Source organism: Xylanibacter sp. (assembly GCF_057607445.1).
The window spans coordinates 1-57,671 of sequence record NZ_DBLZAX010000008.1; the positions used below are offsets into that span (position 1 = coordinate 1).

39 protein-coding genes and 3 pseudogenes (1 of these 42 running past the window's edge) are annotated in these 57,671 nt (G+C 37.0%); 26 read left to right on the plus strand and 16 right to left on the minus strand.

The genetic code is table 11. The features are described from left to right. Positions 1 to 164 precede the first annotated feature (164 nt). Both ACZMIG_RS07455 and ACZMIG_RS07460 read right to left on the minus strand, forming a co-directional pair. Positions 165 to 1,157, minus strand: a pseudogene (locus ACZMIG_RS07455) (ISAon1 family transposase). Next, positions 1,123 to 1,509: an ISAon1 family transposase N-terminal region protein gene (locus tag ACZMIG_RS07460; protein WP_302330437.1), complete on the minus strand. Its 387-nt coding sequence runs from the start codon at positions 1,507 to 1,509 to the stop codon at positions 1,123 to 1,125. Before ACZMIG_RS07460 ends, ACZMIG_RS07455 begins: the two are co-directional and overlap by 35 nt. A gap of 564 nt (positions 1,510 to 2,073) precedes the next feature. On the opposite strand from ACZMIG_RS07460, the gene ACZMIG_RS07465 reads away from it, so the two are divergent. Next, positions 2,074 to 3,495: a hypothetical protein gene (locus tag ACZMIG_RS07465; protein WP_418874351.1), complete on the plus strand. Its 1,422-nt coding sequence runs from the start codon at positions 2,074 to 2,076 to the stop codon at positions 3,493 to 3,495. Between the two features lie 237 nt (positions 3,496 to 3,732). Here ACZMIG_RS07465 and ACZMIG_RS07470 read toward each other — a convergent pair. From ACZMIG_RS07470 to ACZMIG_RS07490, 5 genes and pseudogenes are all read right to left on the minus strand, one after another. Further along, positions 3,733 to 4,478: pseudogene (locus tag ACZMIG_RS07470) on the minus strand (IS256 family transposase); the annotation flags it as partial. A 273-nt stretch (positions 4,479 to 4,751) separates the two neighbouring features. Beyond that, positions 4,752 to 5,402 (minus strand): HAD family hydrolase, encoded by a 651-nt coding sequence (locus tag ACZMIG_RS07475; protein ID WP_288172633.1) that lies wholly within the window; start codon positions 5,400 to 5,402, stop codon positions 4,752 to 4,754. Between the two features lie 447 nt (positions 5,403 to 5,849). Next, positions 5,850 to 9,299: a DUF5689 domain-containing protein gene (locus ACZMIG_RS07480; RefSeq protein WP_487889401.1), complete on the minus strand. Its 3,450-nt coding sequence runs from the start codon at positions 9,297 to 9,299 to the stop codon at positions 5,850 to 5,852. A 376-nt stretch (positions 9,300 to 9,675) separates the two neighbouring features. Then, positions 9,676 to 14,028: a choice-of-anchor J domain-containing protein gene (locus ACZMIG_RS07485; protein ID WP_487889402.1), complete on the minus strand. Its 4,353-nt coding sequence runs from the start codon at positions 14,026 to 14,028 to the stop codon at positions 9,676 to 9,678. A gap of 1,106 nt (positions 14,029 to 15,134) precedes the next feature. Further along, positions 15,135 to 15,710: a manganese efflux pump MntP gene (locus ACZMIG_RS07490; protein ID WP_021854414.1), complete on the minus strand. Its 576-nt coding sequence runs from the start codon at positions 15,708 to 15,710 to the stop codon at positions 15,135 to 15,137. Between the two features lie 457 nt (positions 15,711 to 16,167). Here ACZMIG_RS07490 and ACZMIG_RS07495 point away from each other — a divergent pair, with 457 nt between their 5' ends. From ACZMIG_RS07495 to pyk, 10 genes are all read left to right on the plus strand, one after another. Beyond that, positions 16,168 to 17,055 (plus strand): RluA family pseudouridine synthase, encoded by an 888-nt coding sequence (locus tag ACZMIG_RS07495; protein ID WP_487889403.1) that lies wholly within the window; start codon positions 16,168 to 16,170, stop codon positions 17,053 to 17,055. 233 nt (positions 17,056 to 17,288) lie between these two features. After that, a complete protein-coding gene (locus ACZMIG_RS07500) occupies positions 17,289 to 17,714 on the plus strand; it encodes a PaaI family thioesterase (protein ID WP_021854418.1) in 426 nt (141 codons plus the stop codon). Beyond that, positions 17,707 to 18,780 (plus strand): isochorismate synthase, encoded by a 1,074-nt coding sequence (locus ACZMIG_RS07505; protein ID WP_288172637.1) that lies wholly within the window; start codon positions 17,707 to 17,709, stop codon positions 18,778 to 18,780. Before ACZMIG_RS07500 ends, ACZMIG_RS07505 begins: the two co-directional genes overlap by 8 nt. After that, the gene (gene menD / locus ACZMIG_RS07510; RefSeq protein WP_021854420.1) at positions 18,756 to 20,435 is read left to right on the plus strand and encodes a 2-succinyl-5-enolpyruvyl-6-hydroxy-3-cyclohexene-1-carboxylic-acid synthase; all 1,680 of its coding nucleotides are present in this window, start codon (positions 18,756 to 18,758) and stop codon (positions 20,433 to 20,435) included. The genes ACZMIG_RS07505 and menD overlap by 25 nt, the downstream gene beginning before the upstream one ends. A gap of 2 nt (positions 20,436 to 20,437) precedes the next feature. Next, the gene (gene menB / locus ACZMIG_RS07515; RefSeq protein ID WP_021854421.1) at positions 20,438 to 21,265 is read left to right on the plus strand and encodes a 1,4-dihydroxy-2-naphthoyl-CoA synthase; all 828 of its coding nucleotides are present in this window, start codon (positions 20,438 to 20,440) and stop codon (positions 21,263 to 21,265) included. Between the two features lie 188 nt (positions 21,266 to 21,453). Next, positions 21,454 to 22,500 carry an o-succinylbenzoate synthase gene (menC, locus tag ACZMIG_RS07520; RefSeq protein WP_021854423.1) on the plus strand — a complete coding sequence of 349 codons (1,047 nt, stop codon included), beginning with the start codon at positions 21,454 to 21,456 and terminating at the stop codon, positions 22,498 to 22,500. Beyond that, positions 22,497 to 23,477, plus strand: coding sequence for an AMP-binding protein (locus ACZMIG_RS07525; RefSeq protein ID WP_021854424.1), 981 nt, complete (start codon positions 22,497 to 22,499; stop codon positions 23,475 to 23,477). Before menC ends, ACZMIG_RS07525 begins: the two co-directional genes overlap by 4 nt. Positions 23,478 to 23,555: 78 nt before the next feature. After that, positions 23,556 to 24,506 carry a DMT family transporter gene (locus tag ACZMIG_RS07530; protein ID WP_487889404.1) on the plus strand — a complete coding sequence of 317 codons (951 nt, stop codon included), beginning with the start codon at positions 23,556 to 23,558 and terminating at the stop codon, positions 24,504 to 24,506. A gap of 30 nt (positions 24,507 to 24,536) precedes the next feature. Then, positions 24,537 to 25,631, plus strand: a complete 1,095-nt coding sequence (gene dinB, locus ACZMIG_RS07535) for a DNA polymerase IV (protein ID WP_418874346.1) — start codon at positions 24,537 to 24,539, stop codon at positions 25,629 to 25,631. A 64-nt stretch (positions 25,632 to 25,695) separates the two neighbouring features. Beyond that, positions 25,696 to 27,141: a pyruvate kinase gene (pyk, locus tag ACZMIG_RS07540; protein WP_487889405.1), complete on the plus strand. Its 1,446-nt coding sequence runs from the start codon at positions 25,696 to 25,698 to the stop codon at positions 27,139 to 27,141. A 343-nt stretch (positions 27,142 to 27,484) separates the two neighbouring features. Here pyk and ACZMIG_RS07545 read toward each other — a convergent pair whose 3' ends face one another. Together ACZMIG_RS07545 and ACZMIG_RS07550 are read right to left on the minus strand one after the other, a co-directional pair. Continuing rightward, positions 27,485 to 27,847 (minus strand): hypothetical protein, encoded by a 363-nt coding sequence (locus ACZMIG_RS07545; protein WP_302024614.1) that lies wholly within the window; start codon positions 27,845 to 27,847, stop codon positions 27,485 to 27,487. Positions 27,848 to 27,859: 12 nt separating this feature from the next. Then, positions 27,860 to 29,317, minus strand: coding sequence for an aminoacyl-histidine dipeptidase (locus ACZMIG_RS07550; protein ID WP_302024613.1), 1,458 nt, complete (start codon positions 29,315 to 29,317; stop codon positions 27,860 to 27,862). A 373-nt stretch (positions 29,318 to 29,690) separates the two neighbouring features. On the opposite strand from ACZMIG_RS07550, the gene ACZMIG_RS07555 reads away from it, so the two are divergent. Beyond that, positions 29,691 to 30,284, plus strand: coding sequence for an OmpH/Skp family outer membrane protein (locus ACZMIG_RS07555; RefSeq protein WP_021854431.1), 594 nt, complete (start codon positions 29,691 to 29,693; stop codon positions 30,282 to 30,284). A 185-nt stretch (positions 30,285 to 30,469) separates the two neighbouring features. Here the strand turns inward: ACZMIG_RS07555 and ACZMIG_RS07560 are convergent, their stop codons facing one another. The 6 genes from ACZMIG_RS07560 to ACZMIG_RS07585 form a co-directional block, all read right to left on the minus strand. Then, positions 30,470 to 31,210, minus strand: a complete 741-nt coding sequence (locus ACZMIG_RS07560) for a TIGR02757 family protein (RefSeq protein ID WP_288949696.1) — start codon at positions 31,208 to 31,210, stop codon at positions 30,470 to 30,472. A 96-nt stretch (positions 31,211 to 31,306) separates the two neighbouring features. Next, the gene (locus ACZMIG_RS07565) at positions 31,307 to 32,746 is read right to left on the minus strand and encodes a tagaturonate reductase (protein ID WP_053399219.1); all 1,440 of its coding nucleotides are present in this window, start codon (positions 32,744 to 32,746) and stop codon (positions 31,307 to 31,309) included. A gap of 141 nt (positions 32,747 to 32,887) precedes the next feature. Beyond that, positions 32,888 to 33,700, minus strand: coding sequence for an SDR family oxidoreductase (locus tag ACZMIG_RS07570; RefSeq protein ID WP_021854434.1), 813 nt, complete (start codon positions 33,698 to 33,700; stop codon positions 32,888 to 32,890). A gap of 12 nt (positions 33,701 to 33,712) precedes the next feature. Beyond that, complete coding sequence (gene uxuA / locus ACZMIG_RS07575) at positions 33,713 to 34,894, minus strand: mannonate dehydratase (protein WP_125104281.1); 1,182 nt, start codon at positions 34,892 to 34,894, stop codon at positions 33,713 to 33,715. A gap of 28 nt (positions 34,895 to 34,922) precedes the next feature. Beyond that, positions 34,923 to 35,393, minus strand: a complete 471-nt coding sequence (gene rlmH / locus ACZMIG_RS07580) for a 23S rRNA (pseudouridine(1915)-N(3))-methyltransferase RlmH (protein WP_418874345.1) — start codon at positions 35,391 to 35,393, stop codon at positions 34,923 to 34,925. Between the two features lie 2 nt (positions 35,394 to 35,395). Continuing rightward, positions 35,396 to 35,689 (minus strand): DUF4491 family protein, encoded by a 294-nt coding sequence (locus ACZMIG_RS07585; protein ID WP_021854437.1) that lies wholly within the window; start codon positions 35,687 to 35,689, stop codon positions 35,396 to 35,398. Between the two features lie 193 nt (positions 35,690 to 35,882). Here ACZMIG_RS07585 and ACZMIG_RS07590 point away from each other — a divergent pair, with 193 nt between their 5' ends. The 11 genes and pseudogenes from ACZMIG_RS07590 (at position 35,883) to ACZMIG_RS07640 (ending at position 50,670) form a co-directional block, all read left to right on the plus strand. Then, positions 35,883 to 37,631, plus strand: a complete 1,749-nt coding sequence (locus ACZMIG_RS07590; protein ID WP_487889406.1) for a phospho-sugar mutase — start codon at positions 35,883 to 35,885, stop codon at positions 37,629 to 37,631. A gap of 403 nt (positions 37,632 to 38,034) precedes the next feature. Next, positions 38,035 to 40,644, plus strand: coding sequence for a DNA gyrase subunit A (gene gyrA / locus ACZMIG_RS07595; protein ID WP_418874343.1), 2,610 nt, complete (start codon positions 38,035 to 38,037; stop codon positions 40,642 to 40,644). A 24-nt stretch (positions 40,645 to 40,668) separates the two neighbouring features. Further along, entirely contained in the window at positions 40,669 to 41,910 is a 1,242-nt protein-coding gene (locus tag ACZMIG_RS07600) for a tetratricopeptide repeat protein (protein ID WP_021854440.1), read from the plus strand. Positions 41,911 to 41,984: 74 nt separating this feature from the next. Then, a complete protein-coding gene (locus ACZMIG_RS07605) occupies positions 41,985 to 43,193 on the plus strand; it encodes a tetratricopeptide repeat protein (RefSeq protein WP_302024043.1) in 1,209 nt (402 codons plus the stop codon). 166 nt (positions 43,194 to 43,359) lie between these two features. Then, entirely contained in the window at positions 43,360 to 44,670 is a 1,311-nt protein-coding gene (locus tag ACZMIG_RS07610) for an MFS transporter (RefSeq protein WP_288172649.1), read from the plus strand. 23 nt (positions 44,671 to 44,693) lie between these two features. Beyond that, on the plus strand, positions 44,694 to 45,284 hold the full coding sequence (locus tag ACZMIG_RS07615; protein WP_418874342.1) for a bifunctional nuclease domain-containing protein: 591 nt from the start codon (positions 44,694 to 44,696) through the stop codon (positions 45,282 to 45,284). After that, the gene (locus tag ACZMIG_RS07620) at positions 45,271 to 46,002 is read left to right on the plus strand and encodes a 16S rRNA (uracil(1498)-N(3))-methyltransferase (RefSeq protein WP_287603894.1); all 732 of its coding nucleotides are present in this window, start codon (positions 45,271 to 45,273) and stop codon (positions 46,000 to 46,002) included. The genes ACZMIG_RS07615 and ACZMIG_RS07620 overlap by 14 nt, the downstream gene beginning before the upstream one ends. A gap of 35 nt (positions 46,003 to 46,037) precedes the next feature. Then, positions 46,038 to 47,414: a DUF4836 family protein gene (locus ACZMIG_RS07625; RefSeq protein ID WP_418874341.1), complete on the plus strand. Its 1,377-nt coding sequence runs from the start codon at positions 46,038 to 46,040 to the stop codon at positions 47,412 to 47,414. A 5-nt stretch (positions 47,415 to 47,419) separates the two neighbouring features. Then, the gene (locus ACZMIG_RS07630; protein WP_021854446.1) at positions 47,420 to 48,064 is read left to right on the plus strand and encodes an ATP-binding cassette domain-containing protein; all 645 of its coding nucleotides are present in this window, start codon (positions 47,420 to 47,422) and stop codon (positions 48,062 to 48,064) included. Beyond that, positions 48,061 to 49,263: a hypothetical protein gene (locus tag ACZMIG_RS07635; protein WP_021854447.1), complete on the plus strand. Its 1,203-nt coding sequence runs from the start codon at positions 48,061 to 48,063 to the stop codon at positions 49,261 to 49,263. The genes ACZMIG_RS07630 and ACZMIG_RS07635 overlap by 4 nt, the downstream gene beginning before the upstream one ends. A 249-nt stretch (positions 49,264 to 49,512) precedes the next feature. After that, a pseudogene (locus tag ACZMIG_RS07640) lies at positions 49,513 to 50,670 on the plus strand (IS256 family transposase). A gap of 505 nt (positions 50,671 to 51,175) precedes the next feature. On the opposite strand, the gene aroB reads toward ACZMIG_RS07640, so the two are convergent. Further along, positions 51,176 to 52,228 carry a 3-dehydroquinate synthase gene (gene aroB, locus ACZMIG_RS07645; protein ID WP_021853485.1) on the minus strand — a complete coding sequence of 351 codons (1,053 nt, stop codon included), beginning with the start codon at positions 52,226 to 52,228 and terminating at the stop codon, positions 51,176 to 51,178. Between the two features lie 136 nt (positions 52,229 to 52,364). Between aroB and ACZMIG_RS07650 the strand changes: the two genes are divergently transcribed. The 3 genes from ACZMIG_RS07650 to uvrA form a co-directional block, all read left to right on the plus strand. Beyond that, positions 52,365 to 55,304: a TonB-dependent receptor gene (locus ACZMIG_RS07650; RefSeq protein ID WP_302698858.1), complete on the plus strand. Its 2,940-nt coding sequence runs from the start codon at positions 52,365 to 52,367 to the stop codon at positions 55,302 to 55,304. A gap of 265 nt (positions 55,305 to 55,569) precedes the next feature. Then, on the plus strand, positions 55,570 to 56,424 hold the full coding sequence (locus ACZMIG_RS07655) for a glucosaminidase domain-containing protein (RefSeq protein ID WP_418874426.1): 855 nt from the start codon (positions 55,570 to 55,572) through the stop codon (positions 56,422 to 56,424). A 43-nt stretch (positions 56,425 to 56,467) separates the two neighbouring features. Then, positions 56,468 to 57,671, plus strand: partial view of an excinuclease ABC subunit UvrA gene (gene uvrA, locus ACZMIG_RS07660; RefSeq protein WP_021853488.1) — the 5' end (the start) only. The gene runs 1,607 nt beyond the window's last position; the window shows 1,204 of its 2,811 coding nt (coding positions 1-1,204); it begins with the start codon at positions 56,468 to 56,470; its stop codon lies off the right edge, out of view.

Consider the following 57,671-nt stretch of genomic DNA (forward strand, 5'->3'; position numbering starts at 1 on the left):
CGCCGATGGTACTGCAATGCAATGCGGGAGAGTAGGAGGCCGCCTTTTTTTTCAGAGTTGAGTCCCTGATGTCAGTTATGATGTCAGGGACTCTTTTTTTGGTTGATTCCCACTGAGGATGAGATTAATGAGACTTATGGGACTAATAGTGGGGCAGTAGAAATTTAATGGGGGTATCCGTAGAGCTTTGCGATTCTAAAGAGGAAAAACTTTTTATCCGTCACTCCATGGAGATTAGCTCTGAAGAGTTTGATTTTAGCATTGAATGATTCAGCAGCTGCATTCGTGGAACGATTGTTATAAAAGTTCAATATTTCATCATAATGTTCATAAAATGTTGCAGCAATCACATTAAATTGCTTCATGCCTGCACGTTCCACTTTATCATACCATTTTGCCATACTGAGCCTTGCGGCATCTTTGATTGTGTTTTTGGAAAATATCATTCTTAGTGAGTGCGACAGTCCGTAAGCAACTTTAATATCCGGGTATTCGTCAAATAGGATTCCGGCCCTTTCTTTTTGTCTTTCTGTCCATTTGTCTGCTGATTTAAACAGCAGGTAACGACTTCTGACAAGCAGTTCGGGGCGTGTGTCTCCGTTGGGGAAACGAAATGGCACATAGGCTTTACCCTACAGTTTGCATTCTTCCATTTCCCCGTTGCCCTGTTGCAGTGCACCCCAGCGATGTGTCACGCGAATTTCCTGTACAGCATCACCTGCCAGTTTCTGTATGTGAAAACAGTCTATTACCCGTTTGGCATTAGGAAAGGCTACAGAAACTATTTTGCGCATCGAGTCTGAAAGATCAAGAGTGACCTCCTCAACCTTCATACGTTCCGCTTTATCAATCTGTTTTAAAGTCTGTATTATAGCCTCAGATTTTGTTCCGGCAACTACCGCCACAAGGCTTCCTTCAAGGGCATGGCGGTCACGGTTGGTAACAAACGTATACAGTTCGTCATTAGACAGGGAGGATTCGTCTATTGCGAGGCGGGGACCTATGTTTTCAGGAAACAGCAGCCATTTGTCGGCATGATCCAGTTCATCCCACTCACGGTAACCACTTAATATTTCTTTGTACTGCTTCTCAAAAGTATGTGCATTTATATGATAAAATGTTTCAAGCGTACGGCAAGTCACCCGGGATGTCTCCATACGTTTCTTTTAAAAAAGCCCCAAACTCCTTGGAGTAACGGGTGCCCTGGCAGGCCACATCAAGCGCAATTGGGAGACTGAAACTTTTGCCGGTGCGAAGGTCTGTCCATCTTCGGCGGCGGATTACCAGTATAACCTTATGGTCACGGATTGGGAAATCAGTAACGTTGACAGGACTCATAAAACCCTTTGACTCAAAATGAATATCATTAGATAATTCAGTATTCATTAATTCATCAAGGTGAATATGAATCTCACTCGAAGATTCTTCAACACTTACTATACTAAAATAATCCAGTATTTCTGAAGGCAGCACTAGGCGGGCTAACACTTCCAATTGATTCGTTTCCATATTGCAAAGGTCGGAATTTATATGGAATTTAAACAAAAATCCCCATTAAATTTCTACTGCCCCCTGATGGGACGGATGGGAATGATAAGTAATGGAATCCGTTATTTTAAAATGAAAGGTTAGATAAATTATGGAAGCTGAAATTAAAATATACCAAAGTTGCTGGAAAACTAATGAATAGTGCTTATATATTTTATGCATTTTTGTATGGATTTTTGAGCATTTATCATTAAATAGAACTTTACAGAATTGAATATACTCTAGAAAATGTATTGAAATCTTACAATAAGTGATTCATTATATTAGTGCGTGACCATAATGATTATATGGTAAAATTAGCCGTATTAGTTAAATAAATACTTATTAAGTATAATTAGTTTTAAATAATTATTAATAAAATTCATAAAACATTCAATATTAAGAAATAATTTATATCTTTGAAAAAATAACATTTAAAATTAAACATATTAGGATTCCTGCAGCGATATAATACGATACATAAAAACTATATTGTAGTATAATCTGCAATCTTTTTTCAATTTTATAATAAAAAATAGTAGAACTATGAAAAACAAAACATTTAAACTAATGCTGCTGATGGTTGCAGTAATGTTGCTTTTTTCTTGTGAAAAATACAATGAAGACGCTGATTTTGGTGTAAAAGAGGCCAATAGCACATTGATTATCAGAACTAGAGTTATGGCTGTGAGTGAGACTGATGAAAGCAAAATAAGCTATCCTGTGAACATTTATGTATTTAGTGGGGATGCTTGTATTGAAACAGCCAAGATTGAATCAGAAGAAACTCCTATATCATTAAGGCTTCCTGAAGGAAGTTATGATGTATATGCTATAGCGGGAGCTGATGCTGAAATATACAATTTGCCAACAAAGGAAAACGCAGCTAAAGAATATTTGATTAAGTTGAATGATGGAAAAACGCACACAGATCTTATGGCTGCAAAAAACAATGTCACTTTGGCATATGGAGAAGAAAATACACTAACGTTGTCGCTTGAAAGGAAAGTTATGCTGATTGAGAATGTTAGTATAAAGAATGTGCCTTCAAATGTAATTGCTGTAAATGTTACAATTAGTCCGCTTTATGAAAATCTTCTACTAAACGGTAATTATGAAGGTACTGACGGCTCTCAGACAATAGATCTTATAAAAGGAAGTGACGGAAACACATGGGAAAACAATTATAATGCGTATCTTCTTGAAGCTAGCGGACAGGCAACAATTAAGGTTTCATTAAAGACCGAGAAGAACACTAAGAGCTATTCATATACGAGTACAGATGAGTTGAAGGCTAACTACAAAATTAATATAACAGGAACTTACAATGAAAACGGAATAACACTTAATGGGACTATAACCGGAGCAACGTGGCAAGGGGTTAAAAACATAAACTTCAATTTTGATGAAACAGGGAGCTCCATAGATGAAAATACCGGCTCGGAAACTGAAGAAGGAAAGGATGAAGAAGACACAGGGGAAACGACAACAGGAAATGCTCCTGAAGTTGGTACATTGTATAAGAATTGTTATGTGTTAAAGTCAGAAAATGTAGGAAATGGTACAAAAGTAACATTGATGTCTACAACATTTGAACAAGGACTGGTATTTACTGATAACGATCAATCTTCAATAAATGAAGCTATAAATGTGAAACTAAAAGATATGGCAGCAGCTTCTGATGGCCTTGAATCATTTAGAATACCAACTTTGGAAGATCTCAAGTATGTAAAAAATAACTTGGAAGCAATTAATGCCAATCTTGAAAAATTAGGTAAGACGTTGTTTTTTACAGGTACAGGTACATTGTATTCATATTATTTTCTTGATAATGATGGAAGTATAAAAGCATATTGGCCATCGCGTGACGAGCCTGATTCACAGATTCCGTGTATTAGTACAGATATTAAGAGTAAAAGAAACTCTATTATACTTCGTGGCTTTACAACAATAACATTCATAGAATAAAGTTCCAATAGCAATATATCTAATTTTGTTTACTAGTATAAATAATTTTGTATAAATAGAAATACGGGATTCAAGTTTGAGTCTCGTATTTTTTTGACACTGTCCAAAATTTTGTGTAAATGTAAACAGGATTTAACTGTAAGTTTCTTCTTGCATCTGGATTCTGTTTACAAAAAAATTGTAGTATAGATTATTTGCTTATTTCCAGCGGGAATTGGAAGAAAACAGTCTGATACAAGAGTTCCTGATCTGATGTACCACACAGATTTGGGTGGAAGACTGAGGGAATACGGTACGGATGGTATCCGTAAATCCATTCTGGTTGTTGGTACAGGTAATCAGTATATCCTGCACTCCACGGGCTTTTAAATCGGTCAGGACGCCGAATTGCCGACCCACATGCCAAGAACTTCCTTCAGGCCGTTTGTTTCAGACCGACACAAAGATAAACGGTCTTGTTTATAATCTTGCCGTTATCTCGTACCTTGAAGACGATACCGTCCATCCAGGCTATCAGGTAAACAGGATCAAGTGGACGGTTCTGCCACTCCTGGGCGGCCTGGCTTACCTTGTTTGTAATGATGGAAATGGCTGATGTAGAGAGTTCAATTTCATAAATCTCACGCATCTCTTCCTCTATGTCAGAAACGCTCATTTCTTTGGCATACAGTGAGATGACAAGTTTTTCAATAGAAAGTCCACGGCTTTCATGTTTGGGCACAGCTATAGGCTCAAATTGGCCATTACGGTCACGCGGAATGGGAGATGACTGCTTTCCCGTGTTCAGTCAGGATTCGCTTCGGATAGCTGCCGTTGCGTGAATTGCCACTGTTATTACCGGCCGCGGAATTCTTTTCATACCCCAAATGGGCATCCATTTCACCTTCACGCATCTTTTCCAATACCTGGGCATGCAACTGCTTCAGGAACTTGCTTATATCGGATTCTGTCTTGAACCGGCTAAGGAATTCCTTGCTTAACATCTCATCGGGCACTACTTGATTCTTTTCTCGCATAATCTTATTCTTTTGGCGTAAATATATAAAATAAAAAATACAGAACTCTATTTTGAATCCTGTATTTTACATTTACACAAAATATCTTATAGTGCCTATGGGTGGGATTAAATCTTTAGGTCTTTAATAAATTTTATTTCAATTTATGTTATGAATTACAAACCTGTTACAAGGACTGTATTAATAGACTTTTATAACGTATAATATTGATTATTGGTCATGCAGTATACGCCGTTCAATTTATTTTATACATGAGGTGATTTCATTTGGAGTTTCTACTAACGTTTGCGCTCCATTTCTTATCAGAAAATCTTTATCCCTGAATCCCCATAATACACTTATGCATGGCATGCAGCTATTACGTGCAGTTTGGATATCAACCTCACTGTCGCCTATATATACAGCATTATCGCGTTCCGCCTCAAGAAGTTTCAAGGCTTCATTAACTGTGTCTGGTGCAGGTTTCTTTCTTATTTTATCGCTTTCGCCTATTGCAACTTTTATATAATCACCGAAAAAGTACCGGCATAGTTCTTCTGTTGCTTTACAGTACTTGTTGCTCACTACGGCAATTTTTTTGCCATACTGTTTTAGTATTGCCAACATGTCTATTATGCCGTCGTATGGCCTTGTTGTATCGGCGTTGTGTTTCAGATAATATTCAATAAATGTATTATAAATATCTTCATAATGTTTGTTGTCTTTTCCTCCTGGTACAGCACGTTCAATAAGTTTTTTTATGCCATTGCCAACCATCATCCTTACTTCTTCTGTTGTATGTTCTGGCAAACTAAATGCACGCATTGCATAATTGGTACTTGCGGTAAGGTCATCAAGTGTATACAACAAAGTTCCGTCCAAATCAAAAATGTATGTGTCAAACTCTTTCATCTTTATACCTCCATCGTCTTTTATCACTAAATACTTTTTTGTTGAAGATTTTATGCAAAAGTACATATAAAAAGTATAATACAATGATATTCGGTCATCATTTTTGCTACTATTTTACTTATTAATAGTTTATAATAAACTATTGTTTTGTTCTGTCTGTTTATTTTTAACTTAAAAATAGTTAGGGCGTTTATTATTTATGAGTGTGGCTTTTGTCGTAAAATAGTTTCAACACAATAATTTATCCATAAATTATTTATTATGTTGCCATGTCTTATCATTTAAATGAGATAGGGTATTGATGACGCTTATCATATTATGTTTTTCATAGCATACAGTTTCATCATATATGGTAAAAAAATAAACCTGCTCCCTATATTTGTCAATATTTTCAGGGAACAGGTTTTCGTATTTATGGACCTTATTTAAAACAGACTAAATATTAATCTATTTAATTCTAATCTTACTTACATTTATGCTATTTTCTGATATCTGTTTTATTACGTAGATACCTGTTGGCAGATTTTCTTTCACTTTCTCTGCTGTCGTCATCTTATGTTTTGCTATCTTTCTTCCATTAAGGTCGTATACCTCGATGTCGCATTGTTCCACACTGATACCATCTATGCAACCTGCTACAGTATTATTTACAGATATTGGCACGTATATATCGGCTGCACCTCGTGAAGATAACTTCACATAAGCTTCATGAACACCTATTTCGTCAGAATTGAACGACACCATAAATGAGCCGCCTGTTACAGGTAATTGAGTTGTTGACAATTTAAATTTACTCTTATTTGGACCTCCCAAAGACAGCTTGATTGGCTCTGCAAGGTTGTTACCCGTTACAGTTATTTCATCTGATACTGCATCTTTTCCAGCCGTTGCAGTGAATGCAAGCTGTGTGAGCGAAGGCCTGATAACAGCTAGGTCTGTACGGCCGTAACTTACATCGTCAATATAATATGTTGCAGAGTTTGTACGTCCGCGTGTGCTCTTGAATCTGAATCCCATAAAGAACACGTCAGCGATGTTTTGTCCGGTCAGGTCTATATGATATTCCTGCCATTCTCCGCTTTGGTCTTCAGTATTCGGCATAGCGAATCCCTCAACTGGTGCCACAAACATATCACCTTCAGCCAGGTCAATATAGCATAACTCCAGCAGGTCTGTCTGGTTGTCCGCCAGATAGTCGCCTCTCACTCTGAACGTAAACATCTTCGATTCTGAATTCTTAAAGTCGAGTGGTGGAGTTACGAGCATCATCTCGCAAGTAGTCTCTTTGCCTTCGGCAACATTGCTGTCGTAAGGAGTAACTTTTGCAACCTTTTCACCCGCAGACTCATCTTCATCAGGCAGTTCATATCCCCACCATGCACGTTTACCAACCATTGCAAGGTTTTTCCATCCTTCTATGCTAAGAGGCTTGTTCTTTGTTACATTGTCAAAATGTTCATTTACGAGTTTCATCGGTGATGAAGCGTCGAGCGGCAACTCGTCGCCTTCCTTTTCAGGCTCCGGCTCAGTACTTTCACCTGCCTTACCGTTTATCTTCACTCTCAATGTGTCCAGTCCGAGTCCGTATATCTCAATCTCGTTTTCATATTCTCCGGCTTCTTTCGGAGCAAACGTAACTTTCACATTTGCTGTAGCGTCTTTCATCAGCATTGTCGTATTTAACAGGAACGAGCCTGATTCTTTCAGTTTCATGTATGCATAGTCTGGCAGATTGGCTGTCGTTATGCTTATTGTCTGCTCCTGTCTTTCGCCGACCTTGGCTTCAAACTTAGGCAATGTTTCAGGACTTACTGTTACTGTCGGCGGATTCAGCTCGTCTATAGCATAGGCTGACAGAGTAATGCTTTGTGACAGTAACGGCATTTCTGGACAGTCTATAAACAGGCGTCCTTCATGTTTTCCTATTGCTGTGGGCTTATATGTTATCACAATGTCGGTCTCGTTTGTTCCTGCGGGTACTGATGTTGCCGAAAGTTCAAACATATCGCGGTTTTTGCCGATAATCTCAAAATTGGTTGCTGCCGGCATGTTTACTGCATTTATATGCACCGTTCCAAATTCTGACGACTTACCAACCAGTCCTGCTGCCATTTCAAATTTTGAAGGGGTAACAGTCAACGATGGTTCTGACGCTACAGCCGACTTTATGTCTTCAGCCTTGCGCGGCGCAACAATTACAGCACTTGCTGATGTCGACAGTCCTGTTATATGTACTGTTTCTGTCGGTATTGCTTTTCCTATTAGGGTTGTACCTTTAAACAGTCTTAGTTTACCTTCTCCTGTTGCGTCTGTTATTGTGGGTTGAGACATGCTTTCGGTAAATGTGGCACCTTCTGAAATGTCTTTAAATTGTGCATCTGCAACTCTCACTAATCTGTTTGTATAATCAGTCGGTGCAGCCTTAAGGTCTGCCAACGTCACTGTTACAGGCTCAACAGTGTTGTTCTCTGAAACAAGTGTACCGAGTGATGCTGTCAACGGAATAAACGAGTTTACGCCGAACGAACTGGTTATCATTCCTATAAATCCTGTAACCATGTCGCCTTCCTTATACGTCTCGGTCATCATGTCGTAGTCGTTCTTCACTTGCAGTCCGCCTGTCTCGTCCTGAAGGTAATAAACGGGACTTGCCTGACTCTTGTCTACAAACGTTACAACAGCCTTGCCTTTATATCGGTAGGTGAGATATGCTTCACCGTCTTCTGTTGCAAACTCTTTTAGGGTGGCAATGTCTTTCACAGCGATAGTGCTCCATGTCGCTCCGAGTGTTGCGTCTGTAGCTCCTTCACTGACAAATGTTATTGTTGCCTTGCCGTTCTCGCTTGTCGGTGTCAGCGTAAATTCTACATCCACACCTTCTATTGCCATTGCATCTGCTGCAGATATAGTTGTAACTGACGGCTTTAATTCATAGTTGTCTACAGTTATTGTTATGTCGTCCGTCAGGTTTACGCCTTTCACGTTTACGGTCTTGGTCTTTATGTCACCACTATACAACGTACCAAAATCCAAACCTCTTTCGCTCAAAGTTATTACCGGAGTGTCTTCTCCTGGTCCTGCACTTTCTGTAAAGAGTTCTGCATAACTGTCAGCTACACGCAATGATCCCACAAGTAAAGTAGGTGCTGTTGCGCTATAATTTGTTCCTTGGCGCAGTTCAAGTTCTTGCAGGCCCCATGTTGATATACCGCTACCTGCTGATGACGGGTCAAACACAGCATCAGCAACTTTTGGCTCTTCAGTATAGCTTGCTGGATTAACATACAGCGTAACACCGTCATGACGTTCACCGGCTGCACCAATCTCATATTTAACAACAACGAGATAAGTTTCACCGATATTGAAACTTCTGTTTGCATAAACGGCTTTTGTACTTCCGCGTTCAACTCCCAGCTTATAGTGTCCTTCGTCGTCACCGGCATTAACATATAGTCGGCCTAATTCTGTAGGACTTGTTCCGTCTTTAACAACGCTGCTGAATGTGCGTGCCAGCAATGCCATTACATGTACGGGACCACTTGGTGCCTCAGAAACATTAATTAGAGCAGAATAATACATTGTACCATTCTTTATACCTTCTTCACTAGGATCAAATCTAACAAGTAAGTCTTCTCCTGACGAAGCAGCCCCTAGTTTTACTGATTTGCCTTTAACCCCTCCAGGATATCCTTCATAGTCTAGGGTTTGTTCTACTACCTGTATAGGATCGTTAGGATTAGAACCATACTTTCCCCATCCGCCATGGCCATAGAGGTTACCGGTTGGATAATTAAAATCTTCTTGCCACTTAATTTGTGCACCTACATCGGCAGGAATTAAGAACATAGACATAAGTAGCATGAGTGCGCATGCAAGCGTTGTGTTTCTTTTTCTCATGTTTTTAGTTGTTTGTGGTTAGTGAATTTAAGTTTAGGTTCTCAATATGATTTATTAAATACAAATATAGTATATTTTTTGCTATGAATGTAAAATTTTGTATATTAATTGCATAATTTTTCATCTATGCCAGAAAATACAAAGTAAATTAAACGATTCTAATATGTTTTATATTTCATCTCATAATTTGTATATCCAATTTTTGTCGTATAAATATGTCATATATAATTTGAATTAGTTTTTCTTCTATTATTAATTATATTTATTTAAATCCAAGAGAATTACAGATTGTTGCTTATTAACAAATGAGCCAGAACTGCCATATTCTGTTGTACAGTTCTGGCTCTTAATGCTTACTTATTAATAATTTAAATCTTTATCTTATTACAAATGGTTTTGCCTTATATATTCTTCCTGCTGATGTTTTGGCTATAGCTACATAGACACCAGGCATAAGGTTGACTTTATATGATGTAATTTGACCATTCACTATTGTTGACGCAACCATAATACCGGCAGTGTTTACTATTTTAACTTCTGCAGTCTCGGCATTTTCAAGCGGTAAACTTATGGTCAGGTTCTTTCCGTCTGGATAAACTATGAATTTACCGTCATTACCATTCATAGCGTTTATTCCGCTTGCAGTATGGTCATAAACAGTGTATAGGCAAACTAGTTCCGATGCGTTATCATTATAAATTGCCGTTCCTAACGGTGTCAGTTTTGCCGTCTCAGGATTCACTTCATATAGTTCGCCCTGACTTTTTGCACCGGTATGCACCCAGAATAATCGCCCTGTATTATGGTCAAATGCCATTGACTGAAGATATGCCACGTCTGTTATTCCTGTATTTCCTATTGTAGTCGGTATACCCGTAGCCTTATCTATAGTACATAGGTCACCATCTGAAGATATGGCATACAATATTCCGTCCTTGCTGCAAGCCATTGCATGCAAGTTTATTCCGGTATTGCCTATCAGTTCTGTCTCACCGTTAGTCAGGCTTATTTTTACAAGTTCACTGGTAGTGTTTGTGGCACGCAATCCAAACATCGTCTTCGACGAGTAGTCAAATGCCATATCCTGTATAAAGTCTTCTGTTGTAGCTGATGCTACAGGAGCCCAAGTTATTGTGTCAAGAACAACAAATTGTCTTGGCTCAGAATACCATGTTGCCGTGTATGCATATACACGTCCGTCATAATATTCTCCGGCATTTATTAATGCTTCATCCGGTATTACTTCTTTTATGAACGAAGCCTGTTCCGGTATGTTAGAGTGTATTTTCATCATACCGGCATTCCCGTAAGCGTCCCATCTGTACGCACGCAGGCCTACATCATCAAAGTTTGGCAAAGAGAATGTCTTGGCATCGTTGTTTACTGCCTCGTCTCCTTCAATTTCAGTATATGCCTTGAATATGTATAGAGCCTTTTCTTTCAGTTCATAAGAACCAAGAGTCAGGTCTGTGGTTTCGCCTTTGTTTAAGTTTACCGTGAATGTTTCCCCAATAGGTTCATTGTCGTTTACGGTGAAATATGCAGATACATTTGTCAGCGGTTTTTCGCCATAGTTTTTGACCCTTACCTTTACTTCAACTTTACCTTGTGGATCTATAGTCTTTATAGGCGATATGAATTCAGCTATGCCGGCATCAATGTTGATAGCCCTTACAATAGTGTCAGTATATGCACTGGCAGACTCCTTGTCTGTGTTATAAACTGCTTTCACGCAATACATATATTTCCCTGCTGTAAGTTCGTCCCAGTCGTTATCAGTAAATGTCAGTTCCGTTAGCGGATCCTTGTTAAGTTTTGTCTCTTGTTCTGGTTGCGACGTATCTATTCGGTATATGTTATATGAGCATTTCGGCGCTTCTGTTTCTGTTGTTACTGGCAATTCTGTTCCTGGTATGCCGCAGTATGCAGAAATATTCCATGCATAATATCCGTCATATAAATACTGATTATTGCTCCATTTCAGATTATTCTTTCCGTCAATGCTGCTTCCATAGCCGGCGGTGCCTATTGGGTCAGTAGGACCATTCTTGCAGTTTACTCCTATCAGATAGTTTTCTCCTTCCTTAATCTCTACGCCAGGCGAATCAAACTCGACTGTTACCCATGCTCCTTCTGCCGTGATTTCAGAAGCAGGTATTTCTTTTGAAGCTATTTCCACGTTATTGTCACGCGTTCCTTTCCATATTTTAGCTGTATATGTACCTTGTTCGGCTTTAATAAATACTTTCATTTTCAGAAAACTTTGTCCTATCATCATTGAGTCTTTTATGTCGTCTGCCGTAAATGCGTGAGCTACATTATAGTCTGTTGCACTATAGTCACCTCCGGTGCTCTCGTTATATTCCGAGTTGCCCCATTTTGTCCACATTATGCGTCCTTTTCTCGAAAGTGGGTCTTTCCAGCTTATTGTTGAATAAGAACCGTCAGAACTGATTTCACTAGACACTCCATAGACGCTGATAAGGCTGCGTGTAAGTATAATTTCTTCCATATTCAAGTCTTTATCGCTAGGCAATTCCTGTCTGTATACGTCATAAAGAGGTGTTTCTATGCTGAGCGAATAACTCTCGTTGGCATATATTCCGCCCAATTCGAATGTACCGTCGTCTGCACTCGTTGTGCTTACATCAGAATAACCGTAAGCATTGATTCTTACATTCTTCAGCGGTTTGCCTGTGTCTTCTGCTTTTATGCATCCTCTTACAGTTATTGTAGGTTTGGCTTCTATACTGAAATTCTCGGTCTGTTCACCTTCATTCTGAATTGTTATGTCTTTTTCAAAATCTAGATATCCTGTTGCTGTTATCGTTACATGCTGCAGTCCGCTTGGCACCACATAGAAACTGTATTCTCCATTGTTGTCAGTTACGGTCGACAGTTTAAGTTCCGGTATCGAAATTATTGCTCCGCCTATAGGCTTGTCGGTATCTTTATCAGTTATAGTTCCATGGAGTCCGGCCGCGTCTTTCGTGTTCATCACAAATCTGGTCATAAGCATAGCGTCATAAAGTCCGCCCGTGCTCTCTGTAAGCATGGAATTGTCTATCGGTTCATACGACATATAGCTGCGTGTGCGTTTAGGCTTATCCGGTGTTTGTTCGATAAAGAATCTGTCAAAATACCCTCCATTGCCTTGACTATAGTCCATCGTCATTACAACTACAAGATTCTTTCCCGTATATTCATATGGTTCAGCCAACTCTACAGGAACATCATTTATACCGTTGACAAATGCTATATTCCCGTTATATACTTCTTTCATATTTTCTGTGCTTATCCAGCCTTCCGATAAATCCTGCTTGTCTGTTTCACCTAACCATATCCGTATAGGCTTCTCCAACTTGCTCGAGCTAAAGCTGTTCTTATATACAATATGGCGTATGGTACCCTTGGCATACATTAAGTCCTCAGGATAGAATACTGCCTGATAAACACCGTAGCGCTGACTGAAATCAAATGGCAGATACGGATTTCCATATTCTGTATTTGCATTCATGCCGGCAGATATGTCTTTCATGTCATCTCCGTAACTTATTACAGCATTAGAAGTTATAGGCTTACTGGTACCTGTATTGTTGGATGCCGTAACGATATATGAGTGCAGAGCTCCAGCCGACACTTTGTCGGTGTATTGTCTTTCTTTTATTCCTTCGGCTATCACTTCAGTTCCATTATCCGTTTTTCGCTCAACAGTGTATGTCAGATTTTCCGTGTTTATATATCCTTTATTCATGCCTTTGGTAGGAGCATTCCATGTTATTATGGTTTGTCCTTCCGACACATAGGCATTTAAGTTCTCTACTTCTGCAGGAACGTCTTCCCCTATGTATGCTCTTTTTGATACAGCCTTTGACTGGCCTTCGCCAGTCTTGGCGATTACAGAGTATGTATGCATGCCATTATCCATACTTGTGTCTGTATATGATAAAGTTCCGCCTGGAGTAACGTTTTCTGTTATTGCGGTCAGCAGTTTATTGTCGCGGTATATGCCTATAGCCAGTTCCCCCGTAATATCTGTTCCTGTGCCGTCTGTTTGTGGATTTTTCCATGTAAGTGTTGCCGACAAAGCTCCGTTCTCTCCAGGAGTAACAGTAAGATTGCTTATTGCTTTCGGTCCTTTCTGGTTTGTCACTTCCACGTCGTCAATTCCAAGTGCATAACTTCCTGAACCTTTGTGTACAAACGCTATATATATTTTTTTTCCATTATATTCGCTTAATGAGCGTGTTAAAGTCTTCAATGTAGGATAGTCGTCATATCCGTTGTCTACGGTTTCTTCATATAGTATGGTAGTGAAGTCTTTAACATCAGTTCCTGATTCAGAAATCCTCACCTCAATTTTTTCTTTGCTGTCAAGATCTTGGGCGCAATATTTAAATGAAATCTGGAATGTTTCGTTTGTAACCTCAATTTGAGGTGTTATCAGATAATTGTCCTGTATGCCATATTCTTCTGTAGGACTATTCGGGTCTACAGTATATGATATAGCGGTTTTCTCTCCACTGACAGTAGCATCACTTCGTGTTGCTGTCTGCCAGCAGTGTCCGTCTCCGTCGTTATCAACAATTTTCCATTCTTTAGGCGGAAAACCTTCGCCCTCGAAACCTTCGTTAATCAAATACGATTGTCCGTTGGCGGTAATGCTTGTCCCCAAAAGCACAATTAAAGTGACAAAGGACACGACCTGAAGATGATAATCCTTTCTCATAGTAAATAGCGCAGGGTTCACGGGTTAAATAATACTGCCGGATTTTACATTGGAACCCTTTTAGATGCAAAATCCGGATTCTTAATAAATATATATATGAAAGTTTTCAAATATAGGTATTAATATTCTAGCCTTGCATCTCGTTTGGTTAAAAATAATTAACACAAATGCAATATCCGTCAAATCGTAGAGTTTTCAGGTAAAGTAGTATATAAATATGCTTTGACTTGCATGTGCTTTTCTTTAAAAAATAGCAATTATAAAAATATTTATTCAAAATTAACTGTAAACGTGTTGCACGTATTTATTATGTTTTGTAATAAAACATGAGTATCAAAATTTTATAAGAACTTAATTGTATTCAATTATTAGTATAATCTTAGATACTGTAGGTAATACATTCATAAAATATTTACAAAAAATAAATTTCTATAGTGGTTATTAAAATTCTTCAAAACTTTAATGATTTTGGGTTAAAAACTCAATGAGTTTCGATACGAAATTCATTGAGTTTTGTATCGTATTTCAATGGTTTCTAAATCATATTAAATTCATATTTACTATTGTTCTATTTTTCATTAAAAAAATAACTATTATAGACTGATTTGCATAGCAAAAGTACATAGACAAGAAGACATTTCTATTGACGATAAAAACATCTGTAACTATAATTTAAATCTTTTGTTATATGTCGCTGATTAACATATGTTTATCCGTAAATATTAAAGTTTAAATTGCATTATGGCATATATGCCATAATGCTCAATTCAAATTGATTATTAGGCTTAATATGGTTTAAACCAACAGGCAATTTGGTGTTTTCAAGTTGTATGTTTGTCTATTATTACATTTCATTATATGGCTCATTATGTTTAAAAGTGAATGACAATATAGTTACGTTGAATCCAAAGACTGATTTGGATTAATAATATAGTTTTATCAATCTATCAGGTATAACATAAACTTTTCTAAAAGGAGATTCCTTTTTAAGAAAATAGACGGTAATTATGCTTTACATTTTTTTCTTTATATTTTTCAAAAAAAATGGTTGTTTTTGCGAAATAGAAAAAGAATAAAGATGGAATATGTAAACTAGTAGATTTAAGTTAAAAGCTGATGTGTTCGTATAATATTCTGAAACCTATCAGAAGAAGAATCACTCCTCCGATAAATTCTGGCTTAAGGCGCTTTACTATCGACTTGCCACACATTACGCCTAGAATGTTGCCTAATATAGACATAACGAACGAGCATACGCCAATGACGATAAGCGGCAAGGTTAGCTGTTCTATATTTTTATATCCAAGACATGCGAAAGATATGCCTACAGCCAGGGCGTCAATACTGGTTGCAACAGCAAAGAGTAGTTGGCTTGTCAGTTTTGAAGGGTCAAAATGAGCCTCTTCTTCGCTTCCGAACGAGTCTTTTATCATTTTCCCACCAAGAAAAGCCAAAAGACCAAATGCAATCCAATGGTCGACAGACTCAAGGTAATGGCTGAAATAGCTTGTTCCTAACCAACCAATAAAAGGCATCATTGCCTGAAACAGACCGAACAGAATTGCCATGCGCAAAATAATCGAAAGAATGTATTTACGGATAATGACTCCACTGACAATGGAAACTGTAAAGCAATCCATTGCTAAAGCCAAGGCAAGAAATGTGATATCAATAAGACTCATCGTGTCAATTGGTAAGATGTATGATATTTATGTGCCGTAGGATATTGTTTCCTTGATACGGCAAATTGCTAGTGCAAAGGTAATAAAAAATATTTTAACACAAATGGTCATTGAACTTTTAGTGATTGGTGACAAACAATTATTTGGAATCAATAATTTATTGCACTATCATAAATATAAACAAATCATATATATGCTGACAGAACCTTTGTTTTATCGGTTTATTTGGTGTAACATGCGGTAAAAGCATAAATATAGATGATTTTATTTTGACTTGCATCTGATTTGCATTATCTTTGCATAAGCTAAGCTGCATCTCGGCATAACGCTCAAGCAAGACTTGGATGATTCTGCTCTCGATTTGCATTATCTTTGCATAAGCTAAGCTGAGTCTCGGCATAAACGCTAAAAACGGGAATTGGCTATTTTGCTCCTGATTTATAACAACAACAATTATATGCGCACAAATTATAACGACAATAATTATCTGCATTTAACGGTAAAAGAAGACAAACCGCTGCTGGAATTTCTGCTTGACAGCATGGAGAATACAAGCCGCACGAAGATAAAATCTACGTTGCAGGGCAGGGGGGTGAAGGTTAACGGTAAGGTGATAACACAGTTTGACTATCCCTTAAGTTGCGGTATGAAAGTAGCTGTAAGCAGGAGTAAGCAAAACGCTGAAATGTTTAAAAACCGCTACATCAAGATTGTCTATGAAGACCGTTATATAGTTGTTGTAGAAAAGAATGTTGGCATATTGTCGATGGCTGCAGGCCATAGTTCGCTGAACGTCAAGACAGTGCTTGACTCGTATTTTAAGACGAGCAGGCAGAAATGCACTGCACATGTCGTACACAGACTTGACCGTGACACCAGCGGGCTAATGATTTATGCCAAAGACATGCAGACAGAACAGATACTGGAACATGAATGGCATGACATAGTTTATGACCGCAGATATGTTGCTGTGGTAAGCGGTGAAATGGAGGACGACTATGGAACTATGACCAGTTGGTTGAAAGACAACAAGGCTTATATTACATACTCTTCTCCTTATGACAACGGAGGCAAATACGCAGTAACGCATTTTCATACGCTTGACCGGACCACTGATCACAGCCTTGTTGAATTCAGGCTTGAGACAGGCAGAAAGAACCAGATACGTGTGCATTCTGCAGACATGGGACATCCTGTGTGCGGTGACATAAAATATGGTAATGGTGATGATCCAATAGGCCGTCTGTGCCTTCATGCTTATGTCCTGTGTTTTTACCATCCTATAACAAGACGCCGTATGGAGTTTGAAACGCCTATACCGGTAAATTTCAGAAAACTTTTTTAATAGTCTTACTTAAAATTGCAGTATTCCACGAAGAACGGATACACAATTCTAATGTAGTTTGAAAATGGAAAATTTCGGATATTATATTTTTTGTATTATTGCGCTCATTGTAGGCATTTTTATATTCAAGAAAGTTGCGGGTTGTCTTATGAAGACAATCTTCTTTATCATAATACTAGCCGTTCTTGCGGCATGTTATTATATGTTCTTTAAATAGCACGACAGGAGCGCCTATGGATGTTGAAGCAGTGAAACGACTGATAGAGCGGCGTCCGAATCTGTCGACCGCCTTAGGTATGGATTTTGTCTCTACGCCAGAGAACGATATATGCAAGGCAACGATGACGGTTGACGAACGTAATCGCCAACCCTTCGGCTTCCTTAGTGGCGGTGCCTCACTGGCATTGGCTGAAAATGTTGCCGGAGTTGGGTCGTTGGCTTTGTGCCCCGACAAAATATGTGTGGGCATAAGTGTCAGCGGCAATCACGTCAAGGCGGTGGCAGAAGGTGATACTGTTACGGCTACGGCACGACTTGTCAGCAAAGGACATAAACTGCATGTATGGGATGTTGATATAACCGATTCGTCTGGCGGACTCATCTCTACCATACATGTTACCAACTATATCATTACTCCAAAAAATCAGACTGATGAATAATAGCTTTGTCATGTACAGGTTGCCGCATGAGACAACCTACACCATTATGCGACAGTGTGACGGCGAAGCTGAAATATTGCCGTCATATGCAGATTTAAACGGAAGGACGGGTTTTGTCTTTTCACCGTTTATGATGTCTGAAAAGCATCCGTTGCTGCTGATAAGACCCGACGAGACTGAAACTTGCAAGATTGATGATTGTAGTAAGCATAAGTCGCTGGCTTTTAGCAATCGTGACATTGACAAAGAGCATAGGCAGTATAAAACTGATTTCAACAAATTTCATTCCCAATTATGTAAAGGAACATTTCGGAAGATTGTATTGGCGAGAAATAGTGTGGAAAATGCTTGTGAAGATATTACCCCGGAATTGATATTCAAACGAGCTTGCCGTATATATCCAAATGAATTTATAGCGCTTGTATCTACACCTTACAGCGGAACATGGATCATGGCAACGCCAGAGACATTGGTTGAAGGACATGAAGAAGAATGGCATACAGTGGCCTTAGCCGGAACAAAACGTATTGGTATTGTAGACGAGTCGGAAGTACAGAAAATGCAAAACTGGAATATATACGATGTGTGGGACGAAAAAAACATACACGAACAGCAATATGTTGCCGACTATATACAAGAGCGCCTGCGGCGTTTTACCCCAAAGGTTGATGAAGCAAAACCACAGACACTTGTGGCCGGTCAGCTGATACATATTGTCACACATTTCAGATTTAACTTGAATGTCAATGCAGGTATAGGAAATCTTATAAAGACACTTCATCCAACGCCTGCAGTATGCGGACTGCCCAAAGAAGAAGCCTACAAGTTTATATTAGATAATGAAAGCGGTGACAGAGGATATTATAGCGGCTTCTCAGGACCGCTGAACTACGAAGGCTCCACACATCTCTTTGTGACATTACGATGCATGCAGATAGAAGGCAGATGCTGCAAACTATATGCCGGTGGTGGATTGTTAAGTGAAAGTGAAGTAGAAACAGAATGGCTTGAAACAGAAGCCAAAATGGATACAATGAGACGATGTTTAGCGATAAGAAGAATATAAATATACTAACCTCATTGCTTGTTGCACACGGGGTGAAACGAGTGGTGGTGTGTCCTGGGTCAAGAAATGCGCCCATAGTGCACAATTTTAACGAATGTGCAGACATAATATGTTACCCTGTAACAGACGAGCGCAGTGCAGGCTTTTATGCTTTAGGTATGGCTTTGGCTGATAATAGTCCTGTGGCCGTGTGTGTTACTTCAGGCACTGCATTGCTTAATGTCGTTCCGGCAGTGGCAGAAGCATCCTATCGGCATAGGGGAATAGTTGTTATATCAGCAGACCGTCCGTTGGAGTGGATTGATCAGCTTGACGGACAGACGCTGCCTCAGAGCGGTGCGTTCGGTAAATATGTGAGCAAATGCGTATCGCTGTCAGAGCCAAATAATGAACAAGAGCACTGGTATTGCAACAGAGTAGTGAATGAGGCTCTTATTGCTGTGAAGACACACGAAAGAAAGTCTGTGCATATTAACGTACATATCAACGAGCCATTGTTTAACTTCACTCAACAGGAACTGCCACTTGAGCGTAAAATAAGCTATATGCCATCTGTAATGAATTTAGACGCTTTAAGAACGATTGCAGAACGGATTCAGGCAGCACATAAGCCTATGATTATAGTAGGACAGACAAGATCCAGAAACAGTGAAGTTACAGATGCCATAAAGACTATAGGACGTAAAGTTGTAACGATATCAGAGACACTGGCATCTGACGTTATTACACATTTTGACTTGATGCTGTCACGTATAGGAAAAGACGAGCGCTATATGCCTGACTTTATTCTTTTTCTAGGCGACAATATGGTGAGCAAACGTCTGAAAAAGTTTCTACGTCTGTCGCATCCAGCTGAAAGCTGGGCTATAAGTGAAGACCGTGAGATACACGACACTTTTATGCATCTTACGGGGATTATTGAGGCCGACTATAAAGAGGCACTGACGGCATTGGCCAAAATGATAAACGAAACAGAGGGTATGCAAGACGGCGTGTCTGACCTTGACAACGCTGAGTTTAGACATATATGGCATGAACAGATCAAGATCATAGACGAAAAAATTGCCGCTTATGATCCGCAATACTCCCAGATGTCTGCTGTAAAAATATTTGAAGAGTCACTGGCAGACATGGACTATGAATATCACGTGCATTATGCCAATAGTTCGGCAGTTCGTTTGGCTGACATATATTCAGATCATTATGTATGGTGTAACCGCGGTGTAAACGGTATAGAAGGTAGCTTGTCAACAGCAGCAGGATTTTCTGTTGCATGCCGCGATATGGTGTTCTGTGTGATAGGTGATCTCAGTTTCTTTTATGACCAGAATGCTTTATGGAACACAAATCTTAGAGGCAACTTCCGTATGTTGCTGCTGAACAATGGCGGTGGTGGAATATTCTACAATTTGAAAGGACTGAAAGAGAGTAATGCGTGCGAAAAACTTGTTGCGGCATGCCACATGACAACTGCTCAAGGTATATGCACACAAAACGATATAGGATATATGTCTGCACGTAATGCAGAAGAGTTGCGCTTTGGCATTGCCATGCTGCTCGCCTCGGATGCAAAACGCCCGATGTTGCTTGAGGTGTTTACGGACATATCTGATGATAGTAATGCATTAAGTGAATTAGTAAAAAATATAAAATAAATATGGCACAGAGAAATTGGGAATCAATAAAGGGATTTGACTTTAAGGAAATATTGTTTGAACAATACAATGGTATTGCAAAGATTACCATCAACCGTCCGCGTTATCGAAATGCGTTTACTCCTAGGACAACATTTGAAATGAGTCAGGCTTTTGCCTACTGTCGCGAAGCTCAGGATATATGCGTTGTTATATTAACAGGTGCAGGCGACAAGGCTTTCTGCTCTGGAGGAGACATGCATGTTAAGGGGCGAGGCGGATATGTAGGAGAAGATGGTGTGCCGCGCCTAAATGTACTTGACGTTCAAAAACAAATTCGTTCTCTGCCTAAGCCTGTTATTGCCATGGTTAACGGTTATGCCATTGGGGGCGGTCATGTGCTCCATGTGGTGTGTGACTTGACTATTGCTAGTGAGAACGCAATATTCGGACAGACTGGGCCTAAGGTTGGTTCGTTCGATGCCGGATTTGGAGCTTCATATCTTGCACGCATAGTAGGACAGAAGAAGGCAAGAGAGATATGGTTCCTGTGCCGCCAATATACAGCAGAAGAAGCTGAGCGTATGGGACTTGTTAATTGTGTAGTTCCTTTTGACAAGTTGGAGGATACATGTGTAGAATGGGCTGAGACTATGATGGAACGCAGCCCGTTGGCCTTGCGTATGATTAAAGCCGGACTAAACGCAGAGCTTGACGGACAGGCGGGAATACAGGAATTGGCAGGAGACGCTACAATGCTCTACTATTTTTTGGATGAGGCACAGGAAGGCGGAAAAGCTTTTCTTGAAAAGCGTAAGCCTGACTTCAAGAAATATCCTAAACTGCCATAAACAGATAGTTGTAATATAAATACTTATGTTTAATTCCGGTTGCAGTATGTATCTATATGTGCATACCGTAACCGGAATTAAACAACCATAAGTAATTTACCAAATCTGTTTTATAAATAAAAAACATATGGCCGACAGGACAAAAGATAATGATGACTATAAGTTAATGCCGAAAATTAAAGTTACGTATGAGATACGAGATAAAGATTATACCACGTACATTTCACTTTAAGCAACCAGCTGGCACTTCACGTGGAGTGTATATGACAAGGCTATCGTGGCTGCTGGAGCTTACATCGCCGGATATGCCGGGACATAAAGGTATTGGCGAGTGTGCACCACTGCCAGACTTAAGCTGTGACTATGCTCCTGATTATGAAGAGACATTGCGCAAGATGTGTGACAAGTTCATGAACGAGGGGCAAATAGATTATAAAGAAATGCGTGATTTTCCGTCAATGCTGTTTGGTCTTGAAACTGCGCTGAAACATTTTGAATGTGGCAGCATCAACTTCTATGATACTCCGTTTAGCCGTGGTGAAGCCGGAATACCGATAAACGGTCTTGTGTGGATGGGAACTTTCGAAGAAATGATGCAGCGTATAGACGAAAAAATAAAGCAAGGTTTCAGATGTATCAAGCTGAAAATAGGAGCAATAAACTTTGACAAGGAGCTTGATATGGTTAAACATATACGTGAACGATTTTCGCATAATGAACTGGAAATCAGGCTTGATGCAAATGGAGGTTTTAAATTTAATGATGCTCTGTACAAACTGGAACTACTTTCACAATATTCGATACACTCGATAGAACAGCCCATACGGCAACATCAATGGGGCAACATGGCTCAGCTATGCCGTGAGTCACCAATGCCTATTGCACTAGATGAGGAACTTATTGGCGTAAATGATCCGGACATGAAAGAATATATGCTCAATGTGATAAAACCGGCATACATTATTCTGAAACCTTCATTACATGGAGGAATAAACGGTGTGAAGGAATGGATAGATATTGCTACGGACAAAGGCATAAAGACATGGATTACTAGTGCTCTTGAAAGCAATATAGGGCTGAACTCTATTGCACAACTTACAGCTCAAGAGTATGGACCAGATATATCCATTCCGCAAGGACTGGGCACGGGTATGCTCTTTACAGACAACATAGACATGCCTTTGGAAATAAGAGACAATAAACTTTGGCGTAAATTGGCAGAAGACAGAGAATGACACTTGATGATTTTTATACCGAATGGAACAATGATTCTGATATGATGCTTGTGCACACAAGCGGATCAACAGGCAAACCGAAACCTATGATGGTTGAGAAATGCAAGATGGAAGCTAGCGCAACCATAACTTGTGATTTTCTGAACCTAAAGGAGGGTGACACGGCATTATTGTGCATGCCTCTCGATTATATTGCCGGTAAGATGGTGGTAGTACGCTCTATCGTGCGTAAGCTCAAACTTATTAACGTGAAACCGTCAGGGCATCCATTGTCTGGAATGACCGAAGCTCCTGTATTTGCTGCAATGATACCTATGCAGGTGTTTAACAGTCTGCAGGTGCCAGAAGAAAAAGAAATACTTATGCGGATAAACCACCTGATAATAGGCGGAGGAGCGATAGACGATAAAATGGAGAGAGAGCTCAGGGATTTTCCAAATGCGGTATGGAGCACATATGGCATGACTGAAACTTTGTCACATATAGCCTTAAGACGCCTTAACGGCAATGAGGCTAGCTGTTGGTATACGCCTTTTGAAAGTGTTGATGTGAGTGTAAATGAGGATGGATGCCTTGTAATTGACGCCCCAAAAGTATCAGATTCGATGATTATAACGAATGACATAGCTGAAATTGGGAAAGATGGCAGGCATTTTCGCATATTGGGACGTAAAGATAACGTCATAGACAGCGGGGGCATAAAAATACAGATAGAAGAAGTGGAAGCCTTGTTAAAGAAATATTTGACCGTACCATATGTTATAACAAAAAAGAGTGACCATAAATTTGGTGAGGTTGTCGCAATACTCGTTGAAAGCGACGATATTGAGAAAATAAAGAAACTATGCGAAGACAATATGCCAAAATATTGGCAGCCAAAGATATATATAAGTGTGAAAGAAATACCTCGCACACAGACAGGGAAACCGGCTCGCAGATTGGCTGCAGAAATCGCAGAGAACAATACAACCGGATAATTAGAACCATAAAATTTGTCTGACTATTTTGTTTATTAATTATTTGCATGTAATTCAGTAAAGGAACGAACACGTCTTATGAACTCAAAGTTAAAAGGAACATTATGCAGCATCGGTGCTGCCGTTAGCTATGGATTAAATCCGTTAGGCGCATTGCCACTCTATTCGCAGGGCATAAATACAAATACGGTATTGTTCTTCAGATATGGACTTGCCGTGGTGTTATTGGCTCTTTTTATGTTTTTCAAGCGCCAGTCATTTGCGATAACAAAGAAAGAAACATCAATATTAGTGGCATTAGGCATATTGTTTGCGATGTCATCATTGACACTATTCTTGAGCTTCCATTACATGGGAGCAGGAATAGCATGTACGTTGCTATTTGCCTATCCAGTGATGGTGGCTGTAATGATGACCGTATTCTTCAAAGAAAAACTAACCATAATAACTATATTATCGATAATTCTTGCTCTTAGCGGCATTGCTCTGTTATATAAGGGAAATGACGGGGATGTGTTGAATATCACGGGTGTGATACTTGTTATGATTTCGTCTTTAACTTATGCTATATATATAATTGTTGTAAACAAATCTCCATTGCGAATATCTTCTGTCAAACTCACATTTTATGTGTTATTATTTGGTGTAATATCTCTCATCATTTATTCGTTGGCAGGTGACCAAAACAATTATATTCAAATGCTTACGACTCCAGAGATGTGGTTCTATGCGTTGATTTTGGCATTATTCCCAACGGTAATTTCGTTATTGTTGATGGTTGTTGCTGTTCACGAAATAGGCTCAACACCTACAGCTATAATGGGGGCATTAGAGCCATTGACTGCCGTTGTGATTGGAGTGGTGATGTTTGGCGAACAGCTGACATTAAGAATGGCTACCGGAGTGCTGATGATATTGGTGGCTGTACTTTTTATTATAGCAGGGAAATCATTGACTGTAAACAAAATAACTACAGTCATCGGACGTCTTGGCCATGTTGTCGTAAAACATTGGAGATGGAGATTGTAAAAAAATGAGGTGACTTAAGGAAACAATTGGGTGGAACGTAGTATAATTCATATCGACATGGATGCCTTTTTTGCTTCTATTGAGCAGAGAGACAATCCTGAATTGCGGGGAAAGCCTATAGTAGTAGGCTTTGATGGTCCACGTGGAGTTGTGTCTACAGCAAGTTATGAAGCCAGAAAATATGGAATACATTCAGCAATGTCTATATTTAAGGCAAAAAAGCTGTGTCCACAATTAATCGTTGTTGCAAGTGACCATGACAGATATAAGTCTGTCTCAATGCAGGTTTATGAAATATTCTGCGATTTCACCGATAAGATAGAGCCTCTGTCAATAGACGAGGCCTTTCTTGATGTCACTGATAATATCAATAATATGCCGGCTGAAGAGATTGCACTAAAGATAAAGGAACGGATAAAAAACGAACTGTATCTGACTGCGTCTGCCGGCATCTCATACAATAAGTTTTTGGCAAAAATAGCGTCTGACTATAACAAGCCTGACGGAATATTTACTGTTAAAGCAGAAAAGGCATTAATGTTTCTGGAAACTCTGCCAATAGAGAAGTTTTGGGGTGTTGGTCCGAAGACAGCTGTCATTATGCATAAAATGGGCATTTTTAACGGAAAACAGCTGCGTCAATGCACCCTTAATCATCTAACTGAGGTGTTTGGAAAGTCAGGAAAAATGTATTATAACTTTGCACGCGGCATTGATGAAAGAGCTGTGGAGCCGGTGAGAATAAGAAAATCCGTGGGATGTGAACAAACTTTTTTGACTGACCTTAATAGAAAATCGGCCATTTATATAGAGCTATACCATATTGTCCTAGAATTAACAGAAAGATTGGATAAAAGCAAATTCATCGGCTATACTCTAACGCTAAAAATAAAGTTCAGCGATTTTATGCAGACAACAAGAAGTATAACGTCATTTAAACCTCTTACTGATAAGGATACCATACTTCCTTTAGCAAAAAAACTTATTGAGCAGGTGGATTATTCTACTAAACCGATAAGACTAATAGGGCTATCAGTTTCTAATCCGCATAACGAAAAAACACGTCAAGAATGGATTGAAGGAGAACTTAAGTTCAAAGAATGGGATGATTTTGCTGCACAATAGCTTGCATTTATAGAATTTGTTTTGTAAATTTGCAACCTAATCAAGGTAATATAACCGTATATTTATGAAACAAACTAAGATTGTAGCTTCTATAAGCGATCGCAGATGCGACGTTGATTTTATTCGCCAACTTTTTGATGCAGGAATGAATGTGGTACGAATGAATACCGCACACGCCACACCTGAGGGAATAAAACAGATAATACGGAATACACGTGCGGTTAGTAAGCATATTGGTATTCTGATTGATACCAAAGGCCCTGAAGTAAGAACAACGGGAAATGATGCTCCTATTGAATATAAGACAGGAGACGTCGTAAAAATTTTTGGACGTCCAGAAATGAAAACGGAGCACGATATATTAAATCTGTCATACGAAAACTTTGCCAATGATGTGCATGTTGGAGACGACATCCTGTTTGATGACGGCGCGATAGACATGAAGGTAATCGGCATAAATGGTCCTGCTGTCGTAGCACAAGTACAAAATGACGGATTGTTAGGATCTAATAAAAGTGTTAACGTGCCAGGTGTTCATATTGACCTGCCTGCACTTACAGAGAAAGATAAACGCAACATACTACTGGCAATAGAGGAAGATATCGACTTTATAGCTCACTCTTTCGTAAGAAGCAAGGAAGATGTGCTTGCTGTTCAGAGGATTCTTGATGAACACAATAGTGATATCAAGATTATCTCTAAGATCGAGAATCAGGAAGGTGTTGATAATATTGATGAAATCATAGAAGCGTCTTACGGAATCATGATAGCACGAGGTGACCTAGGTATTGAAGTCCCTATTGAAAAGATTCCTGGAATACAGCGAATGATAATTCACAAATGTATGAGAGCTAAAAAGCCTGTTATTGTTGCGACACAAATGCTTCATACTATGATTAATAATCCGCGCCCGACACGTGCGGAAGTAACAGATATTGCAAATGCTATTTATTATAGAACAGACGCATTGATGCTGAGCGGCGAAACTGCTTCAGGAAAGTATCCTGTTGAAGCTGTTAAAACTATGGTTTCAATAGCAGAACAAGCTGAACAGGATAAGATGTATGACCACGATTACGACTTTCCGCTCAGTGAAAATTGCGATGTAACAGAATTTTTGGCACGTAATGCTATTGAAGCGACCGAAAGATTGGGCGTGAAGGGTATAATCACAGACAGTAAGACAGGTCTTACTGCACGTAACCTTGCTGCATTCAGAGGTCCCAACCCTGTACTTGCAATATGCTATAAGGAAAAGACACAGCGATGGCTGGCACTGAGCTATGGCGTTATTCCTGTTGCTCAACATGAACAGATTGGCGCACAGGAGCAATTCCTTGCAGCTCTGCGTATGTTACGCCAGAAAGGCTACTTACGTATGGAAGACAAGATAGCTTATCTGAGTGGCAGTTTTGGAAGGGGAGGTGGAACCACATTCTTGGAAATAAATAAAGTACAGGAAGTGTTCGACCGCTCATATGAGTTTCATCTGCCAAATAAGACCAGATAATAAGATTGCTCGTCTTGAACATTTGCAGATGATAAATATTGAACATAATTTATATAGCATGCGTGGAGACAACAAAAGATTGTCTCCACGCGTGCTATATATGGCAAATAGAAAAACATATGCAAGCGTTTTTAAATGCATCTATTCATTACTTATATATACTTTATTAGTCTTATTTATTTTCTAATCTTCCATACGTCTTGACGTAGCTGAATAGCAATCAACAATACAGCATAATTCTATTGAAGGTTTAGAATAAAGAAAAGGATACACCAATTCTGATGTATCCTTCATGTAGATTTCAGGAACCAAGATTCCATTTGCACTTTAAAATATCTTCTCACTAATGCATTTTGAAAGCGATGACATTCTTTAATGTGTTATCAAGATAGAATGTATAAGGCACGGTATCTTTGCCATTGCATATTTTGGTCTTTGTAAATATATATGGCTTATTACCATTTCCGTATTCTATGTTCTTCTTGAAAAGCCTGTTTTTTTTCGCACTATTTTTCATTACAATTATCATACTGTCAGTAAGATTCTTCGTTGAATCAATTTTATTGAAGCTTATCGAATAGTCGGCAGCCGTCATGTTTTGATCAAGAAAATCTTTAACAGCACTCTCTGCTTTATGCTGCTTTCCACAACTTACAGCAACAAGAGTAATAGAACAGATAATAATAATCTTAATATAACGTTTCATCCTGCAGAAGCGTTATTTCTCGGGAACGTTCTTCATTATCTCCAAAAGATGATCCCAAACCATTTGAACTGTAGGTATAAGCAAGCGCTCTTCAGGAGAATGTACTCCTCTAAGAGTCGGACCCATTGATACCATGTCAAGATGCGGATATTTTTCTGAGAACAGACCACACTCCAAACCGGCATGGATTCCGATTACCAACGGTTCTTTGTTAAAGAGCTTCTTGTATGTGTCTACAACAATTTGGGTGAGCTTACTGTCTTGCTTCATCTGCCATGCCGGATATTTGTCCCCTTGGGTAACTTCAGCACCAGCCAACTCAAACAAAGCTTTTATTGTGTTGCCCATATTGTTAAGATTGCTCATTACGTTAGAACGCTGTGATGCGACAATCTTTATATCTCTTTCTGTAGTATTTACACTAGCAACATTGCTTGAAGTTTCGACCATCCATGCAAGTGCTTCATCCTGACACATGGCCATAACACCATTGTCTACAGCCTGAAGAGCCTGTATGAATTTTGTATTTACTGGCTCTTTTATTACAAGCCCTTTATCTGTGCTTTCAAGACTAAATTTAATCTCCTTTTCTGTAACATGGAATTCAGCCTCGACTTCAGCAGTAAATACATTTAGGTCAACACTGACGTTTTCTTTGTATTGAGCAGGTACTGCAAAAATAACAACACCATCACGAGGAATAGCATTGTGCATACGTCCTGAATTGAAACTAACAAGTTTTACACCATATTTTTCGTTTATAATATAAATAAACCTTGTCAGTAACTTAATACCATTTGCGAATTTTTTATTAATATCGTCACCGCTATGTCCGCCATGCAAACCCTGAAGTGAAAGTTTTAAAAAGAAATAATTTTCAGGAGCCTCTTCTCTTTCTATATTGAATGTGGCAACTGTAGTCATACCTCCGGCGCAGCTAATGAAGAACTGACCTTCATCCTCACTGTCAAGGTTGATGAGCATATCACCTGTCATAAATCCTTCTTTCATGCCACTGGCGCCTGTGAGGCCTGTTTCCTCATCTCTTGTAAATACACATTCAATAGGACCATGTTCCAAAGAGTCGTCATCAAGCACGGCAAGTTGCATAGCACAGCCAATACCATCGTCTGCACCTAATGTCGTACCTTTAGCCTTCAGCCATTCGCCATCAACATAAGTTTCAATAGGATCTTCCTCAAAGTTGATTTCTTTATCAACAAGTTTCTCGCAAACCATGTCCATGTGGCTCTGAAGGATAAGAGTCTTTTTATTCTCGTATCCCTTTGAAGCCTTCTTTCTTATTACAACATTTCCGGTTTCGTCTACAATGGTTTCAAGGTTTCTTGACTCACCAAAATTCTTTAGGTATTCAATCATTTTTTCCTCGTGCTTTGAAGGACGTGGAATCTTGTTGATCTGTGCAAAGTGCTCAAAGACACTTGCCGGCTTTAGTTCAATTTTCTCCATTATTATTGCTACATTTATGTTATTTTATTAAAAATAAATATTTCTGTTTACAATAAGCAATATAAGAACCGCAAAAACAAACGGGTTTGTTTTGTTTTGTCTCCGAATTGCATTATCTTTGCATGCAAAAATAAGAAAAATGGCAGAAACTTTCCTTCTTGGCATGTTAATAATTGCTATATCTTTAATATTGCTTTGTATAAAGCTTATATTATTAAAGAACGGGAAGTTTTCGTCTCCACACGTGGGTGATAATCCCGGTTTGCGCAAGAACAAAATACACTGCGTAATGGATGAAGATAAAGAAGCCCGGAGACATGTCGAAAGATTGGACAAGAATAAATCAGTGTAATAATTTAAAACAATAATGGGTATGAAAAAATTAATCCGTTCAGCAGCTGTTGTTGCATTAATGTCACTCGTTGTGGCTTCATGTAACAAACAAGCACCAAAGGTAGAAGAAAAGTCGGCTTCTACCAACACCGCAAATGCAGGTATGAAGATTGCATATATTGAGGTGGATTCAATTATGTCTCAATATAAATTCTGCAAAGAATATTCTTTGATTCTTGAAAAGAAGAGCCAGAATATTCAAAATACAGTAAATGCCAAAGGACGTTCTCTTCAGGCAGCAGCCGCAAAATTCCAGCAGGATATACAGAACAATAAATATACCCAGCAGCAGGCAGAAGCTGTTCAAGCCGGTTTGCAGAAGCAGAATGCGGACTTACAGGCTTTACAGCAAAGATTAGGTGCTGAGTTCCAGGCTGAAACAGAAAAATTTAATAAAGCTTTACGCGATAGTATCCAGCACTATTTAGCTGTATATAACAAAGATAAGAAATTCTCTCTCATCTTGAGTAAGGCTGGTGACAATATTCTGTATGCCGACAAAACTTATGATATAACAAACGAAGTTATTGCAGGTTTAAATAAAGCATACAAACCAGTTGCTAAAAAGAAATAATAGAATATTTTGTGAAATAGAAAAGACACGTTGAAAATGATCTTGGAATTTTCAACGTGTCTTTTTGTTGCTGAGGCATTCGCCTATTTATTCCCAAAATAAGACATAGAATTTATTAATGCATAGAAAACTACATTAACTTATTGTTTCTAGTTATTAAGAGACTTTATCATTTGTAAAAATGATTACTGATTAACCCCATAACCAAAGAGAGCAAAGTCACCTTTAAGCGGATCGTCAGGAAAAATATCCCTAAGTTTCTCTGTAAGCTTTATTGCCACACTCATTGAGGCCGTTTTATTGTTTATCAAATGTAATTTATTCGCTTCTTGAAGAACATGTGTATCCAATGGTACAATTAAGGTACGCTTGTCAATAAAATCACTCCATAAACCTATATCTACTGGAGAATTATCTCTGACCATCCATCTTAGAAACATACAAACTCTCTTGCACGCGGATGTAGTATTTTTAGGGATAATTGTCTCTATGCCGGTTTTTGCAGAATAGCTTGTTATTGCTTTTATTGCAGATAATCCGTCAGAAGAATTCCTTTTGACAAAATTACCAATTGATTCATATTCTATCAGCAGATTGTGTAAAGATTCAAATAATTTATACATCATGCTGAAATTATACAATCTGTAAAAGCAGCTTTTATCATCTTCTTTAAAACTATCTTTATAATAGTCTTGCTTTATCCAATTATACATATCGTTATCAGCATAATCGAGTAGTGCTTGTATTTTGGGCATAAACTGTTTTCTGCTTCCATAGCTCAAACATGATGCAACAAAAGCAGCAACTTCTTTATTTTGTCTGCCTTCAACCTGATGCATAAATCGACTTGGATCATCATGCAAGAAATCAGATGTCTCATATCGTTGAGCGTACTCCTCTAATATAGATTTTATTTTACTATCCATATAAATAATATATGAAAAACAGGCTCTGCATGTAAAAATACTACTGCAGAGCCTGACTTATTATTTAATTTGTACTAGACAAATATTTGGTATACATTACAGAATTGTCTTAACTGCTTCAAGCATGCCTTTCTCCTGAATGAGATCGAGATCCTTCTTAACCAATGCATTTAGACCTGCAATGTTATTCAAATCTTCACCCCAAATCTGTGTCGCAGAAAGAACACCATCTGTAACTTTCTGAGTGTCGCCAGTAGCCCAAAGATTCTTAAGCAAGTCCATAATCTCCTGAGAGTCATTAGGAACAATCTCAGTACCATCTTCGCGTTTGCCACCCTTGTAGTATGTTATGATGGCTGCAAGACCGAACACAAGACCTTGTGGGAGCTCACCTTTACGCTCCAAATATGTCTTAACACCGGGCAGGTCACGTGTCTGATATTTCGGGAAAGAGTTAAGCATGATGCTAGTTACCTGATGATCAACGAACGGATTCATAAAGCGCTCCAGAACATCACTAGCAAACTTCTGAAGTTCGTCCTTCGGAAGGTTAAGTGTTTCCATAAGCTCCTCGAACTGAACTTTATGTATATACTTGCCAATAACAGGATCTTTGCAAGCATCACGTACAATATTAATACCACTCAAGAATGCAACAGGACTCAATACTGTATGAGGACCATTAAGCAATGTAACCTTACGCTCATGATATGGCTCTTCTGAAGGTACAAATAATACATGAAGACCAGCCTTATCTGCAGGGAATTCTTCTGCAATCTCTTTAGGTGCTTCAATTACCCATAAATGGAATATTTCTGCCTGAACGACGAGATTGTCTTCGTAACAGATTTTCTGCTGAATATCCTTAATTTCCTTGCGTGGGAAACCCGGTACAATTCTGTCAACTAATGTTGCATAAACGCCGCAGCATTCTGTAAACCATTTTTTGAAGTCCTCACCAAGATTCCAAAGTTCGATATACTTATAAATGCAATCTTTGAGAACATGACCATTAAGGAATATCAGCTCACATGGGAAAATAATGAGACCCTTTGTTGGATCACCATTGAATGTCTGATAGCGACGATAAAGCAACTGTACTAATTTTCCGGGATACGAACTTGCAGGAGCATCCTCTAGTTTACAGTTAGGATCAAATGCAATACCAGCTTCTGTCGTATTTGATATTACAAAACGAATTTCAGGCTGATCTGCAAGAGCCATGAAAGCTTGATTTTGTGTATAAGGATTCAATGCACGGCTTATAACATCAATACGTGTAAGGCTGTTTACCGGCTTACCTTCATCAAGTCCCTGAAGATTTACATGATATAGGCAATCTTGACCATTAAGCCAATCAACCATACCTTTTTCAATTGGCTGAACAACAACAACAGAACCATTGAAATCAGTTTTCTGATTCATATTGTAAATAATCCAGTCAACGAAAGCACGCAGGAAGTTTCCTTCACCAAACTGAATGATCTTCTCAGGCATTACGCTTTTAGGCGCAGTCCTTTTGTTTAAAGCTTGCAATTTTTTCATGATTTATACTAATGAGTTTGTTTTTCTTTTACGATGCAAAATTACTATTTTATTTTATACCTTGCTACGTTTTTCCTGATTAAACTTACGTAAAGGTTTGCGTAATTGTAATATGCAGATATTATGTACTGATTACATTGCATAGGTATTAAAACCTCCATCAACTACAGCAACTGTACCTGTTACAAATTTTGCTGCATCACTCATTAGATAATGTATTGTTCCGCAAAGCTCTTCCGGATCACCCATTCTGCCAAATGGTGTCTGATGTATAACGTCTTTACCTCTCTGAGTATAAGAGCCATCAGGATTTGTAAGCAAAGTTCTGTTTTGTTCTGTTATAAAAAATCCAGGAGCAATAGCATTAACACGAATACCTTCACCAAACTTTTTAGCACACTCTGTTGCCATGAATGCCGTAAAATTACTTATACCAGCTTTGGCTGCTGCATAACCGCATACACGTGTTATAGGACGGAATGCTGCCATTGAAGAGAAATTGATAATCGACCCCTTGCCTTGTTTCACCATAGGCTTCAGGAATATCTGTGTTGGTATAACTGTACCTGTCAGATTCAGATTAAGAACTTTTTGAAATTCTTCAACTTTTAAGTCAAAAAAGTTTTTGTCTGGTGCTATTACTGCGCCTGGCATATTTCCACCTGCAGCATTCAGTAATGTATCAATACGTCCATATTTTGCAATAATATCATCACAGTTCTTTTGCACTAATTCTTGATTCATAACATCAGTTTTCATGAATTCAGCATGATAACCTTCTTTTTTAATGTCCTCAACGATTTCGTTTCCGACGTCTTCTTTTCTACCAAGAATGATAACTTTTGCACCATTTTTTGCAAGATATTTTGCAATTGTACGTCCTAATACACCTGTTCCGCCTGTTATGACAGTAACGTTGTCTTTAATATTAAATAGTTCGTTCATAATTTTGTGATTTTATTTTTGATTTATTCCTAATTCTCTGTCAACTGTAGCTAGAATACCCTGTACTTGCCCCATAGCAAACATACGTCCAAGGAAAGTATAACCTGCATTATAACCTTTATCAAGATCGCCTAACATATTGGGTCCATGGTCAACACGCATCGGTAAGTTTGGATTTGTTTTTTCAAATATTCGTGCTAATTCTATCAAGTCGGCACGTCCGCCAAGATGTGAAGCTTCTGTAAAATCTCCGTTAGGGAAAACTTTACAAGATCTCATATGCACGAACCATGTACGATCTGCATATTTGCGTGCAAGTTCAGTAACGTTGTTATGGGCACCTGCAGACAATGAACCTGCACAGAATGTCAATCCGTTATGCGGGTCATCTACGGCTTTTAAGAACCAGCTGATGTCATCATCGCATGTAACAATACGTGGGAGACCGAGAATAGGGAATGGAGGATCATCCGGATGTACACACATATACATGTCGTATTCATTACATGTTGGCATTATTGCAGAAAGAAAATATCTCATATTTTCTCGCAACTGTTCCTTTGTTATACCTTTATATAAATCTAAAAGTTGTCTGAAGAGTTCTACAGGATGTTCGTCATTTTCAGAAATATTTCCGTTTACAAAGCCTTGAGTCTTAACAATAATATTTTCAACAAGCCTATGATCATCTTCAGGTGTCATTGTTTGTTTAAGCTTTTCAACCTCCTCTAGAACTTCTTGACTATATTGCTCTTCTGCATTTTCACGCTTCAGTATGCAGCAGTCGAAATAAGCGAACTGAGCATGACTGAAGAATAAATTACTGGTTCCGTCCGGATTTGGATGAGCTAAATCTGTCCTGGCCCAATCCAACACAGGCATAAAGTTATAACATATAGTATGGATACCTTCCAGACTAAGATTTTTAAGACTCTCTTTATATTTTTCAATGAGTTCATCCCTGTCCGGTCCTGCATATTTAATACTTTCGCAAACAGGAAGGCTTTCAACAACAGACCAACGCATACCATAACTCTCGATATATTCACGTAGGTCGCGTATCTTTTCTCTAGTCCATACCTCACCATTAGGAACATCATGTAATGCCGTGACTATTCCTTCAACGCCAATTTGTTTTAGCATCGACAAAGTAATCTTATCTTTTTTGCCGAACCATCTCCATGTCTTTTCCATATTAGTTTTCTTTATATAAAATCATAAATTACTCATGATGATAATGTTCATTTTTTATTATCGTGCATGCACGATAAACCTGTTCCGTAAAGAGCAATCTAACCATCTGATGAGAAAGTGTCATCTTTGATAATGACATTTTCTCATTGGCACGATCATATACGGCTTGAGAGAATCCATAGGGGCCACCTATCACAAAAGTCAACTGCTTTATAGTTTGTTGCTTGTTTCCCAACCACGCCGCAAATTCTACACTTCTGAACTCTTTTCCGTGTTCGTCTAATAAGACGACATAACTTTTATCGTCTATATTCTTTAAAATCAGTTCTCCTTCTTTTTCTTTTTGCTGTTTTTCATTAAGGCTCTTGGTGTTTTTAAGCTCAGGAATAATTTTCAAACAAAAAGGTGTATAATGATTTGTTCTGGCTACATAGTCTTCAATCCCTTCGGCATATAGTTTGTTGTCAGTTTTTCCTACAAGTAACAATGTCGTTTTCATATTCAATACTCTTTTTTGCGTTTAGGATTCATTGGAAACCATCCTTTCTTAACCCGGTCACGTTGCTCAAACAATTCTTTTATTGACCATAAAGATGAAGCACCGAATATGCCTAATATAGCTGAACAAAGTGAATCTGCAATTAATAGGGCCAATAACAGGCAGACAATTCCTACAATCAGGAATATCCACCAAAACTTTGTACCTGTATAATATTCTGTTTTTATTACTATCGGATGAAAAATGCCAATAATCAAAAAACATGATATTGCTATAATAATTCCAGAAAAATACATCTATGCTTATGTTTCGTTATTATTTCCGCAAAAATACTCATTTATTTTTAATAGGGCAAAAAGAAATGATAGAAAAACTTCGCATAAATTAAATTTAGATGAAAAAAAAGAAAAAAAAAATCTTGAGCGTAATTTTTGAATTTAATTTATTACCTTTGTAAACAATAAAATTACTAACACTAATATTAATAATATGGAAAAAAACACGGAATTAATTGCATTATGTGAAAATAAGGCAAAACAATGGCTATCACCTTTTTTTGATCAGGAAACACAAGAAAAGATTAAGACCATGTTGGAAAATGAAGACAAAACCGATTTAATAGAAAGTTTTTATAAAAACCTTGAATTCGGTACAGGTGGCCTTAGAGGTATAATGGGAGTAGGTAGCAACCGTATGAATATTTATACCGTCGGCATGGCTACACAAGGATTTGCTAATTACCTAAAAAAGAATTTTGCAGACCGTGAGCAGATTTCTGTTGTTGTTTGCCATGACTGTCGTAACAACAGCAGACTTTTTGCAGAAACCGTTGCTGATATCTTTTCTGCAAACGGCATAAAAGTATATCTGTTTGACGACATGAGACCAACGCCAGAATGTTCTTTTGCCATACGTCACTTGGGATGCCAAAGTGGTGTTAACATTACTGCTAGCCATAACCCCAAAGAGTATAATGGATATAAAGCTTATTGGGCAGATGGCGCACAAGTACTGGCACCTCACGACAAAGGCATTATAGACGAAGTTAACAAAGTTAACGTTGAAGACATAAAGTTTGAAGGAAATAAAGAACTCATAGAAATTATAGGAGAAGAAATAGATAAAGTATATCTTGATCTCATACACGGGATTTCTATCGACCCAGAAGTAATTAGCCGTCAGAAGGATCTTAAAATCGTATATACACCACTACATGGAACAGGCATGACGCTAATACCGCGTTCTTTGAAATTATGGGGATTTGAAAACGTTCATTGTGTAAAAGAGCAAATGGTTAAAAGTGGCGATTTCCCAACAGTGGTAAGTCCTAACCCTGAAAATGGTGAAGCCTTAACATTGGCATTGCGTGACGCCAAAGAACTTGATGCTGATATTGTAATGGCAAGCGATCCTGATGCAGACCGTGTTGGAATGGCATGCAAGAACGACAAAGGGGAATGGATACTTATAAACGGCAACCAGACCTGTTTACTCTTCTTGTATTATATAATCAAAAACCGTCAGGCTAAAGGTTTGATGAAACCGACGGATTTCATTGTTAAAACGATTGTAACCACTGAAGTTATACGAAAAATAGCAGAAAAACAAAACATAGAAATGCGCGACTGCTATACAGGCTTTAAGTGGATTGCCCGTGAAATTGCCTTGTCAGAAGGCAAACAACAATATATAGGTGGAGGTGAAGAGAGCTACGGATTCTTGGCAGAAGACTTTGTTCGTGACAAAGATGCTGTTTCTGCATGTTCTCTATTAGCAGAAATCTGCGCATGGGCAAAAGACCAAGGTAAAACACTCTATGATGTTGTGATGGACATTTATCTTGAGTATGGATTCTCTAAAGAATTCACAATAAATGTTGTCAAACCAGGAAAGAGCGGAGCAGATGAGATAAAGCAGATGATGACAGACTTCAGAAACAATCCCCCAAAAGAACTTGGCGGAAGCAAGGTCGTTACATGGAAAGATTATCAAACATTGGAACAACGTGATGCAAACGGAAATGTTTCTAAATTAGAAATGCCAGAAACAAGCAATGTTCTGCAATGGTTCTGTGAAGATGGAACAAAAATAAGCGTTCGTCCGTCAGGAACAGAGCCTAAAATCAAATTCTATATTGAAGTTAAAGGCACAATGAAATGCAATGGGTGCTATGACCGTTGCACAAGCGAAGCAAACAATAAAATAGCAGAAATAAAAAAATCGTTAAACTTGAATTAATTAGGCAATTCCTATATCATTACAAAAAGGCGGAAATGTTATCATATTTCCGCCTTTTTGTATCATTAAATCATAAGTACATGATGTCATTCAAAATCTTTAGACTTACATCTAAATTTCAGAGATCATATATTTATAATTTATATGTCATATTATTTTAGTATTTTATCACGTAATTGGCAAAATCCTTTTATTACCATTTTGTAATGGCGAAGCAATAAAATAAAGATTTAGAGTTTTCTTGTCTATAATAAAGTTTAAAATTATATGTTTTGCCCTAAATGTTTTTTGTAGGTCGAAAAAAAGTGTTAATTTAGCAGGCCAAAAAAGATGTAAAACGTCTTAAAACGAAAGCAAATGGCCTCAAACGGCATTTTATAGAAAATTAATACAATTATAATTAATGGATAATAACACATTTGATCAAGACAGAATCATAAAGATTAATATAGAGGAGGAAATGAAATCCTCTTATATTGACTATTCTATGTCTGTTATTGTTGCCCGTGCTTTACCCGATGTTCGTGATGGATTTAAACCTGTACATAGAAGAATATTGTACGGTATGATGGGAATTGGCAACACGAGTGATAAGCCGTATAAGAAATGCGCCCGCGTAGTAGGTGAAGTCCTTGGTAAATATCATCCTCATGGAGACAGCTCTGTATATGGAGCATTGGTAAGAATGGCGCAAGATTGGAATATGCGCTATACTCTTGTTGATGGTCAAGGAAACTTTGGTAGTGTCGATGGTGATTCTGCCGCCGCAATGCGTTATACAGAATGCAGATTGTCAAAGATGGGTGAACACATTATGGACGACCTGGAAAAAGAGACTGTCGACATGATGAATAACTTTGACGACTCACTTCAGGAGCCCTCTGTAATGCCGACCAAGATACCAAATCTTTTAGTTAATGGAGGTAATGGTATTGCCGTTGGTATGGCAACAAATATTCCAACGCATAATTTAGGAGAAGTTATTGACGGATGTTGCGCATATATTGATAATCCAGATATTGATACAGAAGGCCTTATGCAATATATAAAAGCTCCAGATTTTCCGACAGGTGCTTATATATACGGCATTCAAGGAGTAAAAGATGCATACGAAACTGGTCGTGGACGTATAGTGATGCGTGCAAAGGCAGAAATTGAAAGCACAGAATCACATGATAAGATTGTCATTACTGAGATACCTTATGGCGTAAATAAGGCTCAATTGATTGAATATATCGCTGATTTAGTAAAAGAAGGAAAACTTGATGGAATAAGTAATGCAAACGATGAATCCGGTCGTCAGGGCATGCGTATTGTGATTGATGTGAAAAAAGATGCCAATGCGAATGTCATCCTAAATAAATTATTTAAGATGACTGCATTACAAAGCTCATTCTCAGTCAATTGCATCGCATTGGTTAAAGGACGTCCGCGTTTGTTAACATTGAAAGATTGTGTGCATTATTTTGTTGAGCATCGCCATGATGTAACAATACGCAGAACAAAATTTGACTTGCGTAAGGCTCAAGAAAGAGCACATATACTTGAAGGCTTAATAATTGCTTGTGACAACATTGACGAGGTTGTCCATATTATCCGAGGCTCGAAGACTCCATCTGACGCTCAGCGTAATTTGGAAAAACGTTTTGAACTTGATGAATTACAATCAAAAGCTATTGTAGATATGCGTCTTAGTCAGTTGACTGGACTTAGAATGGATCAACTGCATGCTGAATACGAAGAGCTTGAAAAGCTAATCACATATTTACAGTCAATACTTGACGACCCTGAGCTTTGTAAGAAGGTTATGAAAGACGAACTTTTAGAGGTAAAGGAAAAATATGGTGATCCACGTCGCACTGAAATAAAATATTCTAGCGAAGAATTCAACCCTGAAGATTTTTATCCAAACGATCCTGTTGTGATAACAATAAGTCATTTGGGATATATCAAACGCACTCCGCTATCAGAATTCCGTGAGCAAGCCAGAGGTGGAGTTGGCAGCAAAGGTGCAAATAGTCGTGAACAGGACTTTACTGAATACATTTATCCTGCAACGATGCATAATACAATGATGTTCTTCACAAAGAAAGGACGTTGCTATTGGCTTAAATGCTATGAGATTCCTGAAGGGGCAAAGAATTCAAAAGGTCGCGCAATACAAAATCTGTTGAACATAGAAAGCGATGATAGTATTAATGCGTTCCTTCGTTTACGCGGATTGGATGACCCTGATTTCATAAATAGTCATTATGTAGTATTTGCTACCAAAAAAGGATTAATAAAGAAAACAAGCCTTGAAGCATATAGTCGACCAAGAGCAAATGGTGTGATTGCCATAAACGTACTTGAAGGAGATGAGGTTGTTGGCGTAAGACTTACTAATGGGCATAACGAACTGCTGCTTGCAGATAGAAATGGCCGTGCTGTAAGATTCAACGAAAATACTGTACGTGCGATGGGACGCGTTTCAACCGGTGTCAGGGGAATGCGTCTTGATGAAGGAGACGATGAGGTTGTAGGAATGGTTGTCGTCAATAAGCCGGAAGAAGAAACTATAATGGTTGTCAGTGAAAATGGATATGGAAAACGAAGCCAGGTAGAAGACTATCGTGTTACAAATCGTGGCGGAAAAGGCGTCAAAACGCTAAATATCACAGAAAAGACAGGCCGTTTGGTTGCAATAAAGGTTGTTACGGACGAGAATGACCTCATGATAATAAACAAGAGTGGTATCTTGATTCGTCTTAAAGTGTCAGAATGTCGTGTAATGGGTAGAGCGACACAGGGTGTCAGACTTATAAACTTGACAAAGAAAAATGATGTAATATCAAGTGTATGTAAAGTAATGAGCTCGGATCTAGAGGCGTTAGTTGAAGCTGAAAGTAGAAAAGAATGGGCACAAACAAGTGAGGCATTCAAAAATGATACTCAAGCAATACCAACAGATACAGACTCTGACGATGATACTCTTCCAGAGATATCAGATGAGGATAAACTCGATGAACAATAACAATTATTTTTTAATAAATCTATTATGAAAAAGTTTATGACCTTGGCCGTAGCTTCTATACTAAGTATGTCGGCCTTTGCACAGGATGTGTATAAACAAATTTCGAAAATTAAAGATTATAATGAAGCTTATAATCTTCTGAAAAGTAACCTCAGCAATATGTCAGCTGAGCAAAAAGCTAAATGCTACAACAAACTTGTTGATTTAGCCTATGAGAAAGTTGTCAATGAGCAGGCTACAATTACCAGTAATCAGATGGCAGCACAGCTAAACACAAAAGTTGAGCCTTATGATACCATTGGACTTTACAATGCCGTGATGCAGGCTTTAGAAAATGGTGTACTCTGCGACGAATTTGATAATCAGCCTAACGATAAGGGTAAGGTGAAGCCCAAGTTCCATAAGTCAAATGGCGACAGACTTTATCCAATCCGTTTCCATCTCATCAACGCTGGTATTTATTATCAGAATAAAGATGAAGCACTTGCATACAAGAATCTTGCAACTTATGTAGATAGTAATGATTATCCTTTGTTTAAAGAGCAGGATAAGAGCACAGACGCAAGTCTAACCCAGATGGCATATTATGCTGCGCGCTTTGCTTATTTTGCAAAGGAATATGACAAAGCTGAAAAATATGCAGATATCGCAATCAAAGATACTGCAATGGCAGATGATGCATTACAGCTTAAACTGGCAGTTATGCAAAACCAACTGAAGTCACATGAAGATACTCTTAATTATGTAAATAAACTTAAGAGTATTTATGCAAATGACGAAAATAATGATATGGTATTCAGTACAATATGCTCAATGCTCATATCTCTTAATGACAAGGCTGGTCTTTCAGAATTTGTTAAAGTAAAACTTGCTAAAGATCCGAACAACTTCACTGCATTGGCAATGAGTGGTCAGGCTAATATGAATGAGCACAAATGGGACGAGGCAATTGCAGATTTGTCAAAAGCAGCTTCAAAACAGCCTGAGAATGTCGCGGTATTGGCATCAATAGGCAATAGTTATATGTACAAAGCACAAGAAGCTGCAGAGCGTGCAACCGCCAATGGAAAGAAACTTTCTCCAGAAGCAGAAAATGCAATAATTGATGTTTATAAAAAGGCTATTGAATTTTTAGAGAAAGCTAAGAATCTTGATAAAGAAATGCAGTATAAAACTGTATGGGCATATTCATTATATACATGCTGTTACAGAATTTATGGCGCCGATGATCCTAAAACAAAGGAAATGGAAGCTTTGACAAAATAAATACATATTAATTATTAATTAATGGAGACCGGTGTTGGCCACAATATCGGTCTCCATCTTTAAAAGATATATAAATGCGTCATTTTTTTCTATTTGTTACAATAATACTTTCTATTACGACTTCTGCTCAAAAGAAGGAAATTAGTCAGGCACGTTCTGATATAAAAAGTCGAAGTAATCTTGAGCAGGCTGAAACATCAATGCGCAATTTGCTTAAAGATTCTGTGAATAGACAAAATATAAGAATTTACGAAACGCTTGCCAATGCTGTAAGTGCTCAGTATGAAGTAGCAAACGAAAAATTATATTTAAAAGAAGGCTATGATACGGTTGCTTTCTTTAATACAGCACATAAAATGTTTATAGCGTATGAAAGTCTAGACAGTATAGATGCACTGCCTGATAAGAAAGGCAGAATTAAACCGAAGTATCGTAAGAAAAATGCTGAGTATCTTGATAAATACAGACGTAATTTATATAATGGTGGATTATTCTTTATAAACAAGAAGAATTATGAGTCTGCTTATAAATTGATGGATTCATACCTTGATTGTGCACAACAGCCTTTATTTGAAGCCAATAAATACATTAATGATGATCAATTAGCATCATCTGCCGCATTTTGGACCGTAGTTTCAGGATATAAATTAAATAGACCTGATAGCGCTCTGAAATATCATGAGCTTGCTTTGTCGAACAGGAATTATCGCAGAAGAGCTTTACAATATCTCTCGGATATATATTTGATCAAAGGAGATACAGCAAAGTATATCGAAACATTAAATCTTGGATTTAAAGAAAATAAAAAATCTAAATTCTTTTTTTTAAGATTAATGGATTATTATAATGGCAAGAACCAACTAGACAAGGCTATGGCGATTGTTGATACAGCATTGATTTCTGATAAAGATAATGTGTTGTTTTTATTTGCAAAAAGTAATATACTATTAAACATGGGCAGTTATCAAGAGTGTGTTACTGTTTGCGACACTATTCTAAAGAAAAATAACTCATTTCCCGATGTTTATTATAATGCAGGTGTATCATATCTGAATCTGGCAATTGATTTAGAAAAAACAACAATCTCAAAGCGTAAAAATAGAACACAGATTATAGATTATTATAAGAAATCATTACCATATATGGAAAAATATAGAGAGATGTGCCCTAACGAAAAAGACAAATGGGCTCCATCTCTTTATAACATATATTTAAAATTAAATATGGGACGACAGTTTGACGAAATGAACAGCATCCTACAGAATATTCACGGAAAAAAATAAATATATCAGCGTAATATAATCAATCATATAAAATTTGTTATTTATTTTGATTATACTTTTTTTTACGCTATCTTTGCATTATTGAGCGGTTTAAAGATATCATACATAAGTTAAGTTATCCTTATTTCCGCAAAGATTAATTTATGGTATTTTAAATCTTAAATATATGAATTTAAAAACTCGTTTAGCAATAATGAACTTCCTTGAATTTGCTGTTTGGGGAGCATATCTTACTTGTATGAGTAACTATTTAGGCTCTGCGGGGCTTGGAGATTTAATACCATGGTTCTATTCAATTCAGGGAATTGTATCTATTTTTATGCCAACAATAATTGGTATAATTGCGGATAAACTGATCCAGCCACAAAGATTATTGGGTATATGCCATTTTCTTGCAGCTATATTTATGCTTGGATGTTGGTGGATAGGATACAATACCGGCCTTGGAAATCAAATACAAGAAAAAGGTATTTTTATCGCATTATATACATTAAGTGTTGCATTTTATATGCCTACACTTGCATTATCGAACACAGTGGCATTTGCTACATTGAAAAGAAATGGATATGATACGATTAAAGATTTTCCTCCAATACGAGTTTTAGGCACAGTTGGATTTATTGCAGCAATGTGGTTCGTTAACTGTGCAGCCTACACTGCAGAAGATGGATTTTTCTTTAGTGTAACTTCTGAGAGCAGATTCCAATATAGCTTTATGCAGTTTTTTGTTTCTGGCGTTTTAGGATTAGTACTTGCACTGTATGCCATTACATTACCACAATGCGCCATAGCAGAAAAAGGTAAAAGCATGTCATTATATGAAACACTTGGACTAAACGCGTTCAAGTTATTTGGACAAAAACGTATGGCATTATTTTTTATTTTTTCAATGCTGCTCGGTATGTCATTACAAGTAACGAATGGATATGCAACGCCATTCATAACAAGTTTTAGTGGTAACGCAGAATACTCACATACATTTGGGGCAAATAATGCGACCTTATTAACTTCTTTATCTCAAATGTCAGAAGCATTTTGTATATTGTTAATACCATTTTTCTTAAAACGTTTTGGTATTAAAATTGTCATGCTTATGGCAATGATAGCTTGGGTATTACGATTTGGACTTTTTGGTTTAGGAAACCCAGGAGATGGTTTATGGATGTTTATTCTTTCGATGCTGGTATATGGAGTGGCATTTGATTTCTTTAATGTATCCGGTGCATTGTTTGTAGAAAAAGAGACAGATCCTTCTATTCAAGCATCAGCACAAGGTCTCTTTATGTTAATGACAAATGGAATAGGTGCATCTGTTGGAACTTTAGCCGCGGGGGCTGTTGTTGATCATTTCTGCAAATGGGAAGGGATGTATTTACTTGGTGACTGGCGGTCAACATGGCTTATTTTTGCTGGATATGCATTATTGGTTGCCTTGTTATTTGTTCTATTTTTTAAATCTGAAACAAAAAAATCTTAAATATAATTTTTCTTTATCATTTTATGGCAACAAAAGAAAGATTAATTTTCAAAGGAGTTTCTGAAATTGTAGGGACTGAAGACATGGGACTATTGATTTTGACAGATGAAAATAATATGCGACAAATATCAATAGTTTGCGATAAAGCAATGGCTGTACAATTAGAATTGCGGACAAAGGATATTCCTATTGTAAATATAATGTTACCTGAAGTCTTATGCAGAATGCAAGGGATTAATCCTGATTCAGGATATGAACTTCTAATTGATGATTTAGTCGAAGGGCAATATAGGACTACTCTTTATGACAAAAAAAATAAAAAGGCTGAGATTATCAGAGCATCGGATGCGGTATTACTTTCATATGTAGCCAAAATACCTATATACATCGACTCGGTGCTCTTGGCACGTCAATCTGTTGCGTATAGTGAGAACTCAAGAGGAGTATCCTTACCTGTAAATACTATTAGCGATAAAATGCTGCAAGCTGCATTAGAAAAAGCAATTCAGGAAGAAAATTACGAACTGGCCTCGCATTTACGGGACGAAAAGAAAAGACGTGAAAGAAATAGTAATAAGGCCAATAATTTAAGTGAAATAGATGAAAGAGGTTAGATTTTTTTATGTTCCAGAAGCTGCCAATTTAACAGAACTTCCAATGGACGAAGCTTTACATGCATTACGTGTTCTGCGTCTTAAAAGTGGCGATGAAATGTTTCTGATGGATGGTGAAGGAACATTCTATCGGGCTGTTGTTACTATTGCAGCGACAAAACGATGTATGTATGAAATTAAAGAATGTCTGCCACAAGAAAAAACTTGGAGAGGACATATAAATATCGCAATGGCACCAACAAAAATGATGGATAGGGTAGAATGGTTCTGCGAAAAGGCAACTGAAGTTGGCATTGATGAGATAACATTCTTGAATTGTAAGTACTCAGAACGAAAAGTTATGCGTACTGTCAGGCTAGATAAAATAGTAGTTGCTGCCGTTAAGCAAAGTAGAAAGCCTTGGAAACCGAAGCTTAATGCAATGACTTCTTTCAAAGAATTTGTATCAACGCCTCGTGAAGGGAAAAAATATATTGCTCATTGCTATGAAGAAATAGATAAAAAAGATTTTTTCTCAGAGATATCTCCTTTAATTCATACAAATGAAGCAACAAACATCACTGTATTGATCGGTCCAGAAGGAGATTTCTCAATAGACGAGGTTAAACTTGCAATTAAAAATGGTTATGAGTCAATCTCATTAGGTAAAAGCCGCTTGCGTACAGAAACAGCAGCTTTATCGGCAACATTAATGACTCAATTAGTTTTAAGGAAATAACATAAATATTAAAGGTATTAGTAATCTTTATAAAGATGAAAAAAAATATAATAAATCCATTGATATTTTGGGGTGAATTACTATTTTGCATGCTTATTTTATCATCGTGTTCATCTGATGATTATCTGAATGTCATACCTAAAAATAGTACCGCGGTTATTTCAGTAGACTTACAAGAACTATATAATACATCAGATGATAAGCAATTAGATTACCTTAAAGATGTACTAAAACTTAAAGATGCAGATGCTAGCGGTTTGGATTTCTCTACTAAAGCATATGTATTTGAAACTGTTGATGGTAATATAGGGCTTGTAGCTAAGGTTGATGACGAAGATAATATAAGTAATTGGATTAAAAAATTAGAAAAAGCTGGATATTGTAAGAACTTAACAACACGTAAAGGTTTTAAATTTACATCTGTAAAAGATACATGGATTTTAGGGTTTTCATCAGATGCACTATTGGTAATGGGACCTATTTTGCCTATTCAACAGGCAGATATGCAGCGACAAATGATAAAATTTCTAGAACAGGATGACAGCAAGAGTATAAAAGGCTCACCAATGTTTCAAAAACTAGACAGTCTAGAAAGTTCCGTATCCATGGTAGCTCAAGCTGCCGCATTGCCAGAAAAGTTTGTCGCCCCTTTCACTATTGGGGCACCAAAAGACGCTGATGCATCACAAATAATGATTGCAGCTGAATTTGTTAAAGGTGAAGATGGATGCGTAAACATAAAAGGTGAAACGTATTCCTTGAATGAACATATAAATAATGCTATAAAAGAAAATAAAAAGACATTTAGGCCAATTCGAGGCACCTATTCTGCAAGTATGCCTATTAATGCCTCTTTAGGTATATTCTTGAATGTTGATGGAGAAGAATTTCTTAAATTGCTTCATTCTAATAATTCTATTCAAGCGTTATTAGCAGGAATGAATACTGCTATTGATATGGATAATATAATAAAAAGTATCAATGGCGATATGTCTATTATTATACATTCTTTTAATGAAGGAGAAAATATACCCCAGATGAGCGCCCAACTTTCTAATAATGCATTTCTTAAAGATATAGGATATTGGAGAGAGTCATGTTTGGCTGGATGTAAAATTATTGATTGGAATAAAAACTCATATTATTATACAAATGGAACTTTCAATTATTATTTTGGTGTTTCAGATGATATGCAATTTTATTCAGGTGGAAGTCCTAAATATGCGCTTGAATCAATATCGAAATCACAAAATGCCATTCCTGAATATGTACAAAATAAAATAAGAGGAAAGCGTTTGTGTTTAATACTGAATTTAGAAACGATATTTGGGGATGGTACGGATAAAGCTTCTGTTATGACATCAATAAAGCCATTACTAGGAAATATAAGAACGGTTATATTCAGTATGTAAAAAACATGAAAGAAATAATATTTAATTCGGTTATACCTGATGTGTTTTCACATAGCAACACCCTTAATTCTGATGTATGGAATAGTGATGTTGCATTTAATAAGGAACAGCTTTATCTTATTGAGGCTGATAGTGGAAAAGGTAAAAGTACATTTTGTAGTTATATTCTAGGATACAGACGGGATTACAGCGGTAACATCAAGTTCGATAATAAGTCTGTTAGAGAGATGAAAATATCTGAATGGATAGACATACGCAAACTTCATATTAGTTATCTTTTTCAAGAACTTCGTTTATTTTCTGAATTAACTGCGTTTGAGAATGTAGAGATAAAGAATAAACTTACAAATTTCAAAAATAAGCAACAAATACTTGAGTGGTTCGAAATTCTAGGTATAGGAGATAAAGTAAATTCGAAGATATGTCATATGTCGTTTGGACAGCAACAACGCGTAGCTATGATAAGAGCTCTAGTTCAGCCTTTTGATTTTATACTAGTAGATGAACCAATAAGTCATCTAGATGATAATAATTCAAAAATTATGGGCGACATTATGATGACTGAGGCAAAAGCTCAAGGAGCAGGGGTTATAGTTACAAGCATTGGCAAACATATGAATTTAAATTACAATAAAGTTTTTAAGTTATGAATTTGGTTTGGAAATTATTGCGACAACATATAAGTGTACCTCAATTTACAGGATTTGCTTTCGCAAATTTATTTGGAATGCTTATAGTTCTTTTAGGTTATCAGTTTTATTGTGATGTTTTACCTGTATTCACATCGCAAGATAGCTTTATGAAAGCAGATTATCTGATTGTAAGTAAAAGAATAGGGACCGCAAGTACTATTTCAGGAAGAGATAATTCTTTTAATAATGCTGAGATTGATGACATATCCTCACAAAAATTCATAAAAAAAATAGGTAATTTTACATCTACAGAATATAAGGTTGATGCACACATGGGCATCAATGGACAATCTATACTCAGTTCAGAATTATTTTTTGAAAGTGTACCAGATGAGTTTGTTGATGTGTCATTAAAAGATTGGAAATATGATGAAGGTAGTAGGGAAGTGCCAATTATTCTTCCTCGTACATATATCAATATGTACAATTTCGGATTTGCCCAATCGCGTTCACTTCCTAAAATAAGCGATGGACTTATTGGAATGATTGATTTCCGTATCTACATTCATGGAAATGGCCACCAAGATGAATATAAAGGTAATGTAATAGGTTTTTCAAATCGTCTAAACACGATACTGGTTCCACAAAAGTTTATGGATTGGAGTAATAAGTATTATTCTCCTGCGGAAAAGTCAAATCCAACCCGCTTAATCATTGAAGTATCCAATCCTGCAGATGAAAATATAACTAAATATCTTGATGATAAAGGATATGAAGTTGACAGCGATAAACTTCAAAGTGAAAAAACGACATATTTTCTAAGAATGATTGTAATGATTGTAATGGCTATTGGTATTGTGATAAGCATATTGAGTTTCTATATTCTGATGTTAAGTATTTATTTGTTAGTACAAAAAAATACTTCTAAACTAGAAAATTTATTACTCATCGGATATAGTCCCATACGTGTCGCGATGCCTTATGAATTACTTACCTTAGGCTTAAATGCAATAGTACTTATTGTTGCACTGTTAATGATTTCATTTATCCGCAATTATTATATGGGTGTAATTGAGATATTATTTCCGCAAATCGATGAAGGAAATATATTACCTTCTGTGATATTAGGATTTATTTTATTTACATTTGTTTCTATAATGAATTTCATCGCAATTTATAGAAAGGTAATACGAATATGGTGGCGTAAAGATTCTTAAGACATAAAACAATAGGCCTTACTCAAATTGGCACTATAAAATATTTTGTGTAAATGTAAAATACAGGATTCAAAATAGAGTTCTGTATTTTTTATTTTATATATTTACACCCAAAGAATAAGATTATGCGAGATACTGTGATACTGTCTCAAAAAGTGTGTCTGATAAGCAGTAAAAAAGGGCCGCCCCTTGCGTGTCAGCCCTGAAGTTTGTAATTTAGGAGTGACCAAACCACTAAATATACAAACTATGCATTTCACGAAACTACAAATTTCTGAGCTCATGCGCAAGCATGCAGAGAAAGAAAATGGTCTACACGACCTGATGGAAATCATGCCTGAAAGCATGATGGTAGCAGAACGGAGTGAGTTTCTGCATGAAAATCCTCAAAATAAGGGCAATGGCTATCGTTTTGGACATGCCTATGGCCAAGGAAGAAAATTGGAATTCCGTATTCCCCGCGACCGTTATGGCAACTTTCATCCCCGGATACTTGCCATTCTTCGCAATCAGGAAGAGGAATGTGACCGGTTGGCTGGAGTCTTATATACCAAAGGGCTGACGCAGGAATAGGTCGGAGATGTCTTTGAGCAGATTTACGGCCAGCACTATTCCAAGTCCAGCATCAGCCGGATGGTAGACAGCGTTCGTACCCAGGTAAGCGCCTGGCTGGAGCGCAGTCTTGAGAGTTACTACCCGGTCATGTTCGTAGACTGTGTGCATATTAAGATTCACCGTAAACGTTCGGTATCCAGTGAAGCGTTCTATGTCGCATTGGCCGTTACAGAGGAAGGCCGCCGTGATGTGCTGGGTATATTCAATATTCCTACAGAGAGCGCAACAGGATGGAGTGATATCTTTGACACTTTAAAAGAAAGGGGCGTCCAAAAGATTGGGCTCATGGTAGCAGACGGTATTAAGGGTCTTGATGTCGTTGTGGGAGAGAAATTCCCCGGTACTCCGCTTCAGAGATGCGTAACCCATCTCAAACGCAATATGTTTGCCAAGGTCAGTCATGGAGACAAGGGTGCTTTGGCTTCTGACCTGCGTGATATATTCCGTACCGGACAGCGCGATTACACCATTGAGATGGCATGGAAGAAATGGCAGGATATGTGTGAGAGGTGGGGTAAAGACTACCGGGCATTCAAACTCATGCATAACAACGCCGACTACAAGGCATACATGACTTACTTGAACTATGCTCCGGAGATTCTGTCCATGATATATACCACTAATTGGATCTAGCGCCTCAACCGGGACTTCAGGAGAGTGACCTGAATGCGTACAGCCATGCCTGGCGAAGAATCAGTACTGACGCTCATGGGCAGTGTCGCCATGGAACACAAGGCTTTTGACCGGCTGCTACCCAACATAACCTGCGACAAGACTCTGTTTCCGGACTAATGGAATAGTTTTTTTAGCAGAAAAGCCTGCCTGAAAGCAAAAAAGGAGTCGCCACCATGACGACTCCAGGATAGTTCTTGCAATCAGTATAGGCGTAGCCATGTTGCTGAAGGGTTGCTCCTCAGCAGAACCCGTCCCTCGTCCAGCTACAACATAAAATTCACTTTTTTGATATGAAATACAAAATTGTCTGTTAACTTTGCATCATCACTTCTAAGGCAAACTTGCATCAGACACACTCAGTGAAACACTATCCCGTGAAAAGACCATCTTTCTTTCACTTGTGGAGATTGAGAAGAAATGGACACAGCCTATTCATAACTGGGGATTGATTATGAATCAGTTTATACTAATTTTTGAAAACAGAATCCAGATATAAGAAGTAACTTACAACTGAATCCTGTTTACATTTACACAAAATTTGGGACTGTGTCCTCAAATTTGAGTAAAGGCCTATTGTTTTATGTCTTTGATACATCAGGATATAGAATTTGCTAACAATTTTTTATAGGCCTTCTCTTATAAAATCAAATGATTCAAATATGTCTTCCTTTGATGCTGTGAAATTAATTTTTACTTTTCCAATATTTTCTAACAATGTAAAATTAATAGTATTAGCTGTATTTTTTTTATCATGTTTCATGAGTTCGTATAAGACTTCGTAATCGTCACAACTAAAATCATAAATTCCATAAATATGTTTTATGTAACTAACCGTCTGACGCATCTTTTCAATCGGGAATCCCACCTTAATTGTACAAAGATAAAGTTCACAAATCATACCATAGGCAACAGCATAGCCATGCAATATCGGAGATTGTTTTATCATTGAAAGTGATTCAAATGCATGACCTATCGTGTGCCCGAAATTAAGCGCTTTTCGCATACCGGTTTCATATGGATCATTCTTAACAATTTCTTCTTTAATTTTTATGCTATCCTCAAGAAGATATGATAAATCATTAAGATTTGGCGCTAAAATATCAAATGTAAGCAATTTACTCCAGATATCTTCATTACTAATTAAACTATGTTTTATCATTTCTGCATATCCAGAACAAATATTTTCGGAATCAAGCGTTTTTAAAAAATTTGTGTCAATAATTACTATATCAGAATTATTAAAAACCCCTATTTCATTTTTTAATCCGTTAAAATTTATTCCAGTTTTACCACCAACGGAAGCATCAACCATAGCCAATAGGGTAGTAGGTATGTTAATAAATTTGAGGCCCCGTTTAAATGTCGAGGCTGCAAATCCACCAAGATCTGTTACCATACCGCCACCTAAATTGATAATTAGAGAATATCGTGTAGCTTTTTGTTCGCTTAAATATCTCCATACGTGAGTAAGCGAGTTTATGTTTTTACTATTGTCTGTAGAACATATTGAGATAATACCGGCATTCTTAAGTGATGGGATATCACTAATTCTTGGCAAACAAAATTTCTCCGTAATATTATCAACGATTATAAAAACTTTATCGGGATTGAAAGATTTAATATGAAAATCAAGTTCAGCATTTAAGCATTTAGATATTATAATACTCTGTTTCATAATCATAAAGACATTATATGTGTTGCAAAGTTAGTCAAATTTATTCTAAATGAAAATTTTTATTCAACTTTTAATATATTGTTGATTAAACCAATAATTATATTTAACGTCTAAGACAATAAAATATAAGGTAAAAATGAAAAAGAAGATAATTCTACTATGCCTATTGATAATTTCATCAATAGATGTTTTTTCTCAAATTAACACTATAACAGGAAAGATTATAGACCGCGATACAAAGGAAGGCGTGATGATGGTTACGGTACAAATGTTGACACAGGATAGCACCTATATCTCTGGTGTTTTAAGTGATGAAAATGGTAAATTTAAGTTAACTGCACCTAAAAGAGGAAATTATATTCTAAAATTTACATGTGTAGGATATATACCATTGACAAAAACACTAAATGTTTCAACTGAGAAAAATATAGCATTAGGTGATATTACCTTTTCTGCTGATGCAATTATGTTAAAGGGAGCAACTGTCATAGGTCAAGCGCCGCCTGTGACAGTTCAAGAAGATACTTTTGTCTACAATGCTTCTGCATATAGAACTCCAGAAGGTTCTGTTGTAGAAGAATTGATAAAGAAATTACCAGGCGCTCAGATTGACGATGACGGAAAAATTACAGTAAACGGTAAAGAAGTAAAAAAAATACTTGTTGACGGTAAAGAGTTTATGACCGGAGATACTAAAACTGCATTAAAAAATTTACCAACATCTATTATAGACAAGATTAAAACCTATGACGAGAAAAGCGATTTGGCTAAAGTCACTGGCATAGATGATGGTGAAGAACAAACTGTATTAGACTTTGGAATAAAGAAAGGAATGAATAAAGGACTAATAGGAAACGCAGATGCATCGATAGGAACGCATAATAGATATGCCGAAAGATTGATGGGTGCCCTATTTAAGGATAAATCAAGAGTGATGCTTATGGGAAATGCCAATAATACTAATGATAAAGGCTTCCCAGGAGGAGGTGGAGGCGGACATTTTGGAGGTGGACTCCAAGGGTTGAATTCCTCAAAAATGATGGGCGCAAATTTTAACTATAATCGTAATAAGATATTCATTTTAGATGGTAGTATTAGATGGAATCATTCTAATGGTGACGTCAGAACAGAGCAATCAACTGAAAATTTCGTAAGTAACATCGGCTCTTTTTCAAATAGCTTTAATCAAAATTATACTCGAAGTAATAGTTGGGATGCTCGTTTGAGAATGGAATGGAAGCCTGATACGATGACCAATATTATGTTTCGTCCTACTATTAAGTATTCAACAAGTGATGGATTATCATTATCAACAAGTGCCTCATATAATGATGATCCATATTTATATGTTACTAATCCGTTGTCTCCTGAGTCAATATTACAAATGGCAGAAGATAGTTTAATGGTGAATACAAGGAAGAACAATTCTATAACATACTCTGAAAATAAAAGTTTAGGTATAATGTTGCAAATTAACAGAAAACTAAATTCTAAAGGTCGAAATGTAACATTGCGTACTAACGTTACTTATAATGATAATAAAAGCAAAAGTTTAAGTACATCAAATGTACATTTATATCAGATAAAAAATAGTTCAGGAGTTGATTCGGTATACCAAACAAATAGATATAATTTAACTCCAACAAAATCACTTAGCTATAATATTCAAGCAACTTATAGTGAACCAATATTTAAGACCATGTTTTTGCAATTTAGCTATAAATTTACTTATAACTATAACAAAAGTGATAGGGAAACTTTTGATTTCAGTAATTTAGGTGAGAATTTCTTTGATAATGTTATTAATGAATATAGAGGATGGAATAATTATCTAAGACTGTTAGAGAATCCACTTGACAGCTATCTGGATCCAGATTTAAGTAGGTATTCAGAATATAAGAACTACATTCATGATTTGCAAATAATGCTGAGAGTTATTAGACAAAAATACAATTTGAATATTGGATTCATGGCACAGCCACAAACTACACATTTCATTCAGAAATACCAAGGCATATATACAGATACAATAAGAAACGTTGTTAATGTCAGTCCAACATTAGATTTCAGATATCGTTTCTCAAAGTTGAGTAATTTGAGAATAAATTATAGGGGTACAACAACGCAACCTAATATGACAGACCTTATGGATATTACAGACGATAGTGACCCTTTAAATGTCACAAAAGGAAATCCTGGTCTTAAACCATCGTTCACCAATTCACTAAGATTATTTTATAATACATATTTACAGAATCATCAACGAGCTATAATGACGTACATTAATTACCAAAATACACGTAATAGTATTAGTAATATGGTTACTTATGACGAGAAAACCGGAGGACGCATAACGCGACCAGAAAATATAAATGGAAATTGGAACATTTCAGGAGCATTCATGTTTAACACTGCAATCGATTCTATTGGGAAATGGAATATTAATACATTTACTAATATATCCTATAATAATTATGTTGGATATCTTGCTTTAGATAATAATTCTAATTCACAAAAAAATATAACTCGCACATCACAAATTAATGAACAACTGCGCACTAGTTATCGCAATGATTGGCTTGAAGTCATGCTAGATGGTTCATTAAACTATACTCATTCACGGAATTTATTACAAAGTGAAAGTAATCTTGATACATGGCAGTTTTCATACGGAGGTTCATTAAATATATATTTACCTTGGGGAACTAGTCTATCTACCGATTTACATGAAAATAGTCGCAGAGGATTTAATGACAATTCCATGAATACAAATGAATTAATTTGGAATGCTCAAATTAGTCAAGGATTCCTTAAAGGAAAGCCATTGACTATTTCTCTACAATTTTATGACATCTTACATAATCAAAGCAATTTCAGCCGAGTAATAACTGCTGTACAAAAAAGCGATACAAAATATAATAGTATAAATAGTTATGCAATGTTACATGTTGTTTATCGTATGAACGTATTTGGAGGAAAACAAGGCGATGACCCCAAAAGAAGAATCAGACCAGAAGGCATGTCAATAGGTCCTGGTGCAAGAGGGCATATCCCACATGAGTTTAGAGGTCGATAAACAAATATATAATATATTAGCGTATATTATAGTAGAAAATCTAAATTGATTACATACATCAATCTATTTTAGAATTATAAATTCTATTTTGTCTTTAAGATAAATGTATTATAGAATTTTATCTAATAAAATTTTGAAAAGATATATAAATGGCTTAAATTTGCATTAATTTGAACCTATATAAATTCATAACAAGATATTAAGGATGGGGAGATTTTTGATACTTTTTTTATGTACATTGACAAGTGTTGTGCTTAATGCTCAAATGAGGTGGAACTCTAAGTATCAAGCTTATATTGATAAATATAAAGATCTGGCTATTTCAGAGATGCTGAAATATAATATTCCTGCAAGTATTACTCTTGCACAAGGATTACTTGAGAGTGGGGCTGGAATGAGTGAGCTTACAAGAAAAGGGAATAATCATTTCGGTATAAAATGTCATGATTGGCTCGGAGCAACAACATACCATGATGATGATGAAAAACAGGAATGTTTTAGAGCGTATCGTGACGCATACGAAAGTTATGAGGATCATAGCAAATTCTTGGCACGCCAACCAAGATATAAAAAACTATTTTCACTTAAAAGAACTGACTATAAAGGTTGGGCACATGGATTAAAAAAGTGTGGATATGCTACGAACCCAAACTATGCAAAAAAACTTATTGGAATTATCGAATTGTATAAGCTACATAAATACGATCATGCTAAAAAGTATGATAAGTTCATGGTCGAGATGGCTGAAGTGAAAGACATTTCACCAGATACAAAATTGCATCCTATACATATTTATAATAAGAACTATTATCTTAAAGCAAGGCAGGGTGATACATTCAGATCCATTTCAAAGGAAGTTGGTATTTCATATAAGAAATTGGCAAAATACAACGAAAGAGATAAAAATGACAGATTAATACCAGGAGAAATCATTTACTTGAAAAAGAAACAAAATAAAGCCGAAAAAATATATAAAAACCGACCGCATAGAATTAAAGCCGGTGAAAGTATGTATTCTATAGCGCAATATTATGGTATTAGACTTTCTAGTCTTTATAAGATGAATAAATTGTCACCAGATTATAGCATAAAAGTTGGTGATTATTTAAAAGTAAGATAAATTACGCTAATCGGCATTATGATAAATATAAAATAATAAATCTATGACTAATTATATTGAATTAAAAAATATACGAGTAAATAATTTAAAGAATATTTCATTAAAAATTCCTCATAACAAGTTTATTGTTATAACAGGTGTTTCGGGTTCTGGCAAATCATCATTAGCCTTTGATACACTATATGCAGAAGGTCAAAGGCGCTATGTAGAAAGTCTTTCGTCATATGCAAGGCAATTTCTAGGCAGAATGAATAAACCAGACTTTGATTATATTAACAATTTGCCTCCAGCAATAGCTGTTGAACAGAAAGTTAATACGCGTAATCCGCGTTCTACAGTAGGTACCAGCACTGAAATATACGATTATTTAAGAATGCTTTATGCAAGGATTGGGCATACCTATTCGCCTATAACGGGCAAAGAGGTAAAAAAACATTCATTAAAAGATGTAGTAAATTGTATAATGTCCTTTTCAAAAGGTACAAAATTTGTAATATTATCACAATTGCATATAAATGAACAATATACACTAAAGAGGCAACTTCAAATATATCTTCAGCAGGGCTTCTCACGTATTTATCATAATCACGAGTTTTACAGAATTGAAGATATTTTAGAGTCTAATATAGAAATATCACAAGACGAATCATTTTTATTAATTGACAGACTATCTGTAAATGACGATTCTGATACGTTATCGAGAATCTACGATTCATTAGAAACTGCTTTTTTTGAAGGAAGCGGAGCATGCAGACTCGTATTTATCCCATCATATATTTCTTATGATTTCTCTGATAAGTTTGAAGCAGATGGAATACGTTTTGAAGAACCTAATGATAATATGTTCTCATTTAACACCCCATTTGGAGCCTGTCCTGTTTGTGAAGGTTTCGGTAATGTCATAGGAATTGACGAAAAACTAGTTATTCCAAATCCATCGCTAAGTGTGTATGAAGGATGCGTACAATGTTGGCATGGAGAAAAAATGGCAAAATGGAAAGATGAATTTTGTTATCTTGCTGCAAAAGACAACTTCCCTATTTTTGAACCATACTATAATCTGTCACAAAATCACAAAGATTGGTTATGGCATGGCTTACCGTCACAAAAAAATAAAAATACAGAAGAAAAAATCTGTATTGATTCTTTCTTCCAAATGGTAAAGGAGAATCAGTATAAGATCCAATATCGTGTTATGATGAGTAGATATAGAGGGAGAACAATATGTCCTGAATGTAAAGGTACTA

What these genes read in the sequence shown, in the direction of transcription:
- ACZMIG_RS07460 (WP_302330437.1), bottom strand. Translation starts at nt 1,509, where the DNA reads ATGGAAACGAATCAATTGGAAGTGTTAGCCCGCCTAGTGCTGCCTTCA.
- ACZMIG_RS07465 (WP_418874351.1), top strand. Translation starts at nt 2,074, where the DNA reads ATGAAAAACAAAACATTTAAACTAATGCTGCTGATGGTTGCAGTAATG.
- ACZMIG_RS07475 (WP_288172633.1), bottom strand. Translation starts at nt 5,402, where the DNA reads ATGAAAGAGTTTGACACATACATTTTTGATTTGGACGGAACTTTGTTG.
- ACZMIG_RS07480 (WP_487889401.1), bottom strand. Translation starts at nt 9,299, where the DNA reads ATGAGAAAAAGAAACACAACGCTTGCATGCGCACTCATGCTACTTATG.
- ACZMIG_RS07485 (WP_487889402.1), bottom strand. Translation starts at nt 14,028, where the DNA reads ATGAGAAAGGATTATCATCTTCAGGTCGTGTCCTTTGTCACTTTAATT.
- ACZMIG_RS07490 (WP_021854414.1), bottom strand. Translation starts at nt 15,710, where the DNA reads ATGAGTCTTATTGATATCACATTTCTTGCCTTGGCTTTAGCAATGGAT.
- ACZMIG_RS07495 (WP_487889403.1), top strand. Translation starts at nt 16,168, where the DNA reads ATGCGCACAAATTATAACGACAATAATTATCTGCATTTAACGGTAAAA.
- ACZMIG_RS07500 (WP_021854418.1), top strand. Translation starts at nt 17,289, where the DNA reads ATGGATGTTGAAGCAGTGAAACGACTGATAGAGCGGCGTCCGAATCTG.
- ACZMIG_RS07505 (WP_288172637.1), top strand. Translation starts at nt 17,707, where the DNA reads ATGAATAATAGCTTTGTCATGTACAGGTTGCCGCATGAGACAACCTAC.
- menD (WP_021854420.1), top strand. Translation starts at nt 18,756, where the DNA reads ATGTTTAGCGATAAGAAGAATATAAATATACTAACCTCATTGCTTGTT.
- menB (WP_021854421.1), top strand. Translation starts at nt 20,438, where the DNA reads ATGGCACAGAGAAATTGGGAATCAATAAAGGGATTTGACTTTAAGGAA.
- menC (WP_021854423.1), top strand. Translation starts at nt 21,454, where the DNA reads ATGAGATACGAGATAAAGATTATACCACGTACATTTCACTTTAAGCAA.
- ACZMIG_RS07525 (WP_021854424.1), top strand. Translation starts at nt 22,497, where the DNA reads ATGACACTTGATGATTTTTATACCGAATGGAACAATGATTCTGATATG.
- ACZMIG_RS07530 (WP_487889404.1), top strand. Translation starts at nt 23,556, where the DNA reads ATGAACTCAAAGTTAAAAGGAACATTATGCAGCATCGGTGCTGCCGTT.
- pyk (WP_487889405.1), top strand. Translation starts at nt 25,696, where the DNA reads ATGAAACAAACTAAGATTGTAGCTTCTATAAGCGATCGCAGATGCGAC.
- ACZMIG_RS07545 (WP_302024614.1), bottom strand. Translation starts at nt 27,847, where the DNA reads ATGAAACGTTATATTAAGATTATTATTATCTGTTCTATTACTCTTGTT.
- ACZMIG_RS07550 (WP_302024613.1), bottom strand. Translation starts at nt 29,317, where the DNA reads ATGGAGAAAATTGAACTAAAGCCGGCAAGTGTCTTTGAGCACTTTGCA.
- ACZMIG_RS07555 (WP_021854431.1), top strand. Translation starts at nt 29,691, where the DNA reads ATGAAAAAATTAATCCGTTCAGCAGCTGTTGTTGCATTAATGTCACTC.
- ACZMIG_RS07560 (WP_288949696.1), bottom strand. Translation starts at nt 31,210, where the DNA reads ATGGATAGTAAAATAAAATCTATATTAGAGGAGTACGCTCAACGATAT.
- ACZMIG_RS07570 (WP_021854434.1), bottom strand. Translation starts at nt 33,700, where the DNA reads ATGAACGAACTATTTAATATTAAAGACAACGTTACTGTCATAACAGGC.
- uxuA (WP_125104281.1), bottom strand. Translation starts at nt 34,894, where the DNA reads ATGGAAAAGACATGGAGATGGTTCGGCAAAAAAGATAAGATTACTTTG.
- rlmH (WP_418874345.1), bottom strand. Translation starts at nt 35,393, where the DNA reads ATGAAAACGACATTGTTACTTGTAGGAAAAACTGACAACAAACTATAT.
- ACZMIG_RS07585 (WP_021854437.1), bottom strand. Translation starts at nt 35,689, where the DNA reads ATGTATTTTTCTGGAATTATTATAGCAATATCATGTTTTTTGATTATT.
- ACZMIG_RS07590 (WP_487889406.1), top strand. Translation starts at nt 35,883, where the DNA reads ATGGAAAAAAACACGGAATTAATTGCATTATGTGAAAATAAGGCAAAA.
- gyrA (WP_418874343.1), top strand. Translation starts at nt 38,035, where the DNA reads ATGGATAATAACACATTTGATCAAGACAGAATCATAAAGATTAATATA.
- ACZMIG_RS07600 (WP_021854440.1), top strand. Translation starts at nt 40,669, where the DNA reads ATGAAAAAGTTTATGACCTTGGCCGTAGCTTCTATACTAAGTATGTCG.
- ACZMIG_RS07605 (WP_302024043.1), top strand. Translation starts at nt 41,985, where the DNA reads ATGCGTCATTTTTTTCTATTTGTTACAATAATACTTTCTATTACGACT.
- ACZMIG_RS07610 (WP_288172649.1), top strand. Translation starts at nt 43,360, where the DNA reads ATGAATTTAAAAACTCGTTTAGCAATAATGAACTTCCTTGAATTTGCT.
- ACZMIG_RS07615 (WP_418874342.1), top strand. Translation starts at nt 44,694, where the DNA reads ATGGCAACAAAAGAAAGATTAATTTTCAAAGGAGTTTCTGAAATTGTA.
- ACZMIG_RS07620 (WP_287603894.1), top strand. Translation starts at nt 45,271, where the DNA reads ATGAAAGAGGTTAGATTTTTTTATGTTCCAGAAGCTGCCAATTTAACA.
- ACZMIG_RS07625 (WP_418874341.1), top strand. Translation starts at nt 46,038, where the DNA reads ATGAAAAAAAATATAATAAATCCATTGATATTTTGGGGTGAATTACTA.
- ACZMIG_RS07630 (WP_021854446.1), top strand. Translation starts at nt 47,420, where the DNA reads ATGAAAGAAATAATATTTAATTCGGTTATACCTGATGTGTTTTCACAT.
- ACZMIG_RS07635 (WP_021854447.1), top strand. Translation starts at nt 48,061, where the DNA reads ATGAATTTGGTTTGGAAATTATTGCGACAACATATAAGTGTACCTCAA.
- aroB (WP_021853485.1), bottom strand. Translation starts at nt 52,228, where the DNA reads ATGAAACAGAGTATTATAATATCTAAATGCTTAAATGCTGAACTTGAT.
- ACZMIG_RS07650 (WP_302698858.1), top strand. Translation starts at nt 52,365, where the DNA reads ATGAAAAAGAAGATAATTCTACTATGCCTATTGATAATTTCATCAATA.
- ACZMIG_RS07655 (WP_418874426.1), top strand. Translation starts at nt 55,570, where the DNA reads ATGAGGTGGAACTCTAAGTATCAAGCTTATATTGATAAATATAAAGAT.